Origin of the sequence: Citrobacter sp. Cf136, from assembly GCF_030333815.1 — a bacterium.
GTDB classification, from domain to species: domain Bacteria; phylum Pseudomonadota; class Gammaproteobacteria; order Enterobacterales; family Enterobacteriaceae; genus Citrobacter; species Citrobacter freundii.
The window spans coordinates 515,946-572,149 of sequence record NZ_JAOWFE010000032.1 but is presented as its reverse complement, the minus strand read 5'-3'; the positions used below and the strand labels follow the sequence as shown (position 1 = coordinate 572,149).

The 56,204-nt window shown below is 50.9% G+C and carries 64 protein-coding genes, 3 tRNA genes and 1 pseudogene (2 of these 68 cut by a window edge); 30 read left to right on the top strand and 38 right to left on the bottom strand.

Features of this window, described 5'->3' with window-relative positions:
• Positions 1-498 carry the end of a dicarboxylate/amino acid:cation symporter gene (locus OGV98_RS07070; protein ID WP_049002348.1) on the top strand. Its footprint begins 762 nt before the window's first position, so only the last 498 of its 1,260 coding nucleotides appear in the window; its start codon lies beyond the left edge, outside the window; the stop codon is at positions 496-498.
• A 76-nt stretch (positions 499-574) separates the two neighbouring features.
• On the opposite strand, the gene cheW is transcribed toward OGV98_RS07070, so the two are convergent.
• From cheW to flhD, 6 genes are all read right to left on the bottom strand, one after another.
• A complete protein-coding gene (cheW, locus tag OGV98_RS07065) occupies positions 575-1,078 on the bottom strand; it encodes a chemotaxis protein CheW (protein WP_003034638.1) in 504 nt (167 codons plus the stop codon).
• 20 nt (positions 1,079-1,098) lie between these two features.
• Entirely contained in the window at positions 1,099-3,129 is a 2,031-nt protein-coding gene (gene cheA / locus OGV98_RS07060; RefSeq protein ID WP_202581324.1) for a chemotaxis protein CheA, read from the bottom strand.
• A 10-nt stretch (positions 3,130-3,139) separates the two neighbouring features.
• Positions 3,140-4,069, bottom strand: coding sequence for a flagellar motor protein MotB (gene motB, locus OGV98_RS07055; protein WP_003034631.1), 930 nt, complete (start codon positions 4,067-4,069; stop codon positions 3,140-3,142).
• The gene (gene motA / locus OGV98_RS07050) at positions 4,066-4,953 is read right to left on the bottom strand and encodes a flagellar motor stator protein MotA (protein ID WP_003034628.1); all 888 of its coding nucleotides are present in this window, start codon (positions 4,951-4,953) and stop codon (positions 4,066-4,068) included. The genes motB and motA overlap by 4 nt, the downstream gene beginning before the upstream one ends.
• 124 nt (positions 4,954-5,077) lie before the next feature.
• Positions 5,078-5,662 carry a flagellar transcriptional regulator FlhC gene (gene flhC / locus OGV98_RS07045; protein WP_008785071.1) on the bottom strand — a complete coding sequence of 195 codons (585 nt, stop codon included), beginning with the start codon at positions 5,660-5,662 and terminating at the stop codon, positions 5,078-5,080.
• The gene (flhD, locus tag OGV98_RS07040; RefSeq protein ID WP_003034622.1) at positions 5,659-6,000 is read right to left on the bottom strand and encodes a flagellar transcriptional regulator FlhD; all 342 of its coding nucleotides are present in this window, start codon (positions 5,998-6,000) and stop codon (positions 5,659-5,661) included. Before flhD ends, flhC begins: the two co-directional genes overlap by 4 nt.
• Positions 6,001-6,793: 793 nt before the next feature.
• Here flhD and uspC point away from each other — a divergent pair.
• Positions 6,794-7,222, top strand: coding sequence for a universal stress protein UspC (uspC, locus tag OGV98_RS07035; protein WP_003034619.1), 429 nt, complete (start codon positions 6,794-6,796; stop codon positions 7,220-7,222).
• A 17-nt stretch (positions 7,223-7,239) separates the two neighbouring features.
• On the opposite strand, the gene otsA is transcribed toward uspC, so the two are convergent.
• The 6 genes from otsA to OGV98_RS07005 form a co-directional block, all read right to left on the bottom strand.
• Entirely contained in the window at positions 7,240-8,661 is a 1,422-nt protein-coding gene (otsA, locus tag OGV98_RS07030; protein ID WP_044711093.1) for an alpha,alpha-trehalose-phosphate synthase, read from the bottom strand.
• Complete coding sequence (gene otsB / locus OGV98_RS07025) at positions 8,636-9,439, bottom strand: trehalose-phosphatase (RefSeq protein ID WP_061548918.1); 804 nt, start codon at positions 9,437-9,439, stop codon at positions 8,636-8,638. The genes otsA and otsB overlap by 26 nt, the downstream gene beginning before the upstream one ends.
• 175 nt (positions 9,440-9,614) lie before the next feature.
• Entirely contained in the window at positions 9,615-10,601 is a 987-nt protein-coding gene (gene araH, locus OGV98_RS07020; RefSeq protein WP_003034609.1) for an L-arabinose ABC transporter permease AraH, read from the bottom strand.
• Between the two features lie 14 nt (positions 10,602-10,615).
• A complete protein-coding gene (gene araG / locus OGV98_RS07015; RefSeq protein WP_003839135.1) occupies positions 10,616-12,130 on the bottom strand; it encodes an arabinose ABC transporter ATP-binding protein AraG in 1,515 nt (504 codons plus the stop codon).
• A gap of 115 nt (positions 12,131-12,245) precedes the next feature.
• A complete protein-coding gene (locus tag OGV98_RS07010; RefSeq protein ID WP_003034602.1) occupies positions 12,246-13,235 on the bottom strand; it encodes an arabinose ABC transporter substrate-binding protein in 990 nt (329 codons plus the stop codon).
• Positions 13,236-13,550: 315 nt separating this feature from the next.
• Positions 13,551-14,108 carry a DJ-1/PfpI family protein gene (locus OGV98_RS07005; protein WP_202581189.1) on the bottom strand — a complete coding sequence of 186 codons (558 nt, stop codon included), beginning with the start codon at positions 14,106-14,108 and terminating at the stop codon, positions 13,551-13,553.
• Between the two features lie 552 nt (positions 14,109-14,660).
• Between OGV98_RS07005 and OGV98_RS07000 the strand changes: the two genes are divergently transcribed.
• Positions 14,661-15,164, top strand: a complete 504-nt coding sequence (locus OGV98_RS07000; protein ID WP_003839130.1) for a non-heme ferritin-like protein — start codon at positions 14,661-14,663, stop codon at positions 15,162-15,164.
• A 139-nt stretch (positions 15,165-15,303) separates the two neighbouring features.
• Here the strand turns inward: OGV98_RS07000 and OGV98_RS06995 are convergent, their stop codons facing one another.
• Complete coding sequence (locus OGV98_RS06995; protein ID WP_003034595.1) at positions 15,304-15,555, bottom strand: DUF2766 family protein; 252 nt, start codon at positions 15,553-15,555, stop codon at positions 15,304-15,306.
• A 130-nt stretch (positions 15,556-15,685) separates the two neighbouring features.
• Here OGV98_RS06995 and OGV98_RS06990 point away from each other — a divergent pair, with 130 nt between their 5' ends.
• On the top strand, positions 15,686-17,107 hold the full coding sequence (locus OGV98_RS06990; RefSeq protein WP_106902143.1) for an MFS transporter: 1,422 nt from the start codon (positions 15,686-15,688) through the stop codon (positions 17,105-17,107).
• Positions 17,108-17,140: 33 nt separating this feature from the next.
• On the opposite strand, the gene OGV98_RS06985 is transcribed toward OGV98_RS06990, so the two are convergent.
• Positions 17,141-17,779 (bottom strand): RpiB/LacA/LacB family sugar-phosphate isomerase, encoded by a 639-nt coding sequence (locus OGV98_RS06985; RefSeq protein WP_003034591.1) that lies wholly within the window; start codon positions 17,777-17,779, stop codon positions 17,141-17,143.
• Positions 17,780-18,046: 267 nt separating this feature from the next.
• On the opposite strand from OGV98_RS06985, the gene yecR reads away from it, so the two are divergent.
• The gene (gene yecR, locus OGV98_RS06980) at positions 18,047-18,382 is read left to right on the top strand and encodes a YecR family lipoprotein (RefSeq protein WP_003034590.1); all 336 of its coding nucleotides are present in this window, start codon (positions 18,047-18,049) and stop codon (positions 18,380-18,382) included.
• A gap of 194 nt (positions 18,383-18,576) precedes the next feature.
• The gene (ftnA, locus tag OGV98_RS06975; RefSeq protein ID WP_003034588.1) at positions 18,577-19,074 is read left to right on the top strand and encodes a non-heme ferritin; all 498 of its coding nucleotides are present in this window, start codon (positions 18,577-18,579) and stop codon (positions 19,072-19,074) included.
• A 45-nt stretch (positions 19,075-19,119) separates the two neighbouring features.
• On the opposite strand, the gene OGV98_RS06970 is transcribed toward ftnA, so the two are convergent.
• Positions 19,120-19,359 carry a YecH family metal-binding protein gene (locus OGV98_RS06970; RefSeq protein ID WP_003034586.1) on the bottom strand — a complete coding sequence of 80 codons (240 nt, stop codon included), beginning with the start codon at positions 19,357-19,359 and terminating at the stop codon, positions 19,120-19,122.
• A gap of 225 nt (positions 19,360-19,584) precedes the next feature.
• Between OGV98_RS06970 and tyrP the strand changes: the two genes are divergently transcribed.
• Positions 19,585-20,796 carry a tyrosine transporter TyrP gene (gene tyrP / locus OGV98_RS06965; protein ID WP_003839123.1) on the top strand — a complete coding sequence of 404 codons (1,212 nt, stop codon included), beginning with the start codon at positions 19,585-19,587 and terminating at the stop codon, positions 20,794-20,796.
• A 26-nt stretch (positions 20,797-20,822) separates the two neighbouring features.
• On the opposite strand, the gene OGV98_RS06960 is transcribed toward tyrP, so the two are convergent.
• The 4 genes from OGV98_RS06960 to OGV98_RS06945 all read right to left on the bottom strand — a co-directional run bounded on the left by OGV98_RS06960 (position 20,823) and on the right by OGV98_RS06945 (position 23,452).
• Positions 20,823-21,488 carry a YecA/YgfB family protein gene (locus OGV98_RS06960; RefSeq protein ID WP_003034581.1) on the bottom strand — a complete coding sequence of 222 codons (666 nt, stop codon included), beginning with the start codon at positions 21,486-21,488 and terminating at the stop codon, positions 20,823-20,825.
• Between the two features lie 209 nt (positions 21,489-21,697).
• Positions 21,698-21,979: a heavy-metal-associated domain-containing protein gene (locus OGV98_RS06955; protein ID WP_003839119.1), complete on the bottom strand. Its 282-nt coding sequence runs from the start codon at positions 21,977-21,979 to the stop codon at positions 21,698-21,700.
• Positions 21,976-22,332 (bottom strand): mercuric transporter MerT family protein, encoded by a 357-nt coding sequence (locus OGV98_RS06950; protein WP_016150541.1) that lies wholly within the window; start codon positions 22,330-22,332, stop codon positions 21,976-21,978. Before OGV98_RS06950 ends, OGV98_RS06955 begins: the two co-directional genes overlap by 4 nt.
• On the bottom strand, positions 22,310-23,452 hold the full coding sequence (locus tag OGV98_RS06945; protein WP_202581187.1) for a transglutaminase-like domain-containing protein: 1,143 nt from the start codon (positions 23,450-23,452) through the stop codon (positions 22,310-22,312). Before OGV98_RS06945 ends, OGV98_RS06950 begins: the two co-directional genes overlap by 23 nt.
• A 331-nt stretch (positions 23,453-23,783) precedes the next feature.
• On the opposite strand from OGV98_RS06945, the gene OGV98_RS06940 reads away from it, so the two are divergent.
• Positions 23,784-24,809, top strand: a complete 1,026-nt coding sequence (locus OGV98_RS06940; RefSeq protein WP_003839115.1) for a patatin-like phospholipase family protein — start codon at positions 23,784-23,786, stop codon at positions 24,807-24,809.
• 19 nt (positions 24,810-24,828) lie between these two features.
• On the opposite strand, the gene OGV98_RS06935 is transcribed toward OGV98_RS06940, so the two are convergent.
• Both OGV98_RS06935 and OGV98_RS06930 read right to left on the bottom strand, forming a co-directional pair.
• Positions 24,829-25,299: an SRPBCC family protein gene (locus OGV98_RS06935; RefSeq protein WP_003839113.1), complete on the bottom strand. Its 471-nt coding sequence runs from the start codon at positions 25,297-25,299 to the stop codon at positions 24,829-24,831.
• A gap of 13 nt (positions 25,300-25,312) precedes the next feature.
• Complete coding sequence (locus OGV98_RS06930) at positions 25,313-26,002, bottom strand: LolA family protein (RefSeq protein WP_202581186.1); 690 nt, start codon at positions 26,000-26,002, stop codon at positions 25,313-25,315.
• 204 nt (positions 26,003-26,206) lie between these two features.
• Here OGV98_RS06930 and OGV98_RS06925 point away from each other — a divergent pair, with 204 nt between their 5' ends.
• Complete coding sequence (locus OGV98_RS06925) at positions 26,207-26,551, top strand: hypothetical protein (RefSeq protein WP_016150545.1); 345 nt, start codon at positions 26,207-26,209, stop codon at positions 26,549-26,551.
• Between the two features lie 109 nt (positions 26,552-26,660).
• On the opposite strand, the gene OGV98_RS06920 is transcribed toward OGV98_RS06925, so the two are convergent.
• From OGV98_RS06920 to uvrY, 6 genes are all read right to left on the bottom strand, one after another.
• Positions 26,661-26,747 (bottom strand) — tRNA-Leu (locus OGV98_RS06920).
• 12 nt (positions 26,748-26,759) lie between these two features.
• A tRNA-Cys gene (locus OGV98_RS06915) sits at positions 26,760-26,833 on the bottom strand.
• Between the two features lie 51 nt (positions 26,834-26,884).
• A tRNA-Gly gene (locus OGV98_RS06910) sits at positions 26,885-26,960 on the bottom strand.
• A gap of 151 nt (positions 26,961-27,111) precedes the next feature.
• The gene (gene pgsA, locus OGV98_RS06905; RefSeq protein WP_003030490.1) at positions 27,112-27,660 is read right to left on the bottom strand and encodes a CDP-diacylglycerol--glycerol-3-phosphate 3-phosphatidyltransferase; all 549 of its coding nucleotides are present in this window, start codon (positions 27,658-27,660) and stop codon (positions 27,112-27,114) included.
• A 55-nt stretch (positions 27,661-27,715) separates the two neighbouring features.
• On the bottom strand, positions 27,716-29,548 hold the full coding sequence (uvrC, locus tag OGV98_RS06900) for an excinuclease ABC subunit UvrC (protein ID WP_286551138.1): 1,833 nt from the start codon (positions 29,546-29,548) through the stop codon (positions 27,716-27,718).
• The gene (gene uvrY / locus OGV98_RS06895) at positions 29,545-30,201 is read right to left on the bottom strand and encodes a UvrY/SirA/GacA family response regulator transcription factor (protein WP_003030486.1); all 657 of its coding nucleotides are present in this window, start codon (positions 30,199-30,201) and stop codon (positions 29,545-29,547) included. Before uvrY ends, uvrC begins: the two co-directional genes overlap by 4 nt.
• A gap of 296 nt (positions 30,202-30,497) precedes the next feature.
• Between uvrY and OGV98_RS23600 the strand changes: the two genes are divergently transcribed.
• On the top strand, positions 30,498-30,641 hold the full coding sequence (locus OGV98_RS23600; RefSeq protein ID WP_418219448.1) for a hypothetical protein: 144 nt from the start codon (positions 30,498-30,500) through the stop codon (positions 30,639-30,641).
• A gap of 19 nt (positions 30,642-30,660) precedes the next feature.
• Complete coding sequence (locus OGV98_RS06890; RefSeq protein WP_202581185.1) at positions 30,661-30,885, top strand: DUF2594 family protein; 225 nt, start codon at positions 30,661-30,663, stop codon at positions 30,883-30,885.
• Between the two features lie 66 nt (positions 30,886-30,951).
• Here OGV98_RS06890 and sdiA read toward each other — a convergent pair whose 3' ends face one another.
• The 9 genes from sdiA to OGV98_RS06845 all read right to left on the bottom strand — a co-directional run bounded on the left by sdiA (position 30,952) and on the right by OGV98_RS06845 (position 39,412).
• A complete protein-coding gene (gene sdiA, locus OGV98_RS06885) occupies positions 30,952-31,674 on the bottom strand; it encodes a quorum-sensing transcriptional regulator SdiA (protein WP_003030480.1) in 723 nt (240 codons plus the stop codon).
• Between the two features lie 230 nt (positions 31,675-31,904).
• Positions 31,905-32,657, bottom strand: coding sequence for an L-cystine ABC transporter ATP-binding protein TcyN (gene tcyN, locus OGV98_RS06880; protein ID WP_003030477.1), 753 nt, complete (start codon positions 32,655-32,657; stop codon positions 31,905-31,907).
• Positions 32,654-33,322 (bottom strand): cystine ABC transporter permease, encoded by a 669-nt coding sequence (gene tcyL / locus OGV98_RS06875; RefSeq protein ID WP_003030474.1) that lies wholly within the window; start codon positions 33,320-33,322, stop codon positions 32,654-32,656. Before tcyL ends, tcyN begins: the two co-directional genes overlap by 4 nt.
• Positions 33,323-33,343: 21 nt before the next feature.
• Entirely contained in the window at positions 33,344-34,330 is a 987-nt protein-coding gene (dcyD, locus tag OGV98_RS06870) for a D-cysteine desulfhydrase (RefSeq protein WP_106107211.1), read from the bottom strand.
• A 108-nt stretch (positions 34,331-34,438) separates the two neighbouring features.
• Entirely contained in the window at positions 34,439-35,239 is an 801-nt protein-coding gene (gene tcyJ, locus OGV98_RS06865; RefSeq protein ID WP_003030469.1) for a cystine ABC transporter substrate-binding protein, read from the bottom strand.
• A gap of 100 nt (positions 35,240-35,339) precedes the next feature.
• On the bottom strand, positions 35,340-35,891 hold the full coding sequence (gene fliZ, locus OGV98_RS06860; protein WP_016150547.1) for a flagella biosynthesis regulatory protein FliZ: 552 nt from the start codon (positions 35,889-35,891) through the stop codon (positions 35,340-35,342).
• Positions 35,892-35,948: 57 nt separating this feature from the next.
• A complete protein-coding gene (locus OGV98_RS06855; protein ID WP_003030465.1) occupies positions 35,949-36,668 on the bottom strand; it encodes an RNA polymerase sigma factor FliA in 720 nt (239 codons plus the stop codon).
• A gap of 196 nt (positions 36,669-36,864) precedes the next feature.
• Positions 36,865-38,067: a flagellin lysine-N-methylase gene (gene fliB / locus OGV98_RS06850; protein WP_286551134.1), complete on the bottom strand. Its 1,203-nt coding sequence runs from the start codon at positions 38,065-38,067 to the stop codon at positions 36,865-36,867.
• A 79-nt stretch (positions 38,068-38,146) separates the two neighbouring features.
• Complete coding sequence (locus tag OGV98_RS06845) at positions 38,147-39,412, bottom strand: FliC/FljB family flagellin (protein WP_202581182.1); 1,266 nt, start codon at positions 39,410-39,412, stop codon at positions 38,147-38,149.
• Between the two features lie 254 nt (positions 39,413-39,666).
• Between OGV98_RS06845 and fliD the strand changes: the two genes are divergently transcribed.
• From fliD to amyA, 4 genes are all read left to right on the top strand, one after another.
• Positions 39,667-41,067: a flagellar filament capping protein FliD gene (gene fliD / locus OGV98_RS06840; protein WP_171862521.1), complete on the top strand. Its 1,401-nt coding sequence runs from the start codon at positions 39,667-39,669 to the stop codon at positions 41,065-41,067.
• A 15-nt stretch (positions 41,068-41,082) separates the two neighbouring features.
• Entirely contained in the window at positions 41,083-41,490 is a 408-nt protein-coding gene (gene fliS / locus OGV98_RS06835; RefSeq protein ID WP_171862522.1) for a flagellar export chaperone FliS, read from the top strand.
• A complete protein-coding gene (gene fliT / locus OGV98_RS06830; RefSeq protein WP_016150551.1) occupies positions 41,490-41,861 on the top strand; it encodes a flagella biosynthesis regulatory protein FliT in 372 nt (123 codons plus the stop codon). Before fliS ends, fliT begins: the two co-directional genes overlap by 1 nt.
• 68 nt (positions 41,862-41,929) lie before the next feature.
• Positions 41,930-43,417, top strand: coding sequence for an alpha-amylase (gene amyA / locus OGV98_RS06825; protein WP_210943414.1), 1,488 nt, complete (start codon positions 41,930-41,932; stop codon positions 43,415-43,417).
• 40 nt (positions 43,418-43,457) lie between these two features.
• On the opposite strand, the gene yedD is transcribed toward amyA, so the two are convergent.
• A complete protein-coding gene (gene yedD / locus OGV98_RS06820) occupies positions 43,458-43,871 on the bottom strand; it encodes a lipoprotein YedD (protein WP_003030454.1) in 414 nt (137 codons plus the stop codon).
• Positions 43,872-44,056: 185 nt separating this feature from the next.
• On the opposite strand from yedD, the gene yedE reads away from it, so the two are divergent.
• Positions 44,057-45,262 carry a selenium metabolism membrane protein YedE/FdhT gene (yedE, locus tag OGV98_RS06815; RefSeq protein WP_130714545.1) on the top strand — a complete coding sequence of 402 codons (1,206 nt, stop codon included), beginning with the start codon at positions 44,057-44,059 and terminating at the stop codon, positions 45,260-45,262.
• Positions 45,259-45,492 (top strand): sulfurtransferase-like selenium metabolism protein YedF, encoded by a 234-nt coding sequence (gene yedF, locus OGV98_RS06810; RefSeq protein ID WP_000790504.1) that lies wholly within the window; start codon positions 45,259-45,261, stop codon positions 45,490-45,492. Before yedE ends, yedF begins: the two co-directional genes overlap by 4 nt.
• A gap of 55 nt (positions 45,493-45,547) precedes the next feature.
• Here yedF and fliE read toward each other — a convergent pair whose 3' ends face one another.
• On the bottom strand, positions 45,548-45,862 hold the full coding sequence (gene fliE / locus OGV98_RS06805; RefSeq protein WP_003030448.1) for a flagellar hook-basal body complex protein FliE: 315 nt from the start codon (positions 45,860-45,862) through the stop codon (positions 45,548-45,550).
• Between the two features lie 216 nt (positions 45,863-46,078).
• Here fliE and fliF point away from each other — a divergent pair, with 216 nt between their 5' ends.
• From fliF to fliR, 13 genes and pseudogenes are all read left to right on the top strand, one after another.
• Positions 46,079-47,752, top strand: coding sequence for a flagellar basal-body MS-ring/collar protein FliF (gene fliF, locus OGV98_RS06800; RefSeq protein WP_058842348.1), 1,674 nt, complete (start codon positions 46,079-46,081; stop codon positions 47,750-47,752).
• Positions 47,745-48,743 carry a flagellar motor switch protein FliG gene (fliG, locus tag OGV98_RS06795; protein ID WP_003030443.1) on the top strand — a complete coding sequence of 333 codons (999 nt, stop codon included), beginning with the start codon at positions 47,745-47,747 and terminating at the stop codon, positions 48,741-48,743. Before fliF ends, fliG begins: the two co-directional genes overlap by 8 nt.
• A complete protein-coding gene (fliH, locus tag OGV98_RS06790) occupies positions 48,736-49,443 on the top strand; it encodes a flagellar assembly protein FliH (protein ID WP_003030441.1) in 708 nt (235 codons plus the stop codon). Before fliG ends, fliH begins: the two co-directional genes overlap by 8 nt.
• Positions 49,443-50,813, top strand: coding sequence for a flagellar protein export ATPase FliI (gene fliI / locus OGV98_RS06785; RefSeq protein WP_003030440.1), 1,371 nt, complete (start codon positions 49,443-49,445; stop codon positions 50,811-50,813). Before fliH ends, fliI begins: the two co-directional genes overlap by 1 nt.
• A gap of 21 nt (positions 50,814-50,834) precedes the next feature.
• Positions 50,835-51,278 carry a flagellar export protein FliJ gene (fliJ, locus tag OGV98_RS06780; RefSeq protein ID WP_003839084.1) on the top strand — a complete coding sequence of 148 codons (444 nt, stop codon included), beginning with the start codon at positions 50,835-50,837 and terminating at the stop codon, positions 51,276-51,278.
• Entirely contained in the window at positions 51,275-52,489 is a 1,215-nt protein-coding gene (gene fliK / locus OGV98_RS06775) for a flagellar hook length control protein FliK (RefSeq protein ID WP_202581180.1), read from the top strand. Before fliJ ends, fliK begins: the two co-directional genes overlap by 4 nt.
• Positions 52,490-52,593: 104 nt before the next feature.
• A complete protein-coding gene (gene fliL, locus OGV98_RS06770; protein ID WP_003030435.1) occupies positions 52,594-53,061 on the top strand; it encodes a flagellar basal body-associated protein FliL in 468 nt (155 codons plus the stop codon).
• A gap of 4 nt (positions 53,062-53,065) precedes the next feature.
• Positions 53,066-54,070 (top strand): flagellar motor switch protein FliM, encoded by a 1,005-nt coding sequence (fliM, locus tag OGV98_RS06765; RefSeq protein WP_003030434.1) that lies wholly within the window; start codon positions 53,066-53,068, stop codon positions 54,068-54,070.
• Positions 54,067-54,480 (top strand): flagellar motor switch protein FliN, encoded by a 414-nt coding sequence (fliN, locus tag OGV98_RS06760; RefSeq protein WP_003030433.1) that lies wholly within the window; start codon positions 54,067-54,069, stop codon positions 54,478-54,480. Before fliM ends, fliN begins: the two co-directional genes overlap by 4 nt.
• Positions 54,480-54,857, top strand: coding sequence for a flagellar biosynthetic protein FliO (fliO, locus tag OGV98_RS06755; protein WP_094543095.1), 378 nt, complete (start codon positions 54,480-54,482; stop codon positions 54,855-54,857). The genes fliN and fliO overlap by 1 nt, the downstream gene beginning before the upstream one ends.
• Complete coding sequence (fliP, locus tag OGV98_RS06750) at positions 54,857-55,594, top strand: flagellar type III secretion system pore protein FliP (RefSeq protein ID WP_003030427.1); 738 nt, start codon at positions 54,857-54,859, stop codon at positions 55,592-55,594. Before fliO ends, fliP begins: the two co-directional genes overlap by 1 nt.
• Before the next feature lie 9 nt (positions 55,595-55,603).
• Positions 55,604-55,873: a flagellar biosynthesis protein FliQ gene (gene fliQ / locus OGV98_RS06745; protein ID WP_003030425.1), complete on the top strand. Its 270-nt coding sequence runs from the start codon at positions 55,604-55,606 to the stop codon at positions 55,871-55,873.
• Between the two features lie 8 nt (positions 55,874-55,881).
• A pseudogene (gene fliR / locus OGV98_RS06740) lies at positions 55,882-56,204 on the top strand (flagellar biosynthetic protein FliR); it runs 473 nt beyond the window's last position.

The window sequence follows — 56,204 nt, the reverse complement described above, 5'->3', positions numbered from 1 at the left end:
CGCCTGGTGAGCATGCTGAAAGACCCGGTTCTGGTCGCATTCACCACCAGCAGCTCTGAGGCCGCTTATCCGAAAACGCTGGAGCAATTAACTAAATTTGGCTGCTCACCCAACATCGTGTCATTCGTGCTGCCTATCGGTTATTCGTTCAACCTGGTCGGTTCCATGGTCTATTGTTCATTTGCCTCCATGTTTATCGCGCAGGCCTATAATATTCACCTCTCTTTCGCAGAAATCACCGTCCTGATGCTGACGCTGATGCTGGCGTCCAAAGGAATTGCAGGTGTGCCACGTTCAGCACTGGTGGTGCTGGCGGCAACCATCCCGAGCTTCAATATTCCGGTTGCCGGAATTCTGCTACTGATGGGAATTGATCACTTCCTGGATATGGGACGTTCAGCAATCAACGTATTAGGTAACGGGATTGCAACGGCGATGCTGGCGCAGGATGAAGGTTTACTGGAAGAAGAACCTGAGCTAGTTGAGCGGGAAGCGTAAGAAGGAAATCGGCCGGATGCGCTACGCTAATCCGGCCTACAACAGTAATCATTGTAGGCCGGATGAGTTATGGCGATTATGCGACGTGGGAAGCGGCAATATCCAGCAGCGCCATTTCTTCGCTGTTCAGCAGCTTCTCAATGTTGACCAGGATCAGCATCCGGTCACCCAGCGCACCCAATCCCGTCAAATATTCCGTCGACAGCGTGACCGCAAACTCCGGTGCCGGACGGATTTGATCCGTTGTCAGCGACAGCACATCTGAAACGCCATCCACCACAATCCCAACCACCCGCTGACCCAGGTTCAGCACAATCACCACGGTGTTTTCGTTGTAATCCACATCACTCTGGCTAAATTTCACGCGCAGGTCGACGATAGGCACAATCACACCACGCAGGTTCGTGACGCCTTTGATAAACGCAGGCGTGTTAGCGATGCGCGTCACCTGATCATAACCACGGATTTCCTGCACTTTCAGGATATCGATACCGTACTCTTCATCCCCCAGCGTAAACACGAGGAATTCCTGACCTGACGGTTCGCCGGCCAGTTTAGTTACATTACTCATACCGGTCATATTCTTCCCTTCTCACTCAATCAGGCGGCTGTGATCGCCACACGTTGTTCGCGGTTTAATCCCTGCAATGCAGAGACATCGACAATCAGCGCGACGCTGCCGTCGCCGAGGATCGTTGCTGCAGAAATACCTGGCACTTTGCGGTAGTTGCTTTCCAGGTTTTTGACCACTACCTGGTGTTGACCAATTAACTGATCGACCAGCAGCGCATAGCGACGCCCTGCACTTTGTAAAATAACCACAATGCCCTGAGTCGCTTCAGTTTTAGCGCCTTCAACCTCAAAGACTTTCCACAACTCAACCAACGGTAAATATTCGCCACGCACTTCCAGAACGCGTTCGCCTCCGGCCAACGGATGGAGATCTTCTTCGCGCGGTTGCAGCGATTCCATAACGGCATTTAGTGGCAGAATGAAGACCTCATCCGCCACGCGCACGGACATCCCGTCGAGGATCGCCAGCGTCAGCGGCAGCAGAATGCGAATAGTGGTCCCCTGTCCCTGTTTGGACTGGATCTCAACATGGCCGCCCATCTCCTGGATATTTCGCTTCACCACATCCATACCCACGCCGCGTCCGGAGACATCCGTCACCTGTTCGGCGGTCGAAAAGCCTGGAGCGAAGATCAACATACCCACTTCGTCATCGCTCATATTTTCGTGGATCGGCATGCCCTGGGAGATAGCTTTGGCCAGGATACGTTCGCGGTTCAGGCCAGCGCCATCATCGGTCACTTCAATACAAATATTCCCACCCTGGTGCTCGGCGGAAAGCGTCAGATTGCCGATTGGGCTTTTGCCGGATTCAAGGCGTTTTTCCGGCAGTTCGATACCATGGTCGAGGCTGTTACGCACTAGGTGCGTCAACGGATCGATGATGCGTTCAATCAGGCTCTTATCGAGTTCGGTTGAGCTACCTACCTGCGTCAGCTCGACCTGTTTACCCAGCTTACCGGCCAGATCGCGTACCAAACGAGGGAAACGACTGAACACATACTCCATTGGCATCATACGAATCGACATCACTGACTCTTGCAAATCGCGGGCGTTACGTTGTAACTGACCCATGCTGGTGATGAGATCGCCATGATTGACGGGATCCAGTTCGTTAGAGCGCTGAGCCAGCATCGACTGGGTGATCACCAACTCACCGACCAGGTTAATGAGCTGATCGACCTTCTCAACCGCTACGCGGATGCTGGTCGACTCGCTGGCGCGGGCTGGTTTTTCACGCTCCGCGCGCCCATGTGGCGCTTCACTGGCGGCGGCTTTCACCGCTGGCGCAACGGCAACCGGCTGCGGCTTCGCGACAACGGCTACCTCTTCAGTTTCAACAATCGCGGGCGCTGCGCTGACGGTTTCGAATTCAATTTGGTCAGCTTCAATGACAAAGCAGAGTACTGCAATGATGTCATCTTCTGCGAGGTTGCCATCAAGCGTAGCTGACAGCGTGTCGCTTCCTTTTACCACATCGGTTAAGGTCGCCAGATTCCCCAGTTCCTCTTCCAGCAAATCCACTTCGCTGGCTTTCAGACGCGAGAGAGTAATGCGTTTTTTGCTCTCTTCACTGGCGAGTTCAGGCTTTGCAACCGCCTCTTCCTGCATAGAGGTGCTATCAACAACGCTCAGTTTTGCTGAGTTGACAACTGACGGTGCGGTTTCACCTTTCGCTTCGAGCGCTAACTGCCGTAACGCCTGGCAAATGTACTCAAAACTGTCGGCATCAGGCTCCACTGAGCTTTTATAGGCGTCGAGCTGTTCCTGCATAATATCTTTCGTTTCCAAAAACAGGTTGATAATGTCGGCATTGAGCTGCATCTCGCCACGCCGCGCTTCATCCAGCAGGTTTTCCATCAGATGGGTCGTTTCCTGCAAAATGGTAAAGCCGAAGGTGCCCGCCCCGCCTTTAATCGAGTGCGCTGCACGAAAAATGGCATTCAGCTGTTCGGAGTCCGGGGCTTCAGGAACCAAATCAAGAAGGTGTTGCTCCATATCAGCCAACAGTTCGTCAGCTTCATCAAAAAATGTCTGATAAAAATCGCTAATATCCATGCTCACGCTATCACCTCGGATTGGCTGGTGGCGATGTGGGAACGCTTACCGGCGGGAGTTCCGCTGGCCGTTGTAAGACACTTACCGGCTCATTCTGGCTTTCAGCGTTTTCATGCAAAATGGCCTCTTCTGCCTGCTTATTGAGAACCAGCAGGCTAATACGGCGGTTGATAGCGTCTTCAGGACCGCGATCGCTCAGACGCATCGTGGCGGCCATACCTACCACACGTAATACTTTTCCATCATCCAGACCGCCGCTAACCAGCTCGCGACGCGATGCATTTGCGCGATCGGCAGACAATTCCCAGTTGCTGTATCCTTTCTCACCATTCGCGTAAGGATAATCATCCGTGTGACCGGAAAGGCTGATCCGGTTAGGGATCCCGTTGAGCACTGGTGCAATCGCGCGCAGGATATCGCGCATGTACGGCTCAACTTCAGCACTACCGGTCTTAAACATTGGGCGATTCTGACTGTCGATAATCTGTATCCGCAGCCCTTCCTGAACTAAATCAATCTTTAAATGCGGACGCAGCGCTCGCAGTTTGGGATCGGATTCAATCAGTTGATCGAGATCGCCACGAAGTTTGCTCAAGCGGCTCTGTTCCATACGTTTTCTCAGGTCATCAATATTCGGCTGCTTGTTCACCTCACCCTGCTGCTGGGTGTAATCATCCCCGCCGCCTGGAATCGGGCTTTGGCTATTCGAAATACGATTTCCCCCGGTCACCGCGGTGGCCAGCGGTGTACGGAAATATTCGGCAATCTGGATCAATTCTTTAGGGCTGGATATAGAAATGAGCCACATCACCAGAAAGAAGGCCATCATCGCGGTCATAAAATCGGCGTAGGCGATTTTCCACGAGCCATGCGCCCCACCACCGTGATTCTTATGTTTGCGTCGCTTTACAACGATAATGGGATGGGCCTGATTTTTCATGCGTCCTCGGTCGTCTGTTGCGCAGTTGGATTTCTCACCGCACGAACATGTTCTTCCAGTTCGATAAACGAAGGACGTTCGCTGGAGTACAGAGTCTTACGACCGAATTCAACGGCAATCGGCGGCGCGTAGCCATTCAGATTGGAGAGCAGCGTTATCTTCACGCACTGCATCATTTTGGTTGTTTCAGCGCTTTTCTGGCGCAGAACGCTGGCAAGCGGAGAAATAAATCCATAGGCCAGCAAAATACCGAGGAATGTTCCCACCATCGCATGCGCAATCAACGCCCCCAGCTCTGCTGCCGGGCGATCGGCAGAAGCCAGTGCATGCACAACCCCCATAACGGCCGCGACGATCCCGAATGCCGGCAGTGAGTCGCCGACCATCGCCAGACTATTCGCCGGAACTTCGGCCTCACTCTCATGAGTCTCAATTTCTTCGTCCATCAGCGCTTCAATTTCAAACGTATTCATATTGCCGCTGATAATCAGGCGTAGATAATCGACAATAAAATCAAGCATTACGGCATCGGCAAGAATGCGCGGATAGCTAGCGAAGATTTCACTTTCTTTTGGGTTTTCGATGTCGCGCTCAAGCGAGAACATGCCCTGTTGACGTGACTTGGCCATCAGGCGATACAGGAGCGCCAGCAGATCCATATACATCGCTTTGGTGTATTTCGAACGACGGAAAAGCAACGGGATCGCTTTCATCGTCCCTTTGATGGCTTTCCCATTATTGCCGACGATGAATGCCCCAATACCCGCGCCACCGATAATCACCAGCTCAGCCGGTTGATAGAGTGCCCCAAGGTGTCCGCCGGTCATCATGTAACCGCCGAAAACTGTACCAATAACAACCAGGTAACCTAATAAGATAAGCACGACATCATCCTTTCGCAATTGACTATGACAGGATGCGCAGTCGGGCAATTAACGTAAGGTCAGGACAAAAAAAAGCAGCGGTAATCGCTTACCGCTGCTGGAGTGTTCATCCACACCGTATCAGTTAAACAGCCTGTTCGATCTGTTCATCCAGCAGTTGTGGAATAATATCGGCAGCATTCTGGGAAAGTTTACGTCTTTTTACGGCCCTTGATGGCGGCTGGCATAAACTACAGGCAAAGCTGCCTGCGGGTTGGTGTGCATGGGTGATAAAATTCCCACCGCAACAATTGCATTGGGACAACTCCAGCAATCCGCTGTCGACAAATCGCACCAGCGTCCACGCGCGAGTTAACGCCAGCAATGGCCCTTCTTCAGGCTGCGGACACTGCTCAAGATATAACCGATACGCCTTAATTACGGCATCCACGCCGCTACAGAGACCCGTTTTGAGCAGGAATTGCCATGCATTGCAAAACATCGACGCATGAATATTTTGTTCCCACGTCATAAACCAGTCGGTGGAAAACGGGAGCATCCCTTTTGGCGGAGGACTACCGCGTAATTCTTTGTACAGCTTGATTAATCGACCACGGCTTAATTGCGTTTCGCTTTCCAGCATTTGCAAACGGGCGCCCAATGTGATTAATTCCATTGCCAACTGGATATCACGCGCTTCCTGAACAATGCTTTTTTCGCTCATCATCAAGCCCTTTTCTTACGTGCTGCATCATCGATGTCGCTTAACAGGCGTGTGGAAAGCATAATACCAGTATGGATTTGCTGAAGATCGTCAACGCGGGAGTCTTGCGTCAGGCGAGTAACAGTCTGGTGATCGTCGAAACGGAAATGACATACCAGTTGGTTTGTTTCGGCCAGTTTGACCATTTGAGGAAGTGTTAATGTTGCCAACGTGTCCGCCATTTCCTCGCTGATACCAAGGCGAAACATCGCAGATGCTTTGTCCTGAACGATCAAACGCTGTGCAAGCAATAAATATGACAAATTGATGTCATAAATGTGTTTCAGCAACTCGGATGTATGCATTATTTGCATCCATAATAACCAACATTGTTTTCATGCGGTAAAACCGCACCCCGTGATGTCGCCGGGAAGGCCCGGTAAAAAAAAGCAAAAGGTCAAATACATAGCAACGTAACGACACTTACGCGTCGTCTAAACATTCCCTTTTAAGAAGGCAGCGTCCCTTACAAGCTCACATCAATTCTTACAAATGTCTAAGATTTTTCCTAATTCGACGCAACTCTACCCGCCGTCAGTTACACATACAACGGAGCTATGCTGCGAATTTAAAGAATATGTGATCAAGATCACATAAACCAGCCAAACACTTAACATAAATCCATCAGCGTGGCTTTTACTTTGTTTATTTTCTAACCTCCCATTATCCATTTCGATTCCTGATGTACGAATATTCTTGCAATAAAAGCGAATAGTATTATGTTCACGACCGTTAATATCACGCCATGAAATAGCGAGCTGGATCACATATTTAACTCAAAAAACTTTTTTAATTAAATACTTTATAAACAATGACTTAAATATTTAGAGCGATTAATTAATACCGCGATGTGACGACCTTGCAAATGTTAATGTATGTTTATTTTTTATTAACACATTGTTTTCATTAGCCGTGGGTTTTACTTAAGTTACCTGAACATATCTGCAACCAATATGAATCGATTATTCTATTTATAAGAATAATTAATGAATAATCATGATGACATTCACACTATGAAGGAAGGAAACGTTGCAGTATGGAGTAAGCTGAGTAAAGCTGAAAAGCCCTCTCATAATTCTTGAAAAAAAGGAGCGAGTTATGAGCTATTCGCACATTCTTGTTGCTGTTGCCGCCACCCCTGAAAGTCAGCAGTTGTTAGACAAGGCGGTTTCTATCGCTCGCCCTGTCAACGCCCGAATTAGCCTGATTACACTGGTCTCAGACCCCGAACTTTATAACCAGTTTGCTGCCCCCATGCTGGAAGACCTGCGTGAAGTCATGCAGGAAGAAACTCAGGATTTTATCGACAAACTTAGCAAAGAAGCAGAATACCCCATTGAGCATACCTTTATTACCTATGGGGCTCTGAATGAACATATCCTGGATGTATGCCGCAAATACGCCATTGATCTGGTCATTTACGGCAACCATAACCACAGTTTTTTTTCACGCGCTTCCTGTTCCGCGAAAAGCGTGATTCATACCAGCCAGGTGGACGTTCTTCTGGTTCCGCTAGCAGGAGATTAATACACAGCGCCAGGACTTCATGCGAGTTTAGAACAGGATGAAATATTGTCTGGCAGTTGGCATTGACTCCGACGCGGCGTGACTGCTTTAAGATCACTAATGAACGTCGCCTGCCAGTTGTCGATATCGTTTTTAACGATAGTCTCAAGCATTTCAGCGTGGCGCGAAATGCGTTCGGTAAGTGGCATCGTCAGCGCCTGGTTTAATGCGCTTGCCACTTCATCCCGGTCATAAGGATTAACAATAAGCGCAGAGGTTAGCTCATTCGCCGCCCCGGCAAATTGCGATAAAACCAGCACGCCAGGGTTAGCAGGATCCTGTGCGGCCACAAACTCTTTCGCCACCAGGTTCATACCATCGCGCAACGGGGTCACCAATCCTACGTCAGAGTAGCGGAAGATCTTCATCAGCAATTTACGATCAAAATACTGGTTCAGATAGTAAAGCGGCGTCCAGCCCAGTTGCCCATATTTGCCGTTGATTCGCCCTGCTTCTGTTTCCAGTTGGTGGCGAATATCCTGATAGGCCTGCACCTCTTCACGCGAGGTCGGCGCTATCTGCGTATAGCGAATTTTACCGTGGTGCTGCGGATAATGTTCCAGTAAGGCCTCGTAGGCCTGAAAGCGCTCCGGCAAGCCTTTGGAGTAATCCAGACGCTCCACGGAGAAAATATTCTGCACATTTTTAAGCTCCGCTTTTAGCTGCGCCAGTTTTGGCGGCAGCGGTCCGGACGCCTGTCGTGCAATCTCATCAGGTTCGATACCGATGGGATAGACCTGAGTGCGAAACGCTTTTCCCCATGCCAGATGCTGCTTATCTTTATGCGTGGACACCCGAGTCTGGGCTGCGAGACAGTCCAGAAAAGCCTGGCGATCGTTTTCAGTCTGGAAACCAAGCAAATCAAAATCACACATTTGCTCAAGTAGCGCCAGATGTGGAGGGAGCGCATTAAAAATTTCCGGCGTCGGAAAAGGAATATGCAGGAAAAAACCGATGCGGTTATTCACACCGCGCTTACGTAACTCGCAGGCAAACGGCAACAGATGGTAATCATGAATCCAGATGATGTCGTCATCGTCAAGCAGCGGCAGAAGTTTATCTACCAGTAAGGCATTAACCCGTTGGTAGCCTTCCCAGGCAGAGCGCTGAAACTGAACTAAATCCAGTCGATAGTGAAATGCGGGCCATAAAACCGCATTTGAAAACTGGCAGTAATACTCTTCGTAATCTTGCTCACTCAAATTAAACGAGGCCCAGGTGATATTGCCACGCGTGACTTTTTTTAACGGTTTATCCTCATTACCTGTATCACCACTCCAGCCAAACCACAGACCACCAGCAGCTTTTAACGCGCCCAGTACACCGACCGCGAGCCCACCCGCGCTCCCTTTGTCATCTGGTGAGGCGATACGATTAGATACTACGACTAAACGACTCATAGCCACCTCTTCTGTTATTCGTTGCTTTCGATTCTTGCTGCGAAGAGTTAATTTGCTCCAGCCAGCGCCAGACATCCCTGACGCCATCCAGACGCCATGTCGCCTGCGTCGGCCCGCTCCCCACCTTCACGGAAATACCGCCAGCGCGGTTAACCACAGCAAATCCTGTTTCATCTGTCAGATCATCACCGAAAAACACAGGGATCCGGCCAGCAAAAGGCGCTTCCTGCATAAATGCAGCTATCGCGTCGCCTTTATTGCTGCCCTTAGGCTTTATTTCCACGACACATTTTCCGTGCTGCAGAGCAAGCTGCGGCCATCTGCGCGTGATGCGTTCAGCCAGGGTAATCAGCGCAGCTTCGTGTTCGGGTGCCTGACGATAGTGCAACGCGAAAGCCATACCTTTGGTTTCCAGCGTTGTCCCCGGTAACGTCACTAACGCTGCGTGTAATAAAGCCCCAGCTTCACGCTCGATACCTTCAGGCAGTTGTACTATGTGCGTTTGACCATTGATGTCACGGCGTTCTGCCCCATGCACTCCGGCAAGCGGAAAACGAAACGGAGTTGTGAGTGCGTCAAGCTCAACCATTGAGCGCCCTGAAATCAATGCCAGCGCATCCGCATTATGCGTCGCTAACTGATGTAAACATTGCAGGATTGCCTTAGGGACAACGACCTGGTCGGGAAAGGGTTTAATCTCAGCAAGTGTCCCATCGAGATCAAAAAAGTAAGCACAGTTTACAGATTGTTCAGGGGGTAAGATCAGTGATGCTGTCACCCGGTTATCCTCCTCATCATGGTCAGAACGCCACGCGGATCGCGGCGTATAGATGATGTATGACGGATATAAGTATAGACAGTGTGACCATGCTCGCCATTTGGAAAAACAATCGCCAGCCGGGTAGCGGCTGGCGACGGGCAGAAGCTAGACTAAAAAGTTAGGGTTTAAATCATCAAACGGTACGCTTCGCTTTTTGCTTGTAACGGTCGAAGATCACCGCCGCCAGCAGGATGAGGCCACGTACCACATACTGCGCGAACGGAGAGATATTCAGCAGGTTCATCGCATTCTCAACCGTACCCAGGATCAACACCCCGGCCACCACATATGAGATTTTTCCGATGCCACCTTTAAGCGAAACGCCCCCTAACACGCAGGCTGAAATCACGATCAACTCATAACCGATTGAGGTCATTGGCTGGCCGCTGGTCATACGCGATGCGAGGATAATCCCGGCAATGGCGGATACGAGACCGGAAAGAATAAAGATAATAATCTTGGTACGAACAACCGGAACCCCTGCCAGGCGCGCCGCCTCTTCATTGCCCCCAATAGCCAGCGTATTACGACCAAACGTGGTTTTGTTCAGCAGTAAACCAAAGACAATGAAACAAACGACAGTGATCCAGATAGGCGCAGGCAGACCAAACCAGTTAGCATAGCCGAGTGTAAAGAAACGCTCGTCTTCAATCCCGACTGCCTTACCGTCGGAGATAATATAAGCCAGACCACGTACAATCTGCATCGTCGCAAGAGTAGTGATCAGGGCGTTAATTTTTAACCGCGCAATCACGAACCCATTCACCAGGCCACACAGAATACCGAGCAGCAGTCCGGCAGCCACGCCAATCCACAAACTTTCAGTCATGTTAATGACTACGGCAGTGGTAACACCAGCACAAGCAATCACAGATGCGACAGACAGGTCGAAATCACCGGATGCCAGACAAAACAGCATCCCACACGCGACCATACCCGACATCGATACTGCCAGCCCCAGTCCCTTCATATTGATGAAGGTGGCAAAGTTTGGCACAAACAGGGAACAAACGAGGAACAGCACGGCGAACACCACCAGCATACCGTATTGATCCCAAATGCGGCCCAGATTTAGCGCCGACTTCGCTGCGCCAGAACCCGATGTAGAAACGGAAGACATCATACTCTCCTTATTCAGGCTACAGCCTGGCTGACTTTAGGCATAGCAAGGCTCAACGCCTGGCGCTCATCCGCCTGTTCATGAAGTAACTCACCGGCAATTTCGCCTTCTCTCATCACCACAATACGGTCGGCGACACCGAGCACTTCTGGCAGGTCACTGGAAGCAAACAATACGGCCACACCGCGCGCTGCGAGGGCATAAATCACGTTGTAAATTTCATGCTTGGCGCCTACATCAATGCCGCGTGTAGGCTCATCCAACAAAATCACCTTCATCTCTTCCGATAACCAACGACCGAGGATAGCCTTCTGTTGATTACCGCCGGAGAGATTCATGATCAGTTGCTCTGCACCCGGTGTTTTGATGTTGAGTGAACGAATATGGTGATCGGCATTGGTCTCTTCCCAGCCGTTGTTGATCACGCATCCCCCCAGAACATGCTTACGCCGTGCACTAATGTTGATGTTGTTGCGCACTGAATGGACCGGAATGATCCCTTCGGCTTTGCGATCCTCCGGGCACAGCATCATCCCTGCTTCAATGGCATGGCTTGGTTTACGGATATCGATAGGCTGTTCATCAATAAATACCTGGCCCGCCGTGATACGCGTACCACCGAACAGTCCTTTCATTAATTCGCTACGTCCGGCCCCCACCAGGCCAAACAGCCCGACAATTTCACCGCTTCGCACGGATAAACTGATTGGCGTACGCACGCCCGGGGCTTTTACCTCATGCAACCGCAGACGCTCTGTGCCATACGGTCTGGATTTCCAGCCATAGATATCCCCGAGGTCGCGCCCGACCATCGCCTGCACCAGCGCGTCGTGATCGACCTGCTGCATATCCGTGAACGTTTTGACGTAATGACCATCTTTAAACACAGTGATGGCATCGCTGAGGGCAAAAATCTCCTCCATACGGTGCGAAACGTACAGAATGATGCGTCCTTCGTTGCGCAGCTCACGGATGACACGAAACAGATTCTCAATCTCGCGAGCCGACAGGGAGCTGGTTGGTTCATCAAAGGCGATAATTTTGGCATTTCGCGCCAGCGCTTTTGCAATCTCCACCATCTGCCACTGACCAATGGAGAGGTATTTCAATGGAGTATCGGGATCGATATCCATTCCCAGATGCTTCAGCTGGATTCCTGCTTCATAGTTCAGCAGCGAGCGGTTCACAATCCCGCCTTTGTGCGGTAACTGCCCTAAATAAATATTCTCGGCAACGGTCATTTCCGGGACGAGATGCAGTTCCTGATAAATAATGGCGACGCCGGCGTTGAGCGCGGCAGTGGTATCCGCGAAGGAAACTTCCTGTCCGCGGATCGTCAATGATCCCGTCGTTGGCGCATAGTTACCGCTGAGAATTTTTAAGAGTGTTGATTTCCCGGCGCCATTTTCGCCCATCAGCGCATGCACCTGTCCGGCATAGCAGTCGAAACTGATATCCGTCAGCGCCTTAACGCCGGGGAACGTTTTGCCAATGCCGCGAAATGAGAGATACGGGGTAGACTGTTGCATAACGTCTCCGTGAGTCAGATCTTTATGCCGGAGGGGGGCTTTGCCTCATCCGGCCTTCTGAGGACGCAATTCGTAGGCCGGATAAGACGCGTTGACGTCACATCCGGCATTTGTGTTACTTACCGCCTAAGCCTTTCTTCGCCAGCTCTTCTTTGAAGTTATCGCGGGTAATCAGCACCACATCCGTCACTTCAGTGAATGCCGGTGGCTCTGCACCTTTCGTTACCCAGTTGTAGAGCATTTCACTGGACTTGTAGCCGTGAACGTCCGGGCTTGGCAGCAGTGAACCGTAGAACCCGGTCGCTTCGCCTTTAGACAGTTCGCTTACTGCGTCAACGCCGTTGATACCAATACCAATTACGTTTGGTGCTTTGAAGCCCTGCCCTTCGGTCGCACGTACGCCGCCCAGCACAGTGTTGTCGTTCATGCCGACAATCAGCCAGTGTTTGACTTCAGGATGCTGAACCAGCATGGAGTTAGCGGCGTCGAATGCGCCGGGGATGTCATTCGATTTTGTTGGGACCTGGTAGATCTGTTTTTCCGGGAAGCCTGCGGCTTTAAGCGCTTCCATTGAACCAGAAGTACGACGACGTGCGGTATCCAGTTCGTTGGCGGTAATGGCCATTACGGCGGTGGATTTCACATCCCAACCGCGTTTTTGCATCTCCTTGTACAGCTCCTGGCCCTGGCGCTCACCAATTTTGGTTGCCGCCATCATCACCAGCGGTACGGTATCCATCGGCTTACCTTTGGCATTGGCAAACTGGTCATCGACGGCAATGACTTTCATATCGTAGCCACGCGCCTTAGCCATAATAGCTGGCCCCAGTTTTGGGTCTGGCGTACAAATAACAAACCCTTTTGCTCCACTTGCAGCCAGGCTGTCGATGGCGTTAAGGGTTTTCTCACCATCCGGGACGGCAATTTTAATCACCTCAAAACCAAGGTCTTTACCGGCTTTATCGGCAAATTTCCATTCAGTCTGGAACCACGGTTCTTCCGGCTGTTTGACCAGGAAACCGAGCTTCATGGATTCAGCGATAGCGGATTGTGACATAATGGCCGCCAGACCGATGGCAGCCAGCGCTTTAGTGAATTTGTGCATGGTTAACTCCAGCTTTAACGTTCTTTTATGTAGGGTAAAATCAGACGATTTTTTGTAATTCGGACGTAAAACAAGGCATTACCTTTTATTGATAAGATCAATGCCAGTGCTGAGAGTATTTGTAGCGGGAAATTGATTCTCCATAAGAGAGCGGCATCACACCACAGAATTACAGTAATTGCGTACATAAATTCAGCGGGAAATGACATAAAAAAACGCGGTTTTGTCGACGGGAAAAAAGAGGAATAGCAGATTAGTCCATGACATCAGCCAACGAATCCTTGTTCCCGAATACCGGAGCATTCGGGAAAATGATTACCATCGGTAATAAATGTGGTCAGCGTGATCGCGAACCGGAATATCATCTCCCAATAGACGCGCCGCAAGCGTCAATGCAAAATCGAAAATATGTCCTAACCCTTTACCGCAAATCAGGTTGCCATCTTCCACAATCGGCGCATCGATATATTCCCCATCCGTTACGTTTTGCCACAGATCCCCTGAACACACGTAGCGACGCCCATTCAGCAGGCCGTTGCCACCCAGCACGCGCGCAGCCGCGGAACACACCGGGCAAATGAGTTTTCCTGCCTCGTCATGGCGAGCGATAAACTGGATGACAGCCTTACTGGCGGCAAGATTAACGCTGCCCTGCGGCCCGCCCGGTAACACAACGGCATCGTAAAGATCCGTCTGACGCGCAGCCAGCGTGCTGTCCGTCACCATCGGCACGTCATGATAGCTCACCACCGCACGGGACTCGGCGCAGGCCAGTGTTTCAACTTCGATCTGCAGGCGGCGCAGAATATCAATGGTAACAATGGCTTCCGCCTCTTCAAAACCTGGTGCCAGTAGCACGGCAACCTTTTTCATACACACTCCTCGATTTTTCCAAATACACCAAACCATAAATGCCGAATCATTCAGGCGCTTAACTTTATTAATTTCAACAAAACTGATCTGGCGCAAATAATTAGCCGCAGATTTCGTTCACCGACACATCCCGATGATGAAATTTCTCCATCCCAAGGCCGGATAATCATCCGGTGACAGACAATACCTGATTGTGAAATTCCATTTCGTGATATGAAACATCATTTCAATATTAACGCTTGACTTTAATACCATAAATATCAATCTGTTATATTCACACTACTTATATACACAAGCAGAAAAATCACTAATATTGCTATGACAATATGTAAAAAATCATAAATACGCAGATTTAAGGATTTTCTTAAGTCGGAACAGGAGTTATGCTGAATCTCGATCGGGAGCGAATATAATTCGTGATCACTAAAGGACCGGCGGAACGGATTTATTCTGCTAACAGTTTTAATTGTACGTAGAGGTGATGTGTAGCGGCAGCCCGTTGCACTGACGTAAGTAACGTACATCCCCCTTTCTGGAAATAAGGATATTGATATGGCTGCAGTTGGAATTGTTCATAAACTCAACACACAAATGAACCTCGAGTTCTACGCATCGAATCTTTACCTGCATCTCAGTGAATGGTGTTACGAACACAGCCTGACTGGCACCGCAACCTTTCTACGCACTCAGGCACAATGTAACGTGACTCAAATGATGCGTATGTTCAATTTTATGAAAAGTGCCGGAGCTAACCCCATCGTCAAGGCAATTGATGTTCCGGGTGATGAACTAACTTCTCTTGAAGAACTGTTTCAGAAAACGCTGGATGAATACCAACAGCGTTACAGCAAGCTATCACGCTTGACCAATGAAGCAGAAGCCTTGAATGATGCAACAACTATTGATTTTCTTCACGATCTGGAAAAAGAGCAGCAGCAGGATGGCGTGCTGTTACAGACGATTCTTGATGAAGTCCGCAGCGCTAAACGTGCGGGACTGTGCATGGCGCAAACCGATAAGCATCTGCTGAACGTCGTGAACTATCAACATCACTAATCTTCAATTTTCATCATGTTAATGCCGGATAACGTTGCGACGCACCTTATCCGGCTGGTGCTTAATTTTCTCTACGCTCACGCCTCTCATTCTGCGAGGCGCAAAAAAACCTTTCTAAAACCTGAAACAACGGTTTATTTTAGTGAGATTCATTCTGCGGCGTGAATTTCAACTCGATCAAGGCAACTGCTTTTTGTATTGCGCGCATAGTAACCGGATCGGCGCCCGCAGGATGGCTGGAGAAATCGATGCTTTTCAGTTGGCTGGACATTTTCTCCCGCACTTCTACTGGGGCAATAACATCAAGAACATCCAGAATCTGCTTGATAACCAGCTGACAGGCAACAACGTCCGAGAGCAGTTCCTGATCGGCATTCAGTGTTTGGGACATAGTGAGCTCCTTATAGAAAGGTCGTCATAGTACCTATTCAACGAACGAAACGATAGCCGCGCATGCATTACGAATGCGCTGGAAAATAAAAATAGATTCAGTCAGTTTCTTTTGAGATGGCAAGCACAACATGAGTGAACATTTAGCGGTTGAGAACAAACGCGGTCTATCCCCGGCTGCATTACTTGTTGCCGGGGCTTTCTTTATGGAGTTTATTGACGGCACGGTGATTGCCACCGCACTGCCCGACATGGCGAAGAGTTTTGCCGTGCAAGCGGTAGACCTGAACATAGGTATCAGCGCCTATCTGATCACCCTCGCGGTGCTGATTCCCGCCAGCGGCTGGATTGCGGATCGCTTCGGCGCCCGAAAGGTGTTTACCCTGGCGCTGGCGATATTTACTCTCGCCTCGGTTTTATGCGGTTTGTCCGAAAGCCTTGAGAGCTTTGTCGCCATGCGAATCTTACAGGGTGTAGGTGGCGCGCTAATGGTTCCGGTTGGCCGACTTGCGGTATTGCGTACCACGCCTAAACATCAGTTGATCACCGCTATTGCGACCCTGACCTGGCCCGCGTTAGTCGCCCCCATCATTGGCCCTCCCCTTGGCGGATTCATTACCAGCTATGCCAACTGGCGTTGGATCTTCTTCATCAATGTACCGCTCGGGATACTGGCGATTGCGCTGGCGCTACGTTTTATCCCGGATATTCATGACGACGAGCGCCGCCCATTTGATATAACGGGATTTATCGCAACCTCTGTAGCGATGGTAAGCCTGGTGTATGCCATGGAGTTACTGGGAACCCAACAGCCTCAGGGCTGGCTGACCACCGGACTTTTGGCGCTAGGAACAGTGACATTTCTGTTTGCCCTGCATCATTTTCGTCGCGCCGCATGGCCAATGATTCGCCTTGATGCCATGAACGTCCCTACTTTTCGCGTCACCATGTATGGCGGATCGCTGTTTCGTGCCTCTATCAGCGCCGTGCCGTTTCTGCTGCCGTTAATGTTTCAGGTAGGTTTTGGCATGAACGCTTTTCACGCGGGTTCGCTGGTGCTGGCGGTATTTGTGGGCAATCTGACGATTAAACCAGCCACCACACCGTTGATACGTTGGCTGGGCTTTAAGAAACTGCTGTTGATTAACGGTGCGCTTAACGTTCTGGCGCTGCTGGCCTGTGCTTTAATTACGCCGCAGACCCCCGTGTGGGTTATTTTGCTGGTGTTGTATCTGGGCGGTGTGTTCCGCTCAATTCAGTTTACCGGCGTCAGCACGCTTGCCTTCGCGGACGTCCCCGCGGCACAAATGAGCTACGCTAATACGCTGTTCAGTACAGCGACACAATTAGCGGTAGGATTGGGCATTTCTTTAGCCGCTATTGGGATCCGCATTGGCGATGTGGTCAGTGAAAGGCTGGCATTGGGCAATATTCCAGGGATCAGTTTCCGGCTGGCCTTTGTCGCTATTGCCATTATTTGTCTGGTAGGTATGGTGGATACGCTGCGGCTCGCCCGTGATGCAGGAAGTGCAGTATCGAACAAGAACAAGTAGCCCGGAGGGTGAACGCTGCCGGGCCAACAGGATTTAGCCAATTACCTCGCGTACAAACGCTTCGATTGCTTTGTCCTGGCAGTTTTCAAAGAAGCACTGCTGGAAGCGCGGGCCCGATACAGCGGTTTTCACCAGCTCAGGATCGATAGCGCGCAGCGTGTCCAGATAATTTTCTTTTACTACAGCCGCTTTCACCTGATTCAGAATACCGGCGTTACGCACCTGCGGCTCTTTACGCTCCGGTGGGTAGCCTTCGCCGTTACGCCCGGTGAACGCTTTTTCAAACATATAGCGCACATTCAGCTCAGCACCCCAGCCAAAACCTTTGGCGAATGCCAGAGAAAGCGCGTTGCCGTTGTTGATCTGAGAGAACAAGAACGCATCTGCAGGATCGAGGCAATAACCACACACCACACCCGGATGGATATTCAGTGACATCATTGCCCCCTGGCCCGTGCCGCAACCGGTGACCACGAAATCAACCGCTTTGGAATTAAGCAGGATGCTGGCCATAATTCCTAAATGGATGTAGGTCAGATGATGATCATTTTCATCGCTCATCCCAACGTTATAGACCGGAAAACCTTTCTCATCCGCAACGGCTTTAAGCTCGTTATGGATGATGGCGTTTTTGCTTGCCTGGCTGTTTTCCATCATCAATGCAATTTTCATTCTGTACTCTCCTGAATGCACTGCGGTAGCCCGCTGAAAGTCATAACATTCAGCCACATTACTATTTTGCAATCACACTTTCAAATTTAATGAAATTTAGTTTTAAAAAACAAAGTTGCGCTCACATTCTTGTCTGAAAAGTTCAGAATTGCCTCAAACGAATGACCTCGTTGTGATTAATCACAGGTGATCTTCGGGCTATTCAAGCCATTGATGAGGGCCTCTGTATGCCATGATAGTGTATCTTCGAACTTTCAGAGCGATCTCATGAAGACCTTTATCCTAGCGCTTTTGCCGCTCGTGCTGACAGGATGCACAATTACAAAACAGGCGCAGGTCAGCGAAGCCAGCGCCATCACTGGTGTGGTTCGCCTGACTTATAATCAGGCCATGTTACAAACAGCACGTACCGATGACTACGTTACCCAAGGGACAGCCACCAAAGAGTGTCAGCGCCTGGGCTATGCCAGCGCTGAAGCGTTTGGTCAGCCGGTGTCAACCTGCAGCGTATATGCAGGCTCTCTGTGCTTAAATACCAAAATTACACTCGCCTGGCAGTGTCATGGTGTCGCGGTATCGCAATCCCCCTCATTCAATTATTAATATTTCCGACCAGCACATTTTTGCTGGTCTTTAACCACTTTATTATTTATATCCCCCGCTTAATATCGTTAATGCGTTTTATTCCCATTCGCATTTTTAATAAATAAATTTATTATTTTACCTTTTGCAAATAATTAAATAACAAATTATAGTGACGCCACGTCAATATATAATAATGTTTGTGGAGCAGAACCATGCTGAAAACAGAAATGATCGACCAACTGAATGAGCAAATGAATCTTGAATTATATTCATCTCTGCTCTACCAACAGATGAGCGCGTGGTGCAGCTATCACAGCTTCGAAGGTGCCGCCGCGTTTTTGCGCCGTCACGCTCAGGAAGAGATGACGCACATGCAGCGTCTGTTCGATTACCTGACCGATACCGGCAGCTTGCCGCGTATTAATACCGTTTCTTCCCCTTTTGCTGAATATGCGTCTCTGGATGAACTGTTCCGTGTCACTTACGAACACGAGCAGCTGATCACCCAGAAAATTAATGAGCTGGCACACGCGGCAATGACCCACCAGGATTATCCAACCTTTAATTTCCTGCAGTGGTATGTTGCCGAGCAGCATGAAGAAGAGAAATTATTTAAATCTGTTATTGATAAGCTGTCGCTGGCAGGGAAAAGCGGCGAAGGTCTTTATTTCATCGATAAAGAACTGGCTACGCTTGATACGCAGAATTAATATTTTGGGGTAATGAAGGCAACCCGCCATCATTACCCATTAAAATCAGTGACGGCAGATCTTGCTTTCGTGCGTAGAGAAGCCGTCTTCTTTTGCAATAAACTTTCCCTTCGCCGCTAAAAACGCCACCAGCTCGCCTGCCGTCATATCTGCCGCAGAACAAGTGTGGAAACGTGCCTGCTCGCCGAAACGTGCCGTAATCGCCGCTTCAAGGCTGGCATTTGAATACTGCTCGCCAGATTCAATCATCATGTTGAGCACTTCGTGACCGTGAATAGATTCCATACTACCTCCTCAATAAAGACCGTAGCCTAATGTGAACCGCACGGCGCTGCTTTGCGCTAACGCAGGTTTATCCGCAGATAAATGTCATTTGTTATACATCTTAATGGTCAAAAAATCGTAAACATTAATGTACAACCATTGTAACGACGATTTGACGAAAATAGCGTTTTGCCTTAACCTGCGCCGCAGATATAACCGTTGATTATCTCTGGGACAGAGGAAAGCGTGAAAAACAGAACCCTGGGTAGTATTTTTATCGTGGCGGGAACCACGATTGGTGCCGGTATGTTGGCAATGCCGTTGGCTGCGGCAGGCGTGGGGTTTAGCGTCACGTTGGTATTGTTAGTCAGTCTTTGGGCGTTGATGTGCTACACCGCGCTGCTGCTGCTTGAAGTATATCAACATGTCCCGGCAGACACCGGGCTGGGTACACTGGCAAAACGTTATCTTGGTCGTTACGGACAATGGATAACGGGCTTTAGCATGATGTTTTTAATGTATGCCCTGACGGCGGCGTACATCAGTGGTGCAGGTGAACTGCTGGCCTCCAGCATCAGCGACTGGACCGGAACAAATATATCTCCGACAACAGGCGTACTGCTGTTCACCTTTGTTGCCGGTGGCGTGGTTTGTGTTGGGACCTCGCTGGTTGATCTGTTCAACCGTCTGCTATTCAGCGCCAAGATAATCTTCCTGGTGGCGATGCTGGCTCTGTTAATGCCGCATATCCATAAAGTGAACCTGCTTACGCTGCCGCTGCAACAGGGGCTGGCGCTCTCCGCAATCCCGGTCATCTTCACCTCGTTCGGTTTTCACGGCAGTGTCCCCAGTATCGTCAGCTATATGAACGGTAACATCCGTAAACTGCGTTGGGTGTTTATTACGGGTAGCGCTATTCCACTGGTCGCCTATATCTTCTGGCAACTGGCGACGCTTGGCAGCATTAACTCGACAACGTTCATGGGGCTTTTAGCCAACCACGCAGGCTTAAACGGCTTATTGCAGGCATTGCGTGAAGTCGTGGCTTCGCCGCACGTCGAACTGGCGGTACATCTGTTTGCCGACCTCGCGCTGGCAACCTCTTTCCTCGGCGTTGCATTGGGATTATTTGACTACCTGGCCGACCTCTTCCAGCGCCGCAATACCGTAGCGGGAAGAATGCAAACCGGCGTGGTGACCTTCCTGCCGCCGCTGGCATTCGCGCTGTTCTATCCGCGTGGTTTTGTCATGGCATTAGGGTATGCGGGCGTTGCCCTGGCTGTGCTGGCGCTGCTCATTCCCTCGATGCTGGCCTGGCAGAGCAGAAAACATAATCCGCAGGCCAACTACCGCGTAGCCGGCGGTGCTCCGGCGCTGGCACTAGTATTTTTGTGCGGCATTGTGGTGATAGCAGTGCAGTTTTCTATTGCAGCAGGATTACTACCAGAAGTGGGTTAAAACAAAGGGGCTTTCGCCCCTTTCTGTTAATGCAAACAGCACTGCTTATATTTCTTGCCGCTGCCACAGGGGCAAGGGTCATTGCGCCCTACTTTGGCATCCACTTTCACCGGTACTTTGACCGGCGTTTCCTGAGGATGCGCCATCCAGTAAGCATGCAGGTCCAGCGCAGCCAGGCGGATGGCATCGACGCTCTCTTCAAAAGCTTCAGGTGTCAATTTCTCAACCACCGCAAAGTTCTCTTCCGTACCGTGCAGCGCAATAGCCTCAAGTGCTGGTTTTAACGTGTCCGGTAACGCGGACCAGTCTGACAGTGCAACGCCGCGCATATAACCAAAGCACCACTCTTCAACGATGGTCAGTTCATGCTCGTCAATTTCACGCAAACCAAACAACGGCTCAAACTGCTCAGGATATTCATCCAGACGATCGGCCGTATCCGCCATATGTTGAAACGCCAGGTTCATGAAACGCGTCATTTCTTTTTCGGAGGACCAGCGAGGGACATACTGCGCGCCCCCCCAAATAGCGACCAGCCACTGCTCTGGTTCAATTTCATACGGTGAACTCAGCACCGCCGTCAGCAAACCATCCAGTTCTGACACATCCAGAATAGCCTTGTCTGTATTGTACTTAGTCAGTACATCATCCAGCCATTCCAGTTCGCTCTCGTTTAATGGTCCCGTTTTCATAACGCTTTTCCTTAGTCAAAAAATCTTGCCTGTGATCATCCTACATGGCTGGAGGGATAACAGATACAAATGGGCATATGCGGCATACAGTTGCCGCCTGTTCAGGTTAACAGGAAACGAGGGGAATTCCGGAAGTTAACGCACAAAAGAGAACACGAAGCCGCCGGGCATCATACCGGGAAAACACAATAAAACCACCCGCAGGTGATTTACTGTTGTTCAATGCGGTTGAGCGTTGCGGTATAGCCCGTTTTCGCTACCGCATTAAGTAAAGTATCAGTTGGGAAACCTTCTGGCACAATCGCTTCTGCTTGTCGGGTTTTTAGGGAGGACTTTGCCTTAATCACGCCGTCGGTTTCACGTAGCGCCTGATTGACCGAAATAACGCATAGCGAGCAGGTCATATTTTGTATATCCAGCACCACTTTTTGATTGGTCGCCTGAGCCCACAGCGGCAGCAACAAGCATGCAACTAATGTGAAGATTTTCATTCAAATACCTCATAAAACCAGGCAACGAGCGTTGGATAAAATAGCACCGGCAAAATCAACGCCAGCGCGCACCAGTAGAGAACGCGCGCTTGCTTCAGAGTTAGCCACCCGGAGCACCACAGCCGCCTGGAGAAATAGAGCCGCCAGAAAACATGCAGTAATAAGCCCAATGACACCAGCATCAAGGGAATTCGCAAAAACTCAAACTGGGTGAAAACAGCAAAGCTCGCCGCCGAAATACCAAACAGCAGGTAGAGCAGCGGTCCAACGCAGCATAAGCCCGCGGTGACGGCAGCTACCGCAGCCGTCAACAGGGTGAGTCCCGCCCCTTTAGCGTTGTTCTGTGGCGACATAGCTGTAGGAGAACGCTTTAGGATCATAGAAATTGATCGGGTCGCCATCAACTTCAGCATAAGGATAACCAAAGTTGTTCACCGCGCCCTGCTCCGTTGCCGGATACAGCTCGAAATCACGCCCGTAGTTGAATCCAACCCAGTTCATTTCCCAGTTACCAAACAGGTAAGTGTTTACCGCCTGGACATCGGCGTCCTGATGCGATTTTTTCTCTGCCAGACGCATTTTGGTCACATCAGCAGGATCGCAAGGTAACCAACCGTAACCGGCCAGATAGAACTCGGCACGACAATGTTGCCCACCGCTCACATCAGCAACGCCTGCGCTGTCTGCTTTGCCAAAAGCACTTTTCGAGTAACGTTCGAGCTTATTGGCTTTGCCCAGACGGATACCAAACAGTTCGCGCGCCGGAATGCCGCTGGCCCGCGCCAGAGCCACAAAAACGGAGCTCATGTCGGTGCATTTTCCTTTGAGCTTACCGCTTTTTAAGATCTCCGCTACATCCCCCGTGCCGCAGCCGATAACGTCGTTATCGCGCTCCATATGGCTACTCACCCACTCGTAAATCAGGCGCGCTTTTTTCAGCGGATCCTGCTCATTACCGGTGATTTTACGTGCGGTATCCAGAACCAGCCCATCAACTGGGGTATGTGCTGTCGGCAAAAGGTACGGTTTTACATCCTGCGGATAAATAACCTGCTCCGGCGCTTGCCAGGTTTTCAACGCGTCTTGCTTCAGCGGTTCCCAGTCGGCGGTTTCAATGTCGATATCAACGTTAATCAACAGTTCACCCTGCGAGTCAGGCCAGGTGGCAAACAGCGTTTTCGCGCCATAAGTATTATTAGTGGTGACATACGCTTGCTTATAGTTTCCGCTAAAGGCAAGCGCCGTCATTTGTTGAAACGCGGTATCTACAGGAAGCGGGATCCACAGTTTCACTACACCGCTCGAGCCCCTAGGAGGGTTAAGTTTATAGGTCTGGGATAACACAAAGCGCCGACGCGCGACTGGTGCAACGGATGGCTCAGCGGCGTGAACCGTCTGACTAATAACCGCAGGACCGACTAAACCGGCGGCCGAAAGGAGAACGCTATTTTTGAGAAATTGTCGACGTTGCATTGCTGTCTGTCCATGTTGTAAGAGTTGAGCTACGGCTAAGAAGGTAAAAACCGTATACGATCATCACAGCAGACAGACGCTGACATAAAAAGGTGAGCCGATGGAGGTTATTCATCAATAACAGACCTGTTAACTGTGAATGAAATAAGATACTACAAGGTCGCTATTAAGCCATTTACAGGCAAAAAAGTACAGCAGTGAGCGGATATCAATCTGCCAGCCCCCTTCTTATGAAACAAACTCAGCGTAAATCCTGTCTATATTTAACTGCAACCATAGCGGAAACAACCCTACCCCTAAATCCCGTTTCTTATCTTTGGAGGACATAAAAATGGCAATGAGAATACTGTCTATCGATGGTGGCGGGATCAGAGGCATCCTGCCGGGTATGCTACTTGTGGCACTGGAGAAGAAATTGCAGGATATATCACAAAATCCTGCCGCCAGAATTGCGGATTACTTCGATCTCGTTGCCGGTACCAGTACCGGGGCCATTCTGTGTTCTGCTTACGTTTGCCCTGATGCGAAAGGAAAGCCCAAGTTCTCCGCTCAGGAAGCCGTCAATTTCTACCTTCAGGATGGGGATGAAATTTTTGATGTCGGCGTCTGGAAAACAATCAGTTCACTGGGTGGTGCTAGCGATGAAAAATATTCTGCAAAGGAGCTGGAGAGGGTATTAAAAACAGCATTTGGTGAAACAAAAATCAGTGAATTATTAAGACCAACCTGCTTTGTTTCTTATGACGTGAGCAGTCGTCTTCCTGTCATTTTCAAACAACACTCCGCCCTCGCCAAGAATCGGGACTTCCTGGTCAGGGATGCTTTACGGGGTACCTCAGCAGCTCCCACCTATTTCGAGGCAGCGCGTATTTATTCATTACCCCCGGTACCCGAAAAATTTGTCCTGGTTGATGGCGGTGTGGTGGCAAACGACCCGGCACTCTGCGCCTATTCCGAAGCGATTAAATTCAGTAATGTCGCTGGCATTAAGGATATGATTATTGTCTCACTGGGCACCGGCAAGAAATTGCAGGGGTATTCTTATTCCGAAGTTAAGGACTGGGGCCCCTTTGGCTGGGCAAAACCGGCTATTGATATCGCGCTAGAGGGGGGGCCACAGATGACCGCGTATTATCTGCAACAAATTGCCTCAACGGTAAAAAACTCTAAATACTACAGAATTCAGCCTGAACTATACGGCGCCGATCCAACGCTGGATAACGCATCGCGTGAAAACTTAGAACTTCTGCGCAAGGCAGGCCTACAAAATGCCGCCGTGTATGATAAGAAATTGACTGAGATCGCTAAGTTATTAATCAGTAGTGGAGGCAATTTTAAATATCAGGACGCTAATTAATCCTCAACGCTGACTGAACTCAAAATATATGTACATTCGTTGCCAGCTTACGGGCTAACCCTCTGGCCCCTTCGCGCATGACCGTATCGTGATTCCAGCGAAAAACGGGTGCCGCCAGCGGGGCCAGGTAATTCATCCAACGAATCGTGGTGCGAACATTCCAGTCATATCTGACGATGGTCTCAGCGCCACTGGCAGAAAAATACCACACACCTCGCCCTTCTACCGCCCCACTGGCTTGTCCCTCAAGCAGCGAGCAAGGCAGAATATTTAACACGTTGATGTCAAAGGTTAAGCGATAGGGAAGCGCTCCTTTCCAGGTATAACGATGCAGCGCCCCAATGCCCTGTACATCACCTTTTTTAATTTCAACAATGCGTTCCAGACTTTCCCACCATTCAGGCCACTGATCGGGATGAGAAAAAACATCCCATACCTCCTGAATAGAAGCCTCAACCCGCCAGACGGTGGAAAACTGATAGTCAGCCATAATACAGCCTCCTTCAGGGTGAGAAGAAATTGGCAGGAAAACGGATATTAATGACAAAAGCATCCAGAAGCACGGTTTCTAATCGCTGCCCATCTGGCGCATAGCTGATCACTTTGGCAGGGAGTCCGTGATAATTATCCAGCCAGACGTCATAGCGGTGAACACCATCAACCACCATTGTTCCAGGCCCAACCACAGATACGTGCGTCGTCGCCCGTCCTGCAAGGTTTTCCTTACCAACAGTGGTCATTGTCCCTTCGCGTTGCAGATGACGAATATTGCCCAACAACACGCCGATATCAGAGCGATCCACCCGATGACCACGCTCATCCTGGATCAATGAATTAGTAGGCGACAGGTGCAAAATGGGCAAAGAACCCACACCAAATGGCCATAACGTCACTTTACCGCTGACAGGATTAAAGATAAGCACCGCTCCTGAATGCGGTTGGGTAAAATCCATCCGCACATACCCAGGCTTTTGAAAGCTATAGCGAATAATTTTGCTTTCTTCGGATGGCGACGAGGAGCGCATCATGACCTGATAAGAGGTCAGGTTATTAAATGACTGTTGAGAAAATGCGATGGGATCCATAGCCCTGGCATTCTGCGAAAAAATATTACCTTTTTCCACCGAATATGCTGCACAACTAAAGGTGAGCAATGCTGCGAACATGACTATCGGAGAAGATGAAATGTTCATAGCTGCCCCCTGAACCAGCACGATTGGCAAACAGGAGTTATCACCTGCCGACTGTTTTTATTATAGTTCTTAACTGCGCGGCACTACTCTTCCGGCCCCTCAGACTCAGTATGGGCAGCAGGTTTAAATTATTGGTTTTCTTTTCAGTTGAGATGACAACATAAAGCTATACTTTAATAGCCATACTTTTAATAGGTATTAATCATGAAACTGCCATCGGTATTTTCATGCACCGTTCTCATATTACTGCTGCTGTCGTCATCTTCTGCCACATCCAGCGCGTTACAAAACCAGGCCGTCAGAGAGCAAGAGTTAAGCGCGGCACTTCGAGCCGGTAATGGCGTGATCATCATTGGCGGGACGGATGATTTCGTTTTCACGTTCAGGGCACGAAACCGAATCCACAGACACCTGGCGATACAGGATGACTTTGGCGATCCCATCCTGATGAATGGTTTCCAGGACCACAACTATAATCCCGCCCGCGATGGTTTTATCAACAACCCTGCCCGAGGGGGCTTTATGTTTAACGCGCCTATTCGGCGATAGATTGATGAGCAATAGTGAGTTCTATGCTTGTAAAAAACAAGCACAAAAAAACCACCCGTAGGTGGTTTCACGACACTGCTTATTGCTTTGATTATTCTGTTCTTTCCCATGGTACCCGGAGTGGGACTTGAACCCACACAGCGCGAACGCCGAGGGATTTTAAATCCCTTGTGTCTACCGATTCCACCATCCGGGCTCGGGAAGAAATTGGAGGCGCGTTCCGGAGTCGAACCGGACTAGACGGATTTGCAATCCGCTACATAACCGCTTTGCTAACGCGCCGAAATCTTCTGGCTTTTCAGCCAACATCCGCTATTGCCGATGTCTCTAATTTGGAGCGGGAAACGAGACTCGAACTCGCGACCCCGACCTTGGCAAGGTCGTGCTCTACCAACTGAGCTATTCCCGCATCACCAAGTAACTTTGTTAATCACTTGATTTTGTTATCGTCTGGCAATCAGTGCTGCCGTTCGATGCGTTGCATTCTACTTACCTGACGCAATGAGTCAACGATATTTTTCACCACTAACGATCGTTTGCTGAAATTTGCGTCGAAACGATCACTGATCAAGCAAATCTCCACGTGCAGCGCTCAAATACTGGAACATTGACCACAAAGTCAGTATCGCGGCGACGAAGAAAAGTGCGATCCCAGCATACTCTACCCAGATATTTGGACGCCACAGCAGCCAGGCCAGAGCAGCCATTTGCGAAGTGGTTTTCACTTTACCGATCCAGGATACGGCTACGCTGCTGCGTTTACCCAGTTCGGCCATCCATTCACGTAGTGCAGAGATGATAATTTCACGCGCAATCATTGTTGCGGCAGGAAGCGTCACCCACCAGCTGTGGTAATGCTCGGTCACCAGGACCATCGCGATAGCCACCAGCACCTTATCAGCGACCGGATCGAGGAAGGCGCCAAAACGCGTGCTTTGGTTCCAGCGGCGTGCCAGAAAACCGTCAAACCAGTCAGTGACCGCTGCGATACAGAAGATCAGCGCACAAACAAAGGGAGCCCAGGTGAATGGCAGGTAAAAAGCCAATACAAAGAATGGGATCAGGATGACGCGAAACAGCGTGAGCAACGTAGGGATATTAAATTGCATATGACGGATAACTATCTGTTGTCAGTGAAATTACCCCTATGTTGCTACAGAGGGCCTAATGTTTCAACGAGTAGAAGATCTTTTCTGCCAGAGCTTGCGAAATACCCGGCACTTTTGCAATTTCTTCGATACTTGCATTACGAAGACCTTGCAAACCTCCCATATATTTCAACAACATCTGGCGACGCTTTGGTCCGACACCTTCGATGGTCTCAAGCGTGCTGGTGCTTTTCACTTTCGCCCGCTTTTTACGATGCCCGCTAATCGCATGATCGTGAGATTCATCGCGGATATGCTGGATAACGTGCAATGCAGGCGAATCCGGCGGCAGACTAAAGCCCTCACCTTCCGGCTCAAAGAACAGTGTTTCCAGACCGGCTTTACGATCGGCCCCTTTTGCCACCCCCAGCAAGAGTGGGTGCTGTTTGTCCCAGGGAACGTCCAGTTCAGCAAAAACGGCTTTCGCCTGCCCTAACTGACCTTTACCACCGTCGATCAATATGACGTCCGGAATCTTACTTTCTTCAATCGCCTTACCATAACGCCGACGTAAGACCTGATTCATCGCCGCATAATCATCACCCGGCGTAATGCCGGTAATATTGTAACGCCGATATTCTGCACGCAGCGGGCCATTGGCATCAAAAACCACACAGGAGGCTACTGTCTGCTCCCCCATCGTATGGCTAATGTCGAAGCACTCCATACGCTTCACCGCAGGTAACTTCAATACGGAGGCCAGCGCCGTCAGACGTTGCGTAATCGTCGACTGCTGAGAAAGTTTCGTAGTGAGCGCCACTGCCGCGTTGGTCCGCGCCAGCTTCAGATAACGCGCGCGATCCCCTCGCGGTTTCGTCTGCACGTTAATCTTCCGTCCGGCCAGTTCAGACAGAGAGTCTGCCAGCAGGGTTTTATCGCTAAGATTGAAATCGAGCAGGATCTCCCCGGGTAAGGTACGCATCTGGCTCCCCTGCAGATAAAACTGCCCGACAAAGGTTTCGACGACCTCGCCGAGTTCCGTACCACCGGGTACTTTAGGGAAATAGCTGCGGCTGCCCAGCACTTTACCCTGGCGAATAAACAGAACGTGCACACAGGCCATGCCGGCGTCAAACGCTACGCCAATGACGTCCAGATCGTCTCCGGTGTTAGAGACAAACTGTTTTTCGGTCACGCGGCGTACGGCCTGGATTTGGTCACGAATTCGCGCAGCCTCTTCAAATTCGAGATTTTGGCTGGCCTTTTCCATGCGGGTGATCAGCTGTGTTAATACCTGATCGTCTTTTCCGGACAGGAACAGACGAACATACTCGACTTGCTGAGCATACTCTTCCTCGCTCACCAGACCCGCGACACACGGGCCGAGACAGCGGCCAATCTGATATTGCAGACAAGGTCGAGAACGGTTGCGATAAACGCTGTTTTCGCACTGGCGGATAGGGAATATTTTCTGCAACAGCGCCAACGTTTCACGCACCGCATAACCGTTAGGGAACGGTCCAAAGTACTCGCCTTTGGCATGCTTTGCCCCACGATGCATCGTCAGACGCGGGTGGGTATCGCCGCTAAGGAATATAAAGGGGTAGGATTTATCATCACGCAGCAATACGTTATAACGCGGCTGATATAGCTTGATGTAGTTGTGCTCAAGCAATAACGCTTCGGTTTCAGTGTGCGTTACCGTGACATCAATCTGCTGGATTTGCGCGACCAGCGCTTCGGTCTTGCGTGACGCAAGATTACTACGGAAGTAGCTGGAAAGCCTTTTTTTCAGGTCTTTCGCTTTCCCGACATAGATAACCGTTCCGGCGGTATCATACATACGATAGACGCCGGGCTGACTGGTCACGGTTTTCAGGAACGCTTTGGCATCAAACAGATCTGTCACTGGCTTGCTAATGTCTCCGCATTACACAGGCCATGGCGAATTGCCAGGTGAGTCAGCTCTACATCGCCATGAATGTTTAATTTACTGAACATTCGATAGCGATAGCTATTCACCGTTTTAGGACTAAGATTCAGTTGCTCTGAGATCTCATTAACCTTCTGACCTTTGGTGATCATCAGCATAATCTGCAACTCGCGTTCAGACAAACTGGCAAACGGGGTTTCCGTTTTCTCAGGCTCAATCTGGCTGAGCGCCATTTGCTGAGCGATATCGGAGGCTATATACCGTTGCCCGGAAAAAACCGAACGAATCGCACTCACTACTTCCTGGGGGGCAGCGCCTTTGCTGAGATACCCTGCGGCCCCTGCCTGCATAACTTTTGCTGGTAATGGGTTTTCAGTGTGTACCGTCAGCATGATCACTTTAATGTCTGCCGTGGAACGCGCAATTTTGCGGGTTGCTTCCAGACCGCCAATACCGGGCATATTCATATCCATCAGCACAACGTCAACGGAATTTGAGCGGCACCATTTTACCGCATCTTCACCGCAGCACGCTTCGCCGACAACTTTTATGCCTTTTATATCTTCCAGAATGCGTCGTATCCCTGCGCGCACCAGTTCGTGGTCATCAACAAGAAAAACGTTGATCAAAGGAATATCTCCAGAATAGGGATAACGCTACCGATAGTTAATCGGTCCTATGTTAACGGGTTTTATCTCAACTTTGAAATGTAAAAAACACCCGACTTTCGATTTTGCTCTCGTTTTTGGAAATTAGATTGTACGACGAGTGGAAACTTTCAGTCCTGGCAGCCGTCTGCCACGGTTATATCTGCATAGCTGTTTCATAATGGTGACAAAAAGATCATATTCCTTCGCTGAATGCAAACCAGGCAGTCAAAGTTGTAACAATAATTAACGAGGAAAATACTCGAAATAAACAACATGTGGAGAAAATATATGCACTGCAACATGTTGTTTATTTTAATGTCCACAACATTGGTCCGCGCAAAAAACAACCACAGATATTTTTAGCCTCGCTTATGGTATACTCCGCCGCCTTAAGATTTGACATCGCACTTTTTCATTGAAACATAACGAGGAAAATAAATGAGTACGTCTGACTTTTCCACTGCTGAGAATAACCAGGAACTGGCCAATGAAGTCACCTGCCTGAAAGCCATGTTAACGCTGATGCTGCAGGCAATGGGTCAAGCCGATGCAGGCCGCGTGATTCTTAAAATGGAAAAACAGCTCGCGCTGATTGAAGATCAATCACAGGCTGCGGTATTTTCCAACACGGTTAAGCAAATTAAACAAGCTTACCGCCAGTAATAAGAAACCGGCTGATAGCAATGCTCTCAGCCGGTTTTGCGTCTGACACTCAGAACGATAATTTACTCAGATAAGCCCGGTTGCCGCGGCATAACAGGCTATCTGCGTTTTGTTTGGCGCATTGAATTTCTTTTGCATATTCTTCTGGTGGAAGTTCACGGTATTTTCAGAAATCGACAGAATGATGGCTATCTCTGAAGAGGTCTTCCCTTCTGCCGTCCATTTCAATATTTCCTTTTCCCGCTTGCTAAAACGCATCTCTGGCGCCATAACCATGTCATCTTCCAGTCGCGTCAGTACAGACAGACTTTCCCGTACCAGAAGCTGCATCCTGAGCTCTACTTCATCGCTCGCAAGGCGACTGTTACGGATACTTGCACGCGATACAGATAAAAAACCCAACGCCCGGTTAGGCAACATTAAGCATTGCGTCATCCCTTTGCGTAAACCGTGATTGCGCGCGGCGTCCCACAAAGGTTGCGCATCGCGAAACAGAGTATCGTTCCAGGGTAAATGCCCCTGGCTGAAGTTTTCAGGTTTCAGCACCGGATCAATAGCAAAATAATTTTCGGACTGATAATGCGCCACCCATGCTTTGGGATAGGTCGTATGAAGTGACGTTTTAGGTCGGGTAAAAGGTACCGGATGACGAACACAGAGCGCGTAGAAATCAAACTCTAAGTGCTGCGTCTGTTGTTGTAATTCCGTATAGACATCCTCTGCCGTCGCCATTTCCTGAAAGCGTAACAGCATGCTCCGTCGCCAGGTGAAGAAATCAAGATCCTGCATACTAAGTGGTAATGCCCCTGAGATTGATAATCATCCAAACATATGAAACAAGCTAACACATAAATGTATTTTATATATGCAAATTATCGGACAAATGAACAATTACTTGAGTATTACTCAACAGCGGAAGTAAGTAACAGAATCAAATGTTAATAATAAAGCAATAATTATAAATAGTTATGCGAAGAGCACTCGCCAGAAACAATCCCGGCGAGTGCCATATACACTATTTATTGCATCAAAAACTTTTCAAGAAACTGACGGGTACGTGGCTGCTGCGGGTGCGTGAATAAGGACTTTGCTGGTCCCTGCTCGACTATCCGTCCTTGATCCATAAATATCGCTCTATCGGCGACATCGCGAGCAAAGCTCATTTCATGCGTCACAATTACCATGGTGCGTTTTTCCTGCGCCAGTTGGCGGATGGTATTAAGTACCTCGCCAACCAGTTCAGGATCAAGTGCGGAGGTCGGTTCATCAAAAAGAATAACCTCAGGTCGCATCGCCAGCGCCCGGGCAATCGCTACGCGCTGCTGCTGTCCACCCGATAAACGCCGCGGATAGCTGGTTTCTTTGCCCGCCAGTCCGACTTTCGCCAGCAGTTCACGCGCACGAGCTGTCGCTTCAGCTTTTGGTTCACCTTTGACTATCACCGGCCCTTCAATAATGTTTTCCAGCACTGTCCGATGGGGAAACAGATTAAAGTTCTGGAACACAAAACCGACGTGCTGGCGTAACTGACGAATCAGCCCTTTCTGCTGGGTCAACGAACGCGCGGTATCAATGGTAATCTCACCCACTTTAATGGTGCCCGCCTCCGGTTGCTCCAGCAAATTGATGCTACGCAGCAGCGTGGTTTTGCCCGATCCGCTCGGCCCGATAATCGCCACCACTTCACCAGGTTTGACGTCAAGATCGATCCCATGCAGCACCGTTTGCCCATGAAATTTTTTGACCAGGTTTCTGACTTCGATAGCACTCATTTCGGCTCTCTCTCCTGGCGGTTCAGTTGTTCTTCAAAATAGTTTTGCAGCGCAGAAAGCACCGTCGCCATCACCCAGTAAATCAACGAGGCCGCCAGATACATCGTAAAGACTTCCAACGTACGCGAGGTAATCAGCTGCGCCTGACGGAACAGTTCCGGTACCTGAATAGTGGCGGCCAAAGAGGTATCTTTCACCAGACTGATAAAGCTGTTGCTCAGCGGCGGCAACGCAACGCGCGCAGCCTGCGGCAGGATTGCCCGGCGCATGGTCTGCCAGCGTGTCATACCAATACTGGCACCCGCCTCCCACTGTCCTTTGTCGATGGAAGAGATTGCCGCACGCAGGGTTTCCGCAGCGTAGGCGGCTGTATTAAGCGACAAGCCAATCATCGCCGCCGGGATGGGATCAAGCTCAATTCCAAACTGCGGCAGACCGTAATAAATCATAAACAGCTGGGCAATCAGCGGTGTTCCGCGAAAAATAGAGATATAAAAACGCGCCAGCCAGCGCACAGGCAGCAGCGGCGACAGACGCATCAACGCCAGGATAAACCCCAGCACGAGGCCAAAAAACATCCCGCCGATACTCAGTTGCAGCGTAAAAACCGCGCCTTTGAGCAGATACGGCAGGGAATCAATTACCAGTTGGATACTTTCATGCATTAGCGTTTTTCGACCTGGTTGTTACACGTGAGGATGGTAGGCAAACAGTGCAGGCGCCCCACCGGTATGGATAAAGAGGATTGGCCCTTCATCTTTGAAGCGCTTCTGGCTGATGCCGTCAATCAAACCCGCCATCGCCTTACCGGTATACACCGGATCCAACAAAATGCCTTCCAGGCGCGCCAGCAGTTTTACTGCCTCCATGCCTTCTTCGTTTGGCGTACCGTAGCCCGGCGCATAATAATCATCCCATAACAGGATATCCGCTGAGGCCGTCAGTTCCAGTTCATGGGCAATATCCTGCTGCAACGTGACAACTTTGGGTTTTTGATCGGCGACGCTGCGCGAGACGGTCACGCCGATAAGCTCGACGTCTGGCATCAGTTGTTCCAGGCCCACGGCCAGTCCGGCATGCGTTCCCGCACTGCCCGATGCGACCACCACGGAAGAGAGCGAAACGGCCCCTTCACACTGCTGGGCAATTTCCAGCGCGCTTTCCACATACCCCATCGCCCCCAGAGCATTAGAGCCCCCAACCGGGATCACATACGGGCGGAACCCTTGCGCTTCAATGCGCGTCGCCAGCTCCTGCAACTGCGCATTCGGATCGGTCAGCGCGTCACACATTTCGATCTGCGTATTAAACAGATCCAACAGCAGACGGTTGCCATTGGTGAGATAGTTTTCCGCCGTGGTGCCAATCGGATTTTCCAACAGCGCCACGCAGTGCAGGCCAAGCTTAGCCGCTACCGCCGCCGTCTGGCGAACATGGTTAGACTGGATGGCACCCGCGGTTATCAGCGTATCTGCGCCTTCACGCAGCGCGTCTGCGGCCAGAAACTCCAGCTTACGCAGCTTATTGCCGCCCATGGCCATCGGCGTGACGTCATCGCGTTTGATGAAAATATCGCGCCCAAGGTAGTCGGAGAAGCGTGGAAGATATTCAAGCGGCGTTGGCGCGCCAATAAATTCCAGACGTGGAAAGCGCGTTAAGTTATGCAGCGGCATACAGCCTCCGGTATTCGTTGTTGTGATGTTCTTTTTATTATGCACGTTCAGGCGCAATGAAATAAAAAAAGGCGCTGTTAAAGGCGCCTTTTTTTCAGCGGATGATGATCATTTCGTCACATCCGCTCCAAACCATTTTTCAGACAGGGCTTTCAGCGTACCGTCTTTCTGCATTTCAGCAATGGCCGCATCAACCGCTTTCAGCAGATCTTCATTGCCTTTGCGCAGCGCCACGCCGGACTCCTGACGGGAGAACGCTTCACCGGTCACAGCCAGCGTATCCTTGGTTTTCTTGACCAGATCCAGCGCCGCCAGACGGTCAACCAGAATGGCGTCGATACGGCCTACACGCAGATCCTGGTATTTAGTCGGGTCGTCATCATAGGTACGAATATCCACGCCCTGCACGTTCTGGCGCAGCCACTCTTCATAGTTGGTGCCCAGACCAACGCCGACTTTTTTACCTTTCAGGTCGGCAGCGGTCTTAATAACGCCTTCATTGCCTTTTTTCACCAGCGCCTGAATACCAGAAACCGTATACGGGGTAGAGAAATCGTATTTTTTCTTACGTTCGTCAGAGATGGTCACCTGGTTGATGACCACATCAATGCGCTTGGAATCAAGAGAGGCCAGCATACCGTCCCACTTGGTCGGCTTCAGGTTAGCTTTCACCCCAAGGTGCTTGGCCAGTTCCTCAGCGAATTCCACTTCGAAACCGGTCAGCTTGCCGTCATCGCCCTGAAAACTAAACGGGGGATAGGTCCCTTCCAGGCCCACCAGCAGCGTGCCGCGCTCTTTAACTTTATTTAACAGACCTTCATCTGCATAAGTCTTTACGCTCATTCCGGCGACAAGTGCAACAGCCATTACACCCATCAGAGCCTGACGTCCCAGAAGTGCTAATTTCATAGTTACCCCGAATATTGTCATTAGTGACTATCATTTATGACTACAGTGTAAAACGTTTGCTGTGATCCACAAACACGACTCTGTTACACCTTATTCGTTTTTAATATATATCAGAACTGGCTGTCCAGGAGGATTTCTGCATATGCCCTATATGCGTATGGGCTTTAAACTGCTCATACTTACGTAAGGCGATGCGGTAATTGTTGGTGCTGGTTTCCGGCAGCCACGGGGCAAGGTTTTCGTCGAGGAACCCTTCCTGTAGCAGATCGTGAGAGATATTTTGTTCGGTCAGGTGATTCCCGAGGCGACGCAGACGGACAACGTATTCACGTACCGTACCGTGACTCATTTCTGTCTGCTCAAATAAAAACTGTTTAAAACCGATAATATCGAAAAAGTCGCTCTGCTCTTTGCAATGCAAATCACCGCAAAAACGACACAGTGCCACCCACTCTTTTTTCTCCTGCTCCCACTCGGCTTCATCCAACAAAGTGTCCAGGCGGGCGATGGCGATTTTATTCACAATTTGCCCGCGACGAACCAGCGTGATCCTGTCGAGCAACTTAAAGCAATGGGCGCAATGCGTCTGGCTGTGTTTGAAATCTTTGAGGTAGCGGCTTAGAGGCCGTCTTTTTGATTGCTGCACCGTCATGAGAACTCCTGGTAGTCAATTCGTAATGCGGCATTGTTCAGGGGTAATAATGTACCCCTATAGCTTACCCAGCTTGGTGCGTAGACGTTTGATGGCCTGACTGTGCAACTGGCTGACCCGTGATTCCCCGACTTCCAGTACTGCGCCAATCTCTTTCAGATTCAGCTCTTCCTGGTAGTACAGCGTTAACACCAGCTTTTCGCGCTCCGGCAACGCCTCGATCGCGTCCATCACGCGCTGGCGGAGGTTACCCTCAAGAAGCTGTTGTAACGGGTTTTCCTGCTGATGTTCTTCCGTCACCAGCTCAATACTATCGCCATGCTCTTCCCGCCACTCGTCATAAGAGAAGAGTTGGCTGTTATTGGTATCGAGCAACATCTGACGATACTCTTGCACAGGAATAGCCAGACGCGCCGCCACTTCGGTTTCCGTCGCGTTGCGCCCTAATTCCTGCTCCAGTTGTCCCATCGCCTGTGCCACTTCGCGAGCATTGCGCCGAACGCTACGCGGCACCCAATCCCGGCTACGTAGTTCGTCCAGCATTGCCCCACGAATACGCTGCACTGCGTAAGTGGTAAATGCCGTTCCTTGCAAAGCGTCATATCGGTCAACGGCATTCAATAACCCGATGCCGCCCGCTTGTAGCAGGTCATCCAGTTCTACGCTCGCCGGCAAACGCACCTGAAGGCGCAATGCTTCGTGACGCACCAACGGTACATAACGCTGCCACAGCGAGTGTTTATCCATTACACCTTCAGCGGTATACAGTGAATTCACGATAAACAGCCCTGCGTTAAATGAGTTATCGGCATGATTATCCGTTTCTGCAGGGGGTTCTATCGGAGGAATAAGGCTATAAAAGAAGGGTTATTTCACTTATGTAGCTGATGGCGTTATTTCGCATCGGAAATAATCAAACATAAATCAAATAGTTAGCTTACGAGGGATGCGTTTTCACGCATCCCCGTTAAAATTATGTCAAGAGATGAATCATCGACAGGTCATCACCCGTTCTGACGGTCTCGATGTGCTTATGGAAATTCTCATGGACGGTAGGATTATGCTGACTTCTCGAATGGAAGCTGTAGATGATATTGATTGCATCTTCCTTCTCAAGGTATGTTCTTTCGTAGGCGCTCGCGGCAATCAACATTTTGATGAAGTAGTATTCAACGCCTATCATGTATAAGGATCGTAACGCGTCTACGCTCTTTTGATTAGGGAAATTGTTTTCCCAAATCTTATACAAAATAAGATTTTTAAGATCGAATCCAGTCTCATCCTGTTGTTCGTAAACCTTCTTCCAGGTCGCCTCTAGTCTGGCGATCCCCTCATCTAAAGACTGCGTATCGTGCTGAGTTAACATTCTCAGTAGGCACTGAATATAATAATTCAGCACTCCCCCACCTCGACTTACCTTGATGCCACGGAAATAATCCTGTATTAAGAGCACCAATGATACTTTAATATTTCTATTCATCGAGAAATCTAACAACTCTTTTCTTAATTCTCCTGATTGAAGTTGAGCCAACAGCGTATGATAAACGGGTTCAATCTCTGCCAATGCGCTATTATCAAACACCTTAAATTTCTCGATAAATAGCGTAAATTTAATCAGCGCATAAAATCCGGCGTTGATATCACGCCCAGCCTGATCCACAAGACTTAAACAAAAAAGATTCAACAACTTTTGTTGTTGAGAAAGTGCTGGCATTGCATTAGCTTTAGGCTTAACAATACTTTTTTCATTCAAAATCATTGCATGGGGATCTGTTAATATAATATTTGTGACTTCAGGACATGATAAACTCAGCGCTTTTCTCACATCGTTTTTATAAATGCGCTCGATACGTGGAAATGTTTTACAGGTAGTACTTAGCGCCTGGACTCCCAGCGTTTTTTGTACCTGGCACAGGCTATCTTCGGTAAGATATGGGCAGTTTCCTGTACCATCCGCAAGCTTAATCATCCCCCATTGCGTAATATCTTTTTTAAGCAGAATAATGTTCTCTTTGGCAATATTTTTGATGATCTCATTTTTGCTGGATGCATATTTATTCACCGTTGCCTTATCCAGATGTATATTCCAGCTTTTACAGCAATGATCGCGACATTGCGTGCCAGTGCACTGAAACGTAGTCACAAAATTGGGTTCAGTAACGGTAATTTCTTGCATTCTTCAGACTCCAGTATAGAAAAAAGGCAGCTTTCGCTGCCTTTATTGTCTCTAATGACTTAGTAACCCAATCGATGGATTAACGCAGTAAAGAGAGGACGTTTTGCGTGGTCTGGTTAGCCTGTGCCAGTACAGAAGTACCCGCCTGTTGCAGGATCTGAGCACGAGACATGTTGGACACTTCGGTCGCGTAATCGGAGTCTTCGATACGGCTACGAGCAGAAGACAAGTTGTTTACGGTGTTACCCAGGTTGGTGATAGTTGAGTCAAAACGGTTTTGAATTGCACCAAGTGAACTTCTCTGCCCATCAACCATCTTCAGGGCGCTATCAATAGTTGAAAGCACATCAGGATTACTGGAAATTGCCGTGCCTACTTTAACTTTACCGGTTGAATCGATATCAGCACGATAATAATCGGTACCTTCCTTGATCACATAACCCAGAGTACCGTCGTCTTTTTTATACGAGTTTAAAGTCTGGTTAGCAGCCAATGATTTGGTATCAACAGTAACTTTTTTCGTCGCGACATTCGCTTCAGTGACCGCTTTAGTCGTATCAACATTAGCTGCAATATCAGTAGAGCCAGAATCCCAAGTTACTTTACCATCAGTAGCGATAGTTGCTGCATGGTAGGTTGCCCCCGTTTTAACTGCGTAACCAGAGCCATCACTTAAAGCATAAAGTCCATCAGCTGTTTTCTTCGTAGCATTACCATCAGCCTGGATATCTGCAGTCACCTTTTTATATGAAATGGCAACATTCGCAGTACCATCAGCAATGGCCGTAGTATTAACCTTTGTAGTGTCAAAACCAGTATCGACAGAGAATTTAGACAGTCCTAAAGTTGTCGTATCAATCTTTTTAAGATCAATTTCAATTTTCTCACCGTCATTAGCACCAACTTGAATACCTAACTTCGTATCCTGAGTAAGAACTTTTACGCCGTTAAATTGAGTTTGACCGGAGATGCGGTCAATTTCCGCCAGTCGTTGTTCAATTTCCTGCTGAATTGATTGAACGTCACTATCAGAGTTTGTCCCGTTCTGAGATTGAACAGCCAGTTCACGCACACGTTGCAGGTTGTTGTTGATTTCGTTCAGTGCACCTTCGGTGGTCTGTGCGATGGAGATACCGTCGTTGGCGTTACGAGATGCCTGGGTCAGACCTTTAATGTTAGAACTAAAGCGGTTGGCAATTGCCTGGCCAGCAGCATCGTCTTTCGCGCTGTTGATACGCAGACCGGAGGACAGACGCTCGATAGCGGAGCTCAGTGAGGACTGAGATTTGTTCAGGTTATTCTGGGTCAACAGCGACAGGCTGTTTGTATTGATGACTTGTGCCATGATCTTTTCCTTATCAATTACAACTTGATGTTATTGGGCTGTTGCCCACGGTTTCTCACCGTAACCCATGTATCGGCACCTTAATTTCGAACTTTAGGAAATTTTTTGTTTTCGCCATTTTTTTCTTAGCCCATGAAATACCCTCTATATGCACCACTATTCCGCGCATTATTTTGACAAAATTATCATTAAACTTTGCGCGCAGATTGCCGATAACCCGCTTAACAATTGTTTGCAATCACAAGGAATCGGGCATGGCTTCATTTACATCACTGGGCGTGGGCTCAGGCTTACCACTGGACACGTTGCTAAACAACCTGACTATTGCAGAAAAAAAACGTCTAAATCCAATTACTCAGCAGCAAAGCGATAACACCGCCCGGCTGACGGCTTACGGTACTCTGAAGAGTGCGCTGGAAAAATTCCAGACGGCCAATACCGCGTTAAATAAACCGGAACTGTTCAGAAGCAGTAATGTGACCAGCAGTACTGAAGACCTGAAAGTTACCACCGAAGCCGGCGCAGCACCGGGTATTTATACCATCAGCGTCACGCAGCTGGCCCAGGCACAGTCTCTGAGCACCTCATCGGTTGCTTCCAGCAAAGACGCGCTGGGTGATGGTTCCACCACCCGTACAATTAAGATTGATCAACCGGGTCGTAAAGAGCCGCTGGAGATTAAACTGTCGCAAGATAAGACCACGCTGGACGATATCAGTAAGGCGATTAACGATACCGATAGCGGAATCTCCGCCAGTATCGTGAAGGTGAAAGATGGCGAATTCAAACTGGTGCTGACCGCAGCAGAAGGTCTGGACAGCAAAATGACCATCTCTGTTGACGGCGACAGCAAGCTTAACGATCTGCTGGCATACGATAGTAAGACCGGTACTGGAAAAATGACTGAGTTGGTTAAAGCGCAAAACGCACAGCTCACTATGAACGGTATCGATATTGAACGTCAGAGTAACAAAATCACCGATGCCCCGCAGGGGGTGACGCTGGAACTGACCAAAAAGGTCACCGACGCGCGTGTCACCGTCACGAAAAGCAATGAGAAAGCTACGGAAGCAATTAAAGGCTGGGTGGATGCCTATAACTCACTGATCGATACATTTAATACGTTGACCAAATATAAAGCCGTTGATCAAGGTGCTGAAGGACAGGACAAAGACAACGGTGCCCTGGTGGGTGATAGCGTAGTACGTATGATCCAGACTGGTATCCGTGCGCAGTTTGCTAACTCCGGCAGCGAAGGCGCCTTTAAGACGCTGAATGAAATTGGCATCAAGCAAGATGGCAAAACCGGCAAGATGACCATCGATGATACCAAACTGAAAAAAGCACTGGACGAAAATACCGCTTCGGTACGTGAACTGCTGGCCGGCGATGGTAAAGAAACTGGGATCACCACTAAAATTGCTGCTGAAGTAAAAAGTTATTTGGCTGATGACGGCATTATCGACAGTGCACAAGACAGCATTAATGCCACGCTGAAAAAACTGACCAAACAGTATCTGTCAGTCAGCGCCAGCATAGACGACATGGTTGCGCGATATACGGCGCAGTTTACCCAGCTCGATAGCATGATGAGCAAGCTGAATAACACCAGTACCTATCTGGGCCAACAATTTACAGCGATGAATAAATCCTGATAACACGAGGTAAACATGTATACCGCGAGCGGTACCAAAGCCTATGCACAGGTCAGCATAGAGAGTGGCGTGATGAGCGCCAGTCCACACCAGCTGATCGAAATGTTGTTTGATGGCGCAAATAGCGCCCTCGTGCGCGCTCGCCTGTTCATGCAGCAAGGTGATATCGTCGCCAAAGGCGAGGCCATCAGTAAAGCCATTAACATTATTGACAATGGTCTGAAGGCTGGGCTGGATCAAGAGAATGGCGGCGAAATCGCCGCTAACCTGTCTTCGCTGTATGACTATATGATTCGCCGTTTACTGCAAGCTAACTTGCGTAATGATTGTCAGGCTATTGAAGAAGTCGAAGGGTTGCTCGGCAACATTGCAGAAGCCTGGAAACAGATCTCACCGAAAGCGACGTCCCAGGAGTCTCGTTAATGACCTCAGCCGTGGAGTTTATCAACCGTTGGCAGCGCATCGCGCTGCTCAGTCACTCACTGCTGGAACTGGCGCAGCGCGGTGAATGGGACCTTTTACTGGAACAGGAAGTTACCTATCTGCAAAGTATTGAAGTGGTCATGGAAGAGCAAACTCCACCGGGCATTACGCGAAGTATTCAGGACTTGGTGGCCGGGTATATTAAACAGACGCTGGATAATGAACAATTACTCAAAACGTTGTTGCAGCAGCGCCTGGATGAACTCAGCAACCTCATCGGCCAGTCGACACGCCAAAAGACGCTGAATAACGCCTATGGTCGTCTTTCCGGTATGCTGCTGGTACCCGACGCCCCCACTACGCCACAATAATTTCCCGTCTCGTCTGAATTATCTTCCATACTCCAGAGGTCGGCCAAACGACTTCTGGAGCACGGAAGATGAAAAATCCCACGTTATTGCAGTACTTCCACTGGTATTACCCTGATGGTGGTCAACTCTGGCCCGAGCTTGCCGAACGCGCAGGCGGACTCAATGATATCGGCATCAATATGGTATGGCTGCCCCCCGCTTATAAAGGCGCGTCCGGCGGTTATTCCGTTGGCTATGATTCCTACGATCTGTTTGATTTGGGCGAATTCGACCAAAAGGGAACCGTCGCCACCAAATACGGCGATAAAAACCAGCTGCTGGCGGCGATTGACGCGCTGAAACACAATGATATTGCTGTACTGCTGGACGTAGTGGTTAACCACAAAATGGGCGCAGATGAGAAAGAAAAGATCCGCGTCCAGAGGGTTAACGCCGAGGATCGCACGCAAATAGACGATGAGATTATCGAATGCGAAGGCTGGACGCGCTACACCTTCCCTGCCCGCGCAGGCCAGTATTCACAATTCATTTGGGATTTTAAATGCTTCAGTGGCATTGACCATATCGAGAATCCCACCGAAGACGGGATTTTTAAAATCGTTAACGATTACACCGGCGAAGGCTGGAACGACCAGGTTGATGATGAATTGGGTAATTTTGATTACCTGATGGGCGAGAACATCGACTTTCGTAATCACGCCGTCACCGAGGAGCTCAAATACTGGGCGCGCTGGGTGATGGATCAAACCCATTGCGACGGCTTTCGCCTGGATGCCGTCAAGCACATTCCGGCCTGGTTTTATAAAGAGTGGATTGAACACGTGCAGGAAGTGGCGCCAAAACCGCTGTTTATCGTCGCGGAATACTGGTCCCACGAAGTCGATAAGCTACAAACCTACATCAACCAGGTAGAGGGGAAAACCATGCTGTTCGACGCCCCCCTACAGATGAAGTTTCACGAAGCGTCCCGTCAGGGCCGCGATTATGACATGAGCCAGATTTTCGCCGATACCCTGGTAGAAGCCGATCCGTTTCATGCCGTCACGCTGGTGGCCAATCACGACACCCAACCTTTACAGGCACTCGAAGCCCCCGTCGAGCCGTGGTTTAAGCCGCTGGCCTATGCGCTGATCTTGCTGCGTGAAAATGGCGTACCGTCGGTGTTTTACCCTGACCTCTACGGAGCGCATTACGAAGACACCGGCGGCGATGGCGAAACCTATCCTATCGACATGCCGATCATTGAACAGCTTGATGAACTGATCCTCGCGCGCCAGCGCTTCGCACACGGGGTACAGACACTCTTTTTCGATCATCCTAACTGTATCGCTTTTAGCCGCAGCGGAACGGACGACGATCCCGGCTGTGTGGTGGTACTGTCAAACGGCGATGACGGGGAAAAGACCATCAATCTCGGCGCCAATTACGGCAATAAAACCTGGCGTGACTATCTGGGAAATCGCGAGGAAAGCGTGGTCACCGATGAAAACGGTGAAGCAACGTTTTACTGTAACGGCGGAAGCGTCAGCGTGTGGGTGATTGAGGACGTGTTGTAAAGTTCAACCCCGGTGGCCAGAGGCTACCGGGGCGTACGGTTTATGGCAGCGGTGTGGCCAGCGGCGTTTTCTTTAACGCGTCAGCACATTCCTGCGTCGGGCGATCCACCCGCTGCAGCGTCATACCGTCATATTCCAGCGTATTGCCTTCGCGCTCGATCTCATACAGCTCGCGTTTCACCGTCACGTTGGTGAGATCGCCAGAGAGCATCGTCAGTTTCCCCGGCAGCGCGATCACCCGCTGCCACTGGCGACAATCCAGCGTATCGCCCTCTTTCGTTATCACCAGGCTGGCAATCGCTTCCGGACTTACCAGACTACGTTGCGGACCTTTTGACTGCCAGTATCCTTCCAGACCGGCTGGCGCTGGCGTTTTCACCACGTCGTTATAATTTTCTACTTCGGCGCATCCGGTAAGCGCCAGAAATACACCAACGATTGCTAATTTTTTCATCATTCATCCTGCATGCGAAGAAAATGGGATTGTGGCATTAAAGGCCTGATGTCGCCAGCCTTTCGGCAGCGTTGAGAAAGATTGATCCAGACGGTATTACCTCTTATTACTCATAGTCAAAAATTATGAACGGTGTAGTATCCACACTTCTTGTTACATACCTTCTGAGTTCAGAGGCGCAACGCATGTCATGGCAACACTTCAAACAGGCCTGGTTAATTAAATTTTGGGCCCCCGCCCCTGCGGTCATCGCAGCGGGTATTCTCTCCACTTATTATTTCGGCATTACGGGAACCTTCTGGGCCGTTACCGGTGAATTCACCCGTTGGGGTGGGCAAATCCTGCAATTATTTGGCGTTCACGCCGAAGAGTGGGGTTACTACAAGCTGATCCAGCTCGAAGGCTCGCCCCTGACCCGCATTGACGGCATGATGATCCTCGGTATGTTCGGCGGCTGTTTTGCTGCCGCACTGTGGGCTAACAACGTCAAGTTACGCATGCCGCGCAGTCGGGTGCGCATTATGCAGGCGATAGTCGGCGGGATGATCGCCGGATTCGGCGCCCGGCTCGCGATGGGCTGCAACCTGGCCGCATTCTTCACCGGCATTCCACAGTTCTCGCTACATGCCTGGTTTTTCGCGCTGGCAACAGCAATCGGCTCATGGTTTGGCGCACGCTTTACCCTGCTACCGATGTTTCGTATTCCGGTCAAAATGCAGAAAGTCTCCGCCGCTTCGCCGTTGACGCAAAAGCCGGATCAGGCCCGTCGCCGTTTCCGCCTTGGCATGCTGGTGTTTATCGGCATGATCGGCTGGGCGCTGCTCACCGCGATGGATAAACCCAAGCTCGGTCTGGCGATGCTGTTTGGCGTTGGGTTCGGTCTGCTGATTGAACGGGCGCAAATCTGCTTCACCTCCGCCTTCCGCGACCTGTGGATTTCCGGTCGCACCCATATGGCAAAAGCGATCATCTTCGGGATGGCGGTCAGCGCCATCGGTATCTTTAGCTACGTGCAACTGGGCGTCGAGCCTAAAATCATGTGGGCGGGTCCAAATGCGGTGATCGGCGGCTTGCTGTTCGGCTTTGGCATCGTTTTAGCGGGCGGATGTGAAACCGGCTGGATGTACCGCGCCGTTGAAGGCCAGGTGCATTACTGGTGGGTTGGTCTGGGCAACGTTATTGGCTCGACCATTCTGGCCTACTACTGGGATGATTTTGCTCCCGCGCTTGCCACCAACTGGGACAAAGTGAATTTGCTCAACACCTTCGGTCCGCTCGGTGGTCTGCTGGTAACCTATCTGCTGTTGTTTGCCGCGCTGATGCTGATTATTGGCTGGGAAAAACGCTTCTTCCGTCGCGCAGGACTGACGCCTGCCAAGGAGTCTGTATGAAAAATATCGTGCCTGATTATCGCCTCGATATGGTCGGCGAACCGTGTCCATACCCGGCTGTCGCCACGCTGGAAGCGATGCCGCAATTGAAGAAAGGTGAAATTCTGGAAGTGGTGAGCGATTGCCCGCAGTCAATCAACAATATTCCACTGGATGCGCGTAATCACGGCTATACGGTGCTGGATATTCAGCAGGATGGCCCAACGATCCGCTATTTGATTCAGAAGTAACTGGTTGCCGGATGGTCGCTGCGCTTATCCGGCAAACAATCTCTGCACGTTAAACCTATACCTGCATCGACATCACTTCCTGGTAGGCCGACACCAGTTTGTTACGTACCTGAATACCCATCTGCATCGAGACCGACGCTTTTTGCATATCGGTCATCACATCATTTAACGCAATACCCGGCTCACCGAGGGTAAATTTCTCAGCCTGCGTACGGGACGCGGTTTGCACATCGCTGATTCGGTCTAACGCCGCATGCAGCTGACCGGCAAAACTCACGGTCGGTTGTGGCTGCATATCCTGCATTTTTGCTGACATCGCCGTGGCTTGTAACTGGCTGATGACCCCTTCAATCCCCTGTATTGCCGACATTCTGATCCCCTGGATGATTTTTTACTTAGCTGAGATTACCAGTTAGTCAATAAGATAAAGGCGTTAAATAACGATAAAAAACCACGGTTTTTAACGCATAGAAAAATTCGAAACCGCAAATAATGAGACCGTCAATTTTTCGAGTTTGCTGACCCGGGAGTGAGTCTTGTTCCACTTTGCAAAAAACGCCGTCCACGATAAGCCACGAGGTGCGAGATGAGTGCGACAGCATCGACTGCAACCCAGCTTAAACCTCTCGAGTGGTTAAACCGCCTGCGCGCGAATCCCAGAATTCCTCTGATTGTGGCGGGAGCAGCTGCCGTCGCTATCATCGTGGCGATGGTCCTGTGGGCCAAAACACCTGACTACCGCACACTGTTCAGCAACCTATCCGATCAGGATGGTGGCGCGATTGTCACCCAACTGACGCAGATGAACGTTCCCTATCGTTTTACTGAGGGAAGCGGTGCTATAGAAGTTCCTGCCGATAAAGTTCACGAATTGCGGTTACGTCTGGCACAACAAGGTCTGCCGAAGGGCGGCGCCGTTGGCTTTGAGCTGCTGGATCAGGAAAAGTTTGGTATTAGCCAGTTTAGCGAGCAGGTCAACTACCAGCGGGCGCTGGAAGGTGAATTAGCCCGTACCATTGAAACGCTGGGACCGGTAAAACGTGCCCGCGTGCATCTGGCAATGCCAAAACCGTCGCTGTTTGTGCGTGAGCAAAAAGCACCTTCAGCCTCCGTGACCGTTAACCTTGAACCTGGCCGCGCACTGGATGAAGGTCAAATCAGTGCGGTCACGCATCTGGTTTCCAGCGCTGTTGCAGGCTTGCCGCCGGGCAACGTTACGCTGGTCGACCAGGCGGGTCATCTGTTAACTCAGTCGAACACCAGCAGCCGCGATCTTAACGATGCGCAGTTGAAATACGCGAGCGATGTCGAAGGGCGCGTTCAACGTCGTATCGAATCGATCCTGTCGCCGATTGTCGGCAACGGTAACGTACATGCGCAGGTCACCGCGCAACTGGATTTTGCTAATAAAGAGCAAACCGAAGAACAGTACCGTCCAAACGGTGATGATTCCCAGGCCGTGCTGCGTTCACGCCAGTTAAACGTCAGCGAGCAGATCGGGAGCGGAGCGCCAGGCGGCGTACCGGGCGCATTGTCTAATCAACCAGCACCGGCTAATACCGCGCCAATCGCCACCCCTCCGGCTAATCAGCAAAATGCGCAAACCGCGCAAACGGCAAATAACAACAATAATGCTGGTCCACGCAGTACGCAGCGTAATGAAACCAGCAACTATGAAGTCGACCGTACCATTCGCCACACCAAAATGAACGTCGGCGATGTGCAGCGTCTCTCGGTTGCAGTGGTGGTCAACTATAAAACGTTGCCGGACGGTAAACCGCTGCCGTTAACCGCCGATCAGATGAAACAGATTGAGGACCTGACCCGCGAAGCGATGGGCTTCTCCGACAAGCGTGGCGATACCCTGAACGTGGTGAATTCACCCTTCACGGCGACCGACGATTCCATTGGCGAACTGCCGTTCTGGAAACAGCAGGTCTTTATTGAACAGTTGATGACCGCAGGCCGTTGGTTGCTGGTGCTGCTTGTTGCCTGGATCCTGTGGCGTAAGGCTGTTCGCCCGCAGTTGGTTCGCCGCAGCGAAGAAGCAAAAGCGGTACAAGAACAAACGCGTATCCGTCAGGAAACCGAAGAAGCGGTAGAAGTTCGCCTCAGCAAAGACGAACAAACCCAGCAGCGTCGTACGAATCAACGTCTGGGTGCAGAAGTGATGAGCCAGCGTATTCGTGAAATGTCAGATAACGATCCGCGCGTCGTGGCGCTGGTCATTCGCCAGTGGATGAGTAACGATCATGAGTAATGCCCTTACCGGTACCGATAAAAGCGTCATCCTGCTGATGACCATTGGCGAAGATCGCGCGGCTGAGGTATTTAAACACCTTTCCACGCGCGAAGTTCAGGCGCTCAGTACAGCGATGGCGAACGTACGCCAGATCTCCAACAAACAGTTGACGGAAGTGCTGGCCGAGTTTGAGCAAGAAGCAGAACAATTTGCCGCGCTGAATATCAACGCCAACGAATATCTGCGCTCCGTGCTGGTGAAAGCGCTGGGCGAGGAACGCGCCTCCAGCCTGCTGGAAGATATTCTGGAAACCCGCGATACCACCAGCGGCATTGAAACGCTCAACTTTATGGAACCGCAAAGCGCCGCCGACCTTATCCGCGACGAGCATCCGCAGATTATCGCCACCATTCTGGTACACCTCAAACGGGGCCAGGCCGCCGATATTCTGGCGCTGTTCGACGAGCGTTTACGTCACGACGTGATGCTGCGTATCGCCACCTTCGGCGGCGTGCAGCCTGCCGCGCTGGCAGAACTGACCGAGGTACTGAACGGTCTGCTCGATGGTCAGAACCTCAAGCGCAGCAAAATGGGCGGCGTGAGAACGGCAGCAGAAATTATCAACCTGATGAAAACCCAGCAGGAAGAAGCGGTTATTACCGCCGTACGCGAATTCGACGGCGAGCTGGCACAGAAAATTATCGACGAGATGTTCCTGTTCGAAAACCTGGTGGACGTCGACGATCGCAGTATCCAGCGCCTGTTGCAGGAAGTGGATTCCGAATCTCTGCTGATTGCCCTGAAAGGTGCCGAACAGCCGCTACGCGAGAAGTTCCTGCGCAACATGTCGCAACGTGCTGCCGATATTCTGCGCGACGACCTTGCCAACCGCGGCCCGGTGCGTTTGTCGCAAGTGGAAAACGAACAGAAAGCGATTCTGCTTATTGTGCGTCGTCTGGCGGAAACCGGCGAGATGGTGATCGGCAGCGGCGAGGATACCTATGTCTAACGAACTGCCGTGGAAAGTCTGGACTCCGGACGACCTCGCCCCACCGATGGCGGAGTTCGTACTGGCCGACCACAGCGAAACGCCGCTGTCAGAAGAAGCTGAAGAGCCACAGCTTTCCGCAGAGCAACAGCTTGAACAGCAGCTCGCACAGCTGCAAATGCAGGCCCATGAGCAAGGGTATAACGCGGGGCTGGCGGAAGGTCGACAAAAAGGTCACGAACAAGGCTATCAGGAAGGTCTGAGCCAGGGGCTGGAGCAAGGCCAGAACCAGGCGCGAGCACAGCATGCGCCGATCCATGCCCGCATGCAGCAGCTGGTGAGTGAGTTTCAGAATACGCTGGACGCGCTGGATAGCGTCATTGCCTCGCGACTGATGCAAATGGCGCTGGAAGCTGCGCGTCAGGTGATTGGTCAGACGCCAATCGTGGATAACGCGGCGCTGATTAAGCAAATCCAACAGTTATTGCAACAGGAACCGCTGTTTAGCGGTAAACCGCAGCTGCGCGTACATCCGGACGATCTCCAGCGTGTGGAGGAGATGCTCGGTGCCACTCTCAGCCTGCACGGCTGGCGGCTACGCGGCGATCCCACGCTGCATCACGGCGGTTGTAAAGTCTCAGCTGATGAAGGCGATCTGGATGCCAGCGTCGCCACGCGCTGGCAAGAACTCTGCCGTCTGGCAGCGCCGGGAGTCGTGTAATGACCACTCGCCTGACTCGCTGGCTCAATACGCTGGACAACTTCGAAGAGAAAATGTCACTGCTGCCTGCGGTGCGTCGTTATGGTCGCCTGACCCGCGCAACCGGGCTGGTGCTGGAAGCCACGGGGTTACAGCTGCCGCTCGGTGCCACCTGCGTCATTGAACGTCAGGACGGCAACGAAACCCAGGAGGTCGAAAGCGAAGTCGTGGGCTTTAACGGTCAACGTCTGTTTCTGATGCCGCTCGAAGAGGTCGAAGGCGTTCTGCCCGGCGCACGCGTATACGCGAAGAACATTGCCGGAGAAGGTCTGCAAAGCGGGAAGCAATTACCGCTTGGCCCTGCTCTGCTGGGTCGTGTGCTGGACGGTAGCGGCAAACCGCTCGACGGACTGCCCGCCCCGGATACCACCGAAACCGGCGCGCTAATTACACCGCCGTTTAACCCGCTGCAACGGACCGCAATTGAACACGTCCTGGATACCGGCGTACGCCCCATCAACGCGTTGTTAACCGTTGGCCGCGGCCAGCGTATGGGGCTTTTCGCCGGTTCCGGCGTCGGTAAAAGCGTCCTGCTCGGCATGATGGCGCGCTATACCCAGGCCGATGTTATCGTCGTGGGTCTGATTGGCGAGCGTGGTCGCGAAGTTAAAGATTTTATTGAAAATATTCTCGGCGCTGACGGTCGCGCACGCTCGGTAGTGATTGCCGCTCCGGCGGACGTCTCGCCGCTGTTACGTATGCAAGGCGCGGCCTACGCCACGCGCATCGCCGAAGATTTTCGCGATCGCGGACAGCATGTATTGCTGATTATGGACTCCCTCACCCGCTACGCGATGGCGCAACGTGAGATAGCCCTGGCGATCGGCGAGCCACCGGCAACCAAAGGTTATCCACCCTCAGTATTCGCTAAGTTACCGGCGCTGGTCGAACGGGCCGGAAACGGTATCCACGGAGGCGGTTCAGTCACCGCGTTTTATACGGTACTGACCGAGGGTGACGACCAACAGGACCCGATTGCCGATTCCGCGCGCGCGATTCTGGATGGTCACATTGTGCTGTCTCGTCATCTGGCCGAGGCGGGTCACTATCCGGCCATCGATATTGAAGCCTCGATCAGTCGCGCCATGACCGCGCTCATTAGTGAAAAACACTATGCGCGGGTGCGTAACTTTAAACAGTTGCTGTCCAGCTTCCAGCGTAACCGTGATCTGGTCAGCGTGGGGGCGTATGCCAAAGGCAGCGATCCGATGCTGGATAAAGCCATCGCCTTATGGCCGCAGCTGGAAGCATTCTTACAGCAAGGTATTTTTGAACGGGCTGACTGGGAAGATTCTCTACAAGCTTTGGAACTGATTTTCCCTGGTGTGTGATTAAGCAGGAGAGCATAGGTCATGGCACAACATGGTGCATTAGCAACATTGAAAGACCTGGCTGAAAAAGAGGTAGATGACGCTGCTGTCTTATTGGGAGAGATGCGTCGTGGCTGTCAGCAGGCGGAAGAACAGTTAAAAATGCTGATCGATTATCAGCATGAGTATCGCAACAATCTGAATACCGATATGGGCCAGGGTATTACCAGCAATCGCTGGATCAATTACCAACAATTTATTCAGACGCTGGAAAAAGCGATTGAGCAACATCGCCAACAGCTCAATCAATGGACACAGAAAGTAGACCAGGCATTGAACAGTTGGCGCGACAAAAAACAACGATTACAGGCGTGGCAGACGTTGCAGGACAGACAAACGTCGGCGGCGTTACTGGCCGAAAACCGTCTGGATCAGAAAAAAATGGATGAATTTGCTCAGCGCGCAGCTATGAGGAAACCCGAATGATTACTTTACCCCAACTGATTACCACCGACACCGATGTAGCCGCAGGTCTTCAGTCAGGCAAAGCGGTAGATTCACCCGAGGATTTTTTAGCGCTACTGGCTGGCGCATTAGGTGCGGGCGACGCACAAGGTAAAGACGCCCCGCTGTCGCTTGCCGACTTACAGGCGGCCAGCAGTAAGCTGCAAAAAGGGTTGCTGCAAAAAAATGGCGATGCCACACCGTCGGTCAAATTAACCGATCTGCTGGCGCAACAGGAGCTGCAAACCGAGACTTCTCTTGCCGACATGACTGACGCTCAGCAACTGTTGTCCGCTCTCACGCCTTCACTGAAAGCGAATGCCCTGACGACACTGGGCAAAGTCGCTCAGCAGGACGAAAAAAACACTACGCTGAGTGATGACGATCTCGCCAACCTGAGCGCGTTGTTCGCCATGCTGCCAGGACAACCACTGGCTACGCCTGCCGTCGACAGCGCACCAGCCCCTGTTGATGCGGCGCTTTCCGCATTGTCACGAGGCGCGGTACACGGCGCGGCGACTGATAATGCAGACGAATTACTGCCGGGCGATGCCAAAAAAGGCAAAGCGGATGTCACGATTGCTGGCGGTGGTGCTAATCAGGCAAACAATCCAACATTAACCCCGCTGACGGCAGCAGTGAACGCCAGAGCTGAAATCGACAGCACCCCGTCACCGACCAGCATTGGCATGACTGCGGCCCCGCTAAGTGGTCCACAAACACATGCACAACCGTTACCGACGGCCGCGCCGGTGTTAAGCGCTCCGTTAGGTAGCCATGAATGGCAGCAATCGCTGAGCCAGCACGTCACCTTGTTCACGCGCCAGGGCCAGCAAAGCGCAGAGCTGCGTCTGCATCCGCAGGACCTGGGTCAGGTACATATTTCGCTCAAGCTGGACGATAACCTCGCGCAGTTACAAATGGTTTCACCGCACAGTCACGTGCGCGCTGCACTGGAAGCCGCATTACCGATGCTGCGTACACAGTTGGCTGAAAGCGGGATCCAACTGGGGCAAAGTAACATCAGCAGTGAAAGCTTCGCTGGCCATCAGCAGTCTTCCGGACAGCAACAGCAGTCTGGTCGCGCTCAAGGACAAGACATTTTTGCCGCTGAAGATGACGCAATACTGGCAACCCCAGCCTCGCTGCAAGCCGCTGCCCGCGGCGATGGCGCAGTAGACATCTTCGCCTAACGCCAGAGGTAGCATGATTATCCGCGTCTTTTCCACGCTTTGTCGTGGACAGGACACGGGATAATCAGCCCATAAGCTGTACCGAAACAGGAAGCCCGTATCTGATGACTGACTCCGCGATTAACAAAAAAAGTAAACGCGCTATTTGGATCCCTCTGCTGGTATTAATTACCCTCGCCGCCTGCGCAACTGCAGGTTATAGCTACTGGCGCATGCAGCAGCAGCCTTCCGCCAGCGTCAAAGCGGAACCGGCTCCACCGCCAGCCCCGGTGTTCTTTGCGCTGGATACCTTTACCGTCAATCTGGGTGATGCAGACCGTGTGCTGTATATCGGTATCACACTGCGCATGAAAGATGAGGCGACACGTTCACGTCTTAACGAATATCTGCCGGAAGTGCGCAGCCGCTTGCTGCTGCTATTTTCTCGTCAGAATGCGGCCACACTCGCCACCGAGGAAGGTAAGCAACAGCTGATTACCGCCATCAAAGAGACGCTGGCGACTCCGCTTGTTGTTGGGCAACCGAAACAGGTTGTCACCGACGTTCTTTATACAGCTTTTATTCTGCGGTAAAGACATGGGCGACAGTATTCTTTCTCAGGCAGAAATCGACGCATTGCTGAACGGCGATAGCGAAACCAAAGACGAACCCATTTCAGGTATCGCAAAAGAAAGCGATATTCGTCCTTATGATCCCAACACTCAGCGTCGCGTGGTACGTGAGCGTTTACAGGCGTTGGAGATCATTAACGAACGCTTCGCGCGCCAGTTCCGTATGGGGTTATTTAACCTGTTGCGCCGTAGCCCGGATATTACCGTGGGTGCGATCCGTATCCAGCCTTACCACGAATTTGCGCGCAACTTGCCGGTTCCGACCAACCTGAACTTAATCCACCTGAAGCCGCTGCGCGGTACGGGTCTGGTGGTGTTCTCACCAAGTCTGGTATTTATCGCCGTAGACAACCTGTTCGGTGGTGACGGTCGTTTCCCGACGAAAGTGGAAGGCCGCGAATTTACGCACACAGAACAGCGCGTTATCAACCGCATGCTGAAGCTGGCGCTGGAAAGCTACAGCGACGCGTGGAAGGCCATCAACCCACTGGAAGTGGAATACGTCCGTTCTGAGATGCAGGTGAAATTTACCAATATCACCACCTCCCCGAACGACATTGTGGTGAACACCCCGTTCCACGTTGAAATTGGCAACCTGACCGGTGAATTTAACATCTGTCTGCCATTCAGCATGATTGAGCCGTTGCGTGAGCTGCTGGTGAATCCGCCGCTGGAAAACTCGCGAAATGAAGATCAGAACTGGCGCAATAATCTGGTGCGTCAGGTTCAGCATTCTGAGCTGGAGCTGGTGGCAAACTTTGCCGACATTCCGCTGCGGCTATCCCAGATTTTAAAACTGAAACCCGGCGATGTACTGCCGATTGAAAAACCCGACCGCATTATTGCTCATGTGGACGGCGTGCCTGTGCTGACCAGCCAGTATGGCACTGTAAACGGTCAGTATGCGTTACGCGTAGAACATCTGATAAACCCGATTTTGAATTCGCTGAATGAGGAACAGCCCAAATGAGTGATATGAATAATCCGTCCGATGAGAACACTGGCGCATTGGACGATCTGTGGGCTGACGCGTTAAACGAGCAAAAAACCACGCCCACCAAAAGTGCGGCCGATGCGGTATTCCAGCAGTTAGGTGGCGGCGACGTCAGCGGTGCTTTGCAGGACATCGACCTGATCATGGACATTCCGGTCAAACTGACCGTCGAACTGGGCCGTACCCGCATGACCATCAAAGAGCTGCTGCGCCTGACGCAGGGGTCGGTTGTCGCACTGGATGGTCTGGCAGGCGAACCGCTGGATATCCTGATCAACGGTTATCTGATTGCCCAGGGCGAAGTCGTCGTGGTCGCGGATAAATACGGTGTGCGTATCACTGACATTATCACCCCGTCTGAACGTATGCGCCGTCTGAGCCGTTAATCATGAATACCCAGGCTACCGTTTCTCAACCCGCCGCCGTTCCCGGCTCACCGCTGGTGCAGGTAAGCGGCGCGCTGCTCGGGATCATCGTCTTGATCCTGGCGGTGGCCTGGGTCATTAAACGTCTGGGGTTTGCCCCCAAAAGTGCCGGTACACGCGGGTTGAAAGTCACGGCCAGCACCTCATTGGGTCCACGTGAGCGCGTGGTGATTGTCGAGGTCGAAGATACCCGTCTGGTACTGGGTGTCACAGCCTCGCAGATTAACGTCCTGCACACCCTGCCCCCGGCACCTGCCGATGCAGAAGAAAAAACGGCCTCCCCTGCGGATTTCCAGGCCATGATGAAGAGTTTGCTTAAGCGTCCTGGGAGATCCTGATGCGCCGTTTGTTATCCCTCACGCTGGCAGGCTTGTGGCTTTTCAGTCCCGTTGCCCTCGCCCAACTCCCGGGTCTGGTTAGTCAGCCATTGCCGGGCGGCGGACAAAGCTGGTCTTTGCCCGTGCAGACACTGGTGTTCATCACCTCGCTGACGTTCCTGCCTGCAATTTTGCTGATGATGACCAGCTTCACCCGCATCATCATTGTTTTCGGTCTCCTGCGAAATGCGCTGGGTACCCCCTCTGCACCACCTAACCAGGTGCTACTGGGCCTGGCGCTCTTTTTGACCTTTTTCATCATGTCGCCGGTGATCGATAAAATCTACGTCGACGCATATCAACCGTTCAGCGAAGAGAAGATCTCCATGCAGGAAGCTATGGAGAAAGGCGCCCAGCCGCTGCGTGAGTTTATGTTGCGCCAGACCCGTGAAGCCGATCTGGCCCTCTTCGCGCGCTTAGCAAACAGCGGTCCATTACAGGGACCAGAAGCCGTGCCGATGCGAATTTTGCTACCCGCTTATGTCACCAGTGAGTTGAAAACAGCATTCCAGATAGGTTTTACCATTTTTATTCCGTTTCTGATTATCGACCTGGTGATCGCCAGCGTATTGATGGCGCTCGGGATGATGATGGTACCGCCAGCCACAATCGCGTTGCCGTTTAAGCTGATGCTGTTTGTGTTGGTAGACGGTTGGCAGCTACTTGTCGGCTCGCTGGCACAAAGCTTTTACAGTTAGAGGCGCGAAATGACTCCTGAATCGGTCATGATGATGGGCACAGAGGCGATGAAAGTCGCCCTGGCCCTTGCTGCACCTTTGCTGTTGGTCGCTCTCGTCACAGGTCTTATCATCAGTATTCTGCAGGCGGCGACCCAGATTAACGAAATGACGCTGTCCTTCATTCCCAAAATTGTCGCGGTGTTTATTGCCATCATTGTTGCTGGCCCGTGGATGCTTAACCTGCTGCTCGACTACGTGCGTACGCTGTTCAGCAATATCCCCTATATCATCGGGTAGACAACGTTATGTTGCAGGTGACCAGCGTTGAGTGGCTCCACTGGCTGAATTTATACTTCTGGCCTTTGCTGCGCATACTGGCGCTCATCTCAACGGCCCCCATCCTCAGTGAACGAGCCATCCCCAAACGGGTAAAGCTGGGGCTGGGGTTGATGATAACCGTCGTTATCGCCCCGTCAATTCCCGCCGTTGACGTCCCCATCTTTTCGATCGGCGCACTATGGCAGGCAATGCAACAAATCCTGATCGGTATCGCTTTAGGCTTCACCATGCAGTTTGCGTTTGCCGCAGTACGTACCGCCGGGGAATTAATTGGCCTGCAAATGGGCCT

Coding starts and splice junctions, on each gene's coding strand:
- OGV98_RS06940 (WP_003839115.1), top strand. CDS start 23,784: ATGGCAATGAGAATACTGTCTATCGATGGTGGCGGGATCAGAGGCATC.
- fliG (WP_003030443.1), top strand. CDS start 47,745: ATGAGTAATGCCCTTACCGGTACCGATAAAAGCGTCATCCTGCTGATG.
- OGV98_RS07010 (WP_003034602.1), bottom strand. CDS start 13,235: ATGCACAAATTCACTAAAGCGCTGGCTGCCATCGGTCTGGCGGCCATT.
- fliN (WP_003030433.1), top strand. CDS start 54,067: ATGAGTGATATGAATAATCCGTCCGATGAGAACACTGGCGCATTGGAC.
- OGV98_RS06935 (WP_003839113.1), bottom strand. CDS start 25,299: ATGGCTGACTATCAGTTTTCCACCGTCTGGCGGGTTGAGGCTTCTATT.
- yecR (WP_003034590.1), top strand. CDS start 18,047: ATGAAGACCTTTATCCTAGCGCTTTTGCCGCTCGTGCTGACAGGATGC.
- uspC (WP_003034619.1), top strand. CDS start 6,794: ATGAGCTATTCGCACATTCTTGTTGCTGTTGCCGCCACCCCTGAAAGT.
- amyA (WP_210943414.1), top strand. CDS start 41,930: ATGAAAAATCCCACGTTATTGCAGTACTTCCACTGGTATTACCCTGAT.
- motB (WP_003034631.1), bottom strand. CDS start 4,069: ATGAAAAATCAGGCCCATCCCATTATCGTTGTAAAGCGACGCAAACAT.
- OGV98_RS06955 (WP_003839119.1), bottom strand. CDS start 21,979: ATGAAAATCTTCACATTAGTTGCATGCTTGTTGCTGCCGCTGTGGGCT.
- fliI (WP_003030440.1), top strand. CDS start 49,443: ATGACCACTCGCCTGACTCGCTGGCTCAATACGCTGGACAACTTCGAA.
- OGV98_RS06930 (WP_202581186.1), bottom strand. CDS start 26,002: ATGAACATTTCATCTTCTCCGATAGTCATGTTCGCAGCATTGCTCACC.
- OGV98_RS06985 (WP_003034591.1), bottom strand. CDS start 17,779: ATGAAAATTGCATTGATGATGGAAAACAGCCAGGCAAGCAAAAACGCC.
- tcyN (WP_003030477.1), bottom strand. CDS start 32,657: ATGAGTGCTATCGAAGTCAGAAACCTGGTCAAAAAATTTCATGGGCAA.
- OGV98_RS06845 (WP_202581182.1), bottom strand. CDS start 39,412: ATGGCACAAGTCATCAATACAAACAGCCTGTCGCTGTTGACCCAGAAT.
- fliJ (WP_003839084.1), top strand. CDS start 50,835: ATGGCACAACATGGTGCATTAGCAACATTGAAAGACCTGGCTGAAAAA.
- OGV98_RS06995 (WP_003034595.1), bottom strand. CDS start 15,555: ATGTCCCAAACACTGAATGCCGATCAGGAACTGCTCTCGGACGTTGTT.
- OGV98_RS06970 (WP_003034586.1), bottom strand. CDS start 19,359: ATGGAATCTATTCACGGTCACGAAGTGCTCAACATGATGATTGAATCT.
- flhD (WP_003034622.1), bottom strand. CDS start 6,000: ATGCATACATCCGAGTTGCTGAAACACATTTATGACATCAATTTGTCA.
- fliQ (WP_003030425.1), top strand. CDS start 55,604: ATGACTCCTGAATCGGTCATGATGATGGGCACAGAGGCGATGAAAGTC.
- OGV98_RS06990 (WP_106902143.1), top strand. CDS start 15,686: ATGAGTGAACATTTAGCGGTTGAGAACAAACGCGGTCTATCCCCGGCT.
- tcyL (WP_003030474.1), bottom strand. CDS start 33,322: ATGCATGAAAGTATCCAACTGGTAATTGATTCCCTGCCGTATCTGCTC.
- fliD (WP_171862521.1), top strand. CDS start 39,667: ATGGCTTCATTTACATCACTGGGCGTGGGCTCAGGCTTACCACTGGAC.
- tcyJ (WP_003030469.1), bottom strand. CDS start 35,239: ATGAAATTAGCACTTCTGGGACGTCAGGCTCTGATGGGTGTAATGGCT.
- ftnA (WP_003034588.1), top strand. CDS start 18,577: ATGCTGAAAACAGAAATGATCGACCAACTGAATGAGCAAATGAATCTT.
- cheW (WP_003034638.1), bottom strand. CDS start 1,078: ATGACCGGTATGAGTAATGTAACTAAACTGGCCGGCGAACCGTCAGGT.
- araG (WP_003839135.1), bottom strand. CDS start 12,130: ATGCAACAGTCTACCCCGTATCTCTCATTTCGCGGCATTGGCAAAACG.
- OGV98_RS06960 (WP_003034581.1), bottom strand. CDS start 21,488: ATGAAAACGGGACCATTAAACGAGAGCGAACTGGAATGGCTGGATGAT.
- fliF (WP_058842348.1), top strand. CDS start 46,079: ATGAGTGCGACAGCATCGACTGCAACCCAGCTTAAACCTCTCGAGTGG.
- fliM (WP_003030434.1), top strand. CDS start 53,066: ATGGGCGACAGTATTCTTTCTCAGGCAGAAATCGACGCATTGCTGAAC.
- fliS (WP_171862522.1), top strand. CDS start 41,083: ATGTATACCGCGAGCGGTACCAAAGCCTATGCACAGGTCAGCATAGAG.
- OGV98_RS06950 (WP_016150541.1), bottom strand. CDS start 22,332: ATGTCGCCACAGAACAACGCTAAAGGGGCGGGACTCACCCTGTTGACG.
- fliZ (WP_016150547.1), bottom strand. CDS start 35,891: ATGACGGTGCAGCAATCAAAAAGACGGCCTCTAAGCCGCTACCTCAAA.
- fliP (WP_003030427.1), top strand. CDS start 54,857: ATGCGCCGTTTGTTATCCCTCACGCTGGCAGGCTTGTGGCTTTTCAGT.
- fliK (WP_202581180.1), top strand. CDS start 51,275: ATGATTACTTTACCCCAACTGATTACCACCGACACCGATGTAGCCGCA.
- fliT (WP_016150551.1), top strand. CDS start 41,490: ATGACCTCAGCCGTGGAGTTTATCAACCGTTGGCAGCGCATCGCGCTG.
- yedE (WP_130714545.1), top strand. CDS start 44,057: ATGTCATGGCAACACTTCAAACAGGCCTGGTTAATTAAATTTTGGGCC.
- OGV98_RS06890 (WP_202581185.1), top strand. CDS start 30,661: ATGAGTACGTCTGACTTTTCCACTGCTGAGAATAACCAGGAACTGGCC.
- OGV98_RS06945 (WP_202581187.1), bottom strand. CDS start 23,452: ATGCAACGTCGACAATTTCTCAAAAATAGCGTTCTCCTTTCGGCCGCC.
- otsA (WP_044711093.1), bottom strand. CDS start 8,661: ATGAGTCGTTTAGTCGTAGTATCTAATCGTATCGCCTCACCAGATGAC.
- fliH (WP_003030441.1), top strand. CDS start 48,736: ATGTCTAACGAACTGCCGTGGAAAGTCTGGACTCCGGACGACCTCGCC.
- fliB (WP_286551134.1), bottom strand. CDS start 38,067: ATGCAAGAAATTACCGTTACTGAACCCAATTTTGTGACTACGTTTCAG.
- pgsA (WP_003030490.1), bottom strand. CDS start 27,660: ATGCAATTTAATATCCCTACGTTGCTCACGCTGTTTCGCGTCATCCTG.
- OGV98_RS07000 (WP_003839130.1), top strand. CDS start 14,661: ATGGCTGCAGTTGGAATTGTTCATAAACTCAACACACAAATGAACCTC.
- yedF (WP_000790504.1), top strand. CDS start 45,259: ATGAAAAATATCGTGCCTGATTATCGCCTCGATATGGTCGGCGAACCG.
- cheA (WP_202581324.1), bottom strand. CDS start 3,129: ATGGATATTAGCGATTTTTATCAGACATTTTTTGATGAAGCTGACGAA.
- sdiA (WP_003030480.1), bottom strand. CDS start 31,674: ATGCAGGATCTTGATTTCTTCACCTGGCGACGGAGCATGCTGTTACGC.
- fliL (WP_003030435.1), top strand. CDS start 52,594: ATGACTGACTCCGCGATTAACAAAAAAAGTAAACGCGCTATTTGGATC.
- fliE (WP_003030448.1), bottom strand. CDS start 45,862: ATGTCGGCAATACAGGGGATTGAAGGGGTCATCAGCCAGTTACAAGCC.
- dcyD (WP_106107211.1), bottom strand. CDS start 34,330: ATGCCGCTGCATAACTTAACGCGCTTTCCACGTCTGGAATTTATTGGC.
- araH (WP_003034609.1), bottom strand. CDS start 10,601: ATGTCTTCCGTTTCTACATCGGGTTCTGGCGCAGCGAAGTCGGCGCTA.
- OGV98_RS06925 (WP_016150545.1), top strand. CDS start 26,207: ATGAAACTGCCATCGGTATTTTCATGCACCGTTCTCATATTACTGCTG.
- OGV98_RS07005 (WP_202581189.1), bottom strand. CDS start 14,108: ATGAAAAAGGTTGCCGTGCTACTGGCACCAGGTTTTGAAGAGGCGGAA.
- yedD (WP_003030454.1), bottom strand. CDS start 43,871: ATGAAAAAATTAGCAATCGTTGGTGTATTTCTGGCGCTTACCGGATGC.